Origin of the sequence: Variovorax sp. Root411 (genome assembly GCF_001425205.1) — a bacterium.
In the GTDB taxonomy this organism is placed as follows: Bacteria; Pseudomonadota; Gammaproteobacteria; order Burkholderiales; family Burkholderiaceae_C; genus Variovorax.
On record NZ_LMDW01000017.1, the window covers coordinates 229203 to 286873 of the forward strand.

The 57671-nt window shown below is 66.8% G+C and carries 49 protein-coding genes (2 of these 49 cut by a window edge); 24 read left to right on the plus strand and 25 right to left on the minus strand.

Annotation, left to right across the window (positions count from 1 at the left end):
* The 11 genes from ASC92_RS21565 to ASC92_RS21615 all read right to left on the minus strand — a co-directional run.
* On the minus strand, positions 1–360 hold the start of the coding sequence (locus ASC92_RS21565) for a BMP family ABC transporter substrate-binding protein (protein WP_056519709.1). Its footprint begins 813 nt before the window's first position; the window shows 360 of its 1173 coding nt (coding positions 1–360); its start codon is at positions 358–360; the stop codon falls past the left edge of the window.
* 47 nt (positions 361–407) lie between these two features.
* Positions 408–1328 (minus strand): ABC transporter permease, encoded by a 921-nt coding sequence (locus ASC92_RS21570; protein ID WP_056519711.1) that lies wholly within the window; start codon positions 1326–1328, stop codon positions 408–410.
* 279 nt (positions 1329–1607) lie between these two features.
* Positions 1608–2753 (minus strand): ABC transporter permease, encoded by a 1146-nt coding sequence (locus ASC92_RS21575; protein ID WP_056519714.1) that lies wholly within the window; start codon positions 2751–2753, stop codon positions 1608–1610.
* Complete coding sequence (locus ASC92_RS21580) at positions 2746–4260, minus strand: ABC transporter ATP-binding protein (RefSeq protein WP_056519716.1); 1515 nt, start codon at positions 4258–4260, stop codon at positions 2746–2748. The genes ASC92_RS21575 and ASC92_RS21580 overlap by 8 nt, the downstream gene beginning before the upstream one ends.
* Before the next feature lie 111 nt (positions 4261–4371).
* Positions 4372–5769, minus strand: a complete 1398-nt coding sequence (locus ASC92_RS21585; protein WP_056519719.1) for an NCS2 family permease — start codon at positions 5767–5769, stop codon at positions 4372–4374.
* A gap of 79 nt (positions 5770–5848) precedes the next feature.
* On the minus strand, positions 5849–6850 hold the full coding sequence (locus tag ASC92_RS21590) for a LysR family transcriptional regulator (RefSeq protein ID WP_007838608.1): 1002 nt from the start codon (positions 6848–6850) through the stop codon (positions 5849–5851).
* 162 nt (positions 6851–7012) lie between these two features.
* Positions 7013–9463 (minus strand): xanthine dehydrogenase molybdopterin binding subunit, encoded by a 2451-nt coding sequence (xdhB, locus tag ASC92_RS21595; protein WP_056519722.1) that lies wholly within the window; start codon positions 9461–9463, stop codon positions 7013–7015.
* 2 nt (positions 9464–9465) lie between these two features.
* Positions 9466–11073 (minus strand): xanthine dehydrogenase small subunit, encoded by a 1608-nt coding sequence (xdhA, locus tag ASC92_RS21600; protein WP_056519725.1) that lies wholly within the window; start codon positions 11071–11073, stop codon positions 9466–9468.
* Between the two features lie 174 nt (positions 11074–11247).
* Entirely contained in the window at positions 11248–12027 is a 780-nt protein-coding gene (locus tag ASC92_RS21605; RefSeq protein ID WP_082519668.1) for a sulfite exporter TauE/SafE family protein, read from the minus strand.
* A gap of 10 nt (positions 12028–12037) precedes the next feature.
* Entirely contained in the window at positions 12038–13291 is a 1254-nt protein-coding gene (locus tag ASC92_RS21610; RefSeq protein ID WP_200936014.1) for an Nramp family divalent metal transporter, read from the minus strand.
* Positions 13292–13355: 64 nt separating this feature from the next.
* Positions 13356–14273: a LysR family transcriptional regulator gene (locus tag ASC92_RS21615; protein ID WP_056519731.1), complete on the minus strand. Its 918-nt coding sequence runs from the start codon at positions 14271–14273 to the stop codon at positions 13356–13358.
* Positions 14274–14363: 90 nt separating this feature from the next.
* On the opposite strand from ASC92_RS21615, the gene ASC92_RS21620 reads away from it, so the two are divergent.
* From ASC92_RS21620 to mgtA, 9 genes are all read left to right on the plus strand, one after another.
* Positions 14364–16523: an indolepyruvate ferredoxin oxidoreductase subunit alpha gene (locus ASC92_RS21620; protein ID WP_056519735.1), complete on the plus strand. Its 2160-nt coding sequence runs from the start codon at positions 14364–14366 to the stop codon at positions 16521–16523.
* Positions 16524–16534: 11 nt separating this feature from the next.
* A complete protein-coding gene (locus ASC92_RS21625; RefSeq protein ID WP_056519737.1) occupies positions 16535–18151 on the plus strand; it encodes an indolepyruvate oxidoreductase subunit beta family protein in 1617 nt (538 codons plus the stop codon).
* A 22-nt stretch (positions 18152–18173) separates the two neighbouring features.
* Complete coding sequence (locus tag ASC92_RS21630; protein ID WP_056519740.1) at positions 18174–19415, plus strand: alpha-hydroxy acid oxidase; 1242 nt, start codon at positions 18174–18176, stop codon at positions 19413–19415.
* A 46-nt stretch (positions 19416–19461) separates the two neighbouring features.
* Complete coding sequence (locus ASC92_RS21635; RefSeq protein ID WP_082519669.1) at positions 19462–20535, plus strand: TRAP transporter substrate-binding protein; 1074 nt, start codon at positions 19462–19464, stop codon at positions 20533–20535.
* Between the two features lie 3 nt (positions 20536–20538).
* Entirely contained in the window at positions 20539–21063 is a 525-nt protein-coding gene (locus tag ASC92_RS21640) for a TRAP transporter small permease (protein WP_235505938.1), read from the plus strand.
* Positions 21060–22361, plus strand: a complete 1302-nt coding sequence (locus ASC92_RS21645) for a TRAP transporter large permease (RefSeq protein WP_056519746.1) — start codon at positions 21060–21062, stop codon at positions 22359–22361. Before ASC92_RS21640 ends, ASC92_RS21645 begins: the two co-directional genes overlap by 4 nt.
* The gene (locus ASC92_RS21650; RefSeq protein ID WP_056519749.1) at positions 22361–22783 is read left to right on the plus strand and encodes an acyl-CoA thioesterase; all 423 of its coding nucleotides are present in this window, start codon (positions 22361–22363) and stop codon (positions 22781–22783) included. The genes ASC92_RS21645 and ASC92_RS21650 overlap by 1 nt, the downstream gene beginning before the upstream one ends.
* Before the next feature lie 341 nt (positions 22784–23124).
* Positions 23125–23319: a hypothetical protein gene (locus ASC92_RS21655; protein ID WP_056519753.1), complete on the plus strand. Its 195-nt coding sequence runs from the start codon at positions 23125–23127 to the stop codon at positions 23317–23319.
* Positions 23320–23537: 218 nt separating this feature from the next.
* Positions 23538–26303: a magnesium-translocating P-type ATPase gene (gene mgtA, locus ASC92_RS21660; protein ID WP_056519756.1), complete on the plus strand. Its 2766-nt coding sequence runs from the start codon at positions 23538–23540 to the stop codon at positions 26301–26303.
* A 308-nt stretch (positions 26304–26611) separates the two neighbouring features.
* Here the strand turns inward: mgtA and ASC92_RS21665 are convergent, their stop codons facing one another.
* The 4 genes from ASC92_RS21665 to xdhC form a co-directional block, all read right to left on the minus strand.
* Entirely contained in the window at positions 26612–28054 is a 1443-nt protein-coding gene (locus ASC92_RS21665; protein ID WP_056519759.1) for an NAD-dependent succinate-semialdehyde dehydrogenase, read from the minus strand.
* 161 nt (positions 28055–28215) lie between these two features.
* The gene (locus ASC92_RS21670) at positions 28216–29556 is read right to left on the minus strand and encodes a glycerate kinase (protein ID WP_056519762.1); all 1341 of its coding nucleotides are present in this window, start codon (positions 29554–29556) and stop codon (positions 28216–28218) included.
* 63 nt (positions 29557–29619) lie between these two features.
* On the minus strand, positions 29620–30825 hold the full coding sequence (locus ASC92_RS21675) for a urate hydroxylase PuuD (RefSeq protein ID WP_056519765.1): 1206 nt from the start codon (positions 30823–30825) through the stop codon (positions 29620–29622).
* A gap of 218 nt (positions 30826–31043) precedes the next feature.
* Positions 31044–31853 carry a xanthine dehydrogenase accessory protein XdhC gene (gene xdhC / locus ASC92_RS21680; RefSeq protein WP_056519767.1) on the minus strand — a complete coding sequence of 270 codons (810 nt, stop codon included), beginning with the start codon at positions 31851–31853 and terminating at the stop codon, positions 31044–31046.
* Positions 31854–31905: 52 nt separating this feature from the next.
* Between xdhC and ASC92_RS21685 the strand changes: the two genes are divergently transcribed.
* A complete protein-coding gene (locus ASC92_RS21685; RefSeq protein ID WP_056519769.1) occupies positions 31906–32400 on the plus strand; it encodes a hypothetical protein in 495 nt (164 codons plus the stop codon).
* A 138-nt stretch (positions 32401–32538) separates the two neighbouring features.
* Here ASC92_RS21685 and uraH read toward each other — a convergent pair whose 3' ends face one another.
* Positions 32539–32889: a hydroxyisourate hydrolase gene (gene uraH / locus ASC92_RS21690; RefSeq protein WP_056519771.1), complete on the minus strand. Its 351-nt coding sequence runs from the start codon at positions 32887–32889 to the stop codon at positions 32539–32541.
* Between the two features lie 83 nt (positions 32890–32972).
* Between uraH and ASC92_RS21695 the strand changes: the two genes are divergently transcribed.
* The 4 genes from ASC92_RS21695 to ASC92_RS21710 all read left to right on the plus strand — a co-directional run bounded on the left by ASC92_RS21695 (position 32973) and on the right by ASC92_RS21710 (position 37749).
* The gene (locus ASC92_RS21695; protein ID WP_056519774.1) at positions 32973–33647 is read left to right on the plus strand and encodes a GntR family transcriptional regulator; all 675 of its coding nucleotides are present in this window, start codon (positions 32973–32975) and stop codon (positions 33645–33647) included.
* Between the two features lie 128 nt (positions 33648–33775).
* Positions 33776–34738 (plus strand): allantoinase PuuE, encoded by a 963-nt coding sequence (gene puuE / locus ASC92_RS21700; RefSeq protein ID WP_056519777.1) that lies wholly within the window; start codon positions 33776–33778, stop codon positions 34736–34738.
* Positions 34735–36513, plus strand: coding sequence for a 2-oxo-4-hydroxy-4-carboxy-5-ureidoimidazoline decarboxylase (gene uraD / locus ASC92_RS21705; RefSeq protein WP_056519781.1), 1779 nt, complete (start codon positions 34735–34737; stop codon positions 36511–36513). The genes puuE and uraD overlap by 4 nt, the downstream gene beginning before the upstream one ends.
* Positions 36514–36522: 9 nt before the next feature.
* Entirely contained in the window at positions 36523–37749 is a 1227-nt protein-coding gene (locus tag ASC92_RS21710; protein WP_056519784.1) for a M20 family metallopeptidase, read from the plus strand.
* 6 nt (positions 37750–37755) lie between these two features.
* On the opposite strand, the gene ASC92_RS21715 is transcribed toward ASC92_RS21710, so the two are convergent.
* The 4 genes from ASC92_RS21715 to ASC92_RS21730 all read right to left on the minus strand — a co-directional run bounded on the left by ASC92_RS21715 (position 37756) and on the right by ASC92_RS21730 (position 42943).
* Positions 37756–39774 (minus strand): putative bifunctional diguanylate cyclase/phosphodiesterase, encoded by a 2019-nt coding sequence (locus ASC92_RS21715; protein ID WP_235505939.1) that lies wholly within the window; start codon positions 39772–39774, stop codon positions 37756–37758.
* A gap of 154 nt (positions 39775–39928) precedes the next feature.
* On the minus strand, positions 39929–40357 hold the full coding sequence (locus ASC92_RS21720) for an SgcJ/EcaC family oxidoreductase (protein WP_235505944.1): 429 nt from the start codon (positions 40355–40357) through the stop codon (positions 39929–39931).
* A 250-nt stretch (positions 40358–40607) separates the two neighbouring features.
* Positions 40608–41294 carry a response regulator transcription factor gene (locus tag ASC92_RS21725; RefSeq protein WP_056519794.1) on the minus strand — a complete coding sequence of 229 codons (687 nt, stop codon included), beginning with the start codon at positions 41292–41294 and terminating at the stop codon, positions 40608–40610.
* Entirely contained in the window at positions 41291–42943 is a 1653-nt protein-coding gene (locus tag ASC92_RS21730) for a sensor histidine kinase (RefSeq protein WP_056519796.1), read from the minus strand. Before ASC92_RS21730 ends, ASC92_RS21725 begins: the two co-directional genes overlap by 4 nt.
* Before the next feature lie 135 nt (positions 42944–43078).
* On the opposite strand from ASC92_RS21730, the gene ASC92_RS21735 reads away from it, so the two are divergent.
* On the plus strand, positions 43079–44014 hold the full coding sequence (locus ASC92_RS21735; RefSeq protein ID WP_056519800.1) for a LysR family transcriptional regulator: 936 nt from the start codon (positions 43079–43081) through the stop codon (positions 44012–44014).
* A gap of 85 nt (positions 44015–44099) precedes the next feature.
* On the opposite strand, the gene ASC92_RS21740 is transcribed toward ASC92_RS21735, so the two are convergent.
* Both ASC92_RS21740 and ASC92_RS21745 read right to left on the minus strand, forming a co-directional pair.
* Positions 44100–45017, minus strand: a complete 918-nt coding sequence (locus ASC92_RS21740) for an amino acid ABC transporter substrate-binding protein (RefSeq protein WP_056519803.1) — start codon at positions 45015–45017, stop codon at positions 44100–44102.
* 9 nt (positions 45018–45026) lie between these two features.
* Positions 45027–45413, minus strand: coding sequence for a VOC family protein (locus tag ASC92_RS21745; RefSeq protein WP_413315623.1), 387 nt, complete (start codon positions 45411–45413; stop codon positions 45027–45029).
* A gap of 374 nt (positions 45414–45787) precedes the next feature.
* On the opposite strand from ASC92_RS21745, the gene ASC92_RS21750 reads away from it, so the two are divergent.
* A complete protein-coding gene (locus tag ASC92_RS21750; RefSeq protein WP_056519806.1) occupies positions 45788–47281 on the plus strand; it encodes an NCS1 family nucleobase:cation symporter-1 in 1494 nt (497 codons plus the stop codon).
* A 21-nt stretch (positions 47282–47302) separates the two neighbouring features.
* Positions 47303–48043: an aspartate/glutamate racemase family protein gene (locus ASC92_RS21755; protein ID WP_056519938.1), complete on the plus strand. Its 741-nt coding sequence runs from the start codon at positions 47303–47305 to the stop codon at positions 48041–48043.
* Between the two features lie 6 nt (positions 48044–48049).
* Here the strand turns inward: ASC92_RS21755 and ASC92_RS21760 are convergent, their stop codons facing one another.
* Together ASC92_RS21760 and ASC92_RS21765 are read right to left on the minus strand one after the other, a co-directional pair.
* On the minus strand, positions 48050–48499 hold the full coding sequence (locus ASC92_RS21760) for a PaaI family thioesterase (protein ID WP_056519809.1): 450 nt from the start codon (positions 48497–48499) through the stop codon (positions 48050–48052).
* A 5-nt stretch (positions 48500–48504) separates the two neighbouring features.
* Positions 48505–49257 (minus strand): IclR family transcriptional regulator, encoded by a 753-nt coding sequence (locus ASC92_RS21765; RefSeq protein WP_235505940.1) that lies wholly within the window; start codon positions 49255–49257, stop codon positions 48505–48507.
* On the opposite strand from ASC92_RS21765, the gene ASC92_RS29405 reads away from it, so the two are divergent.
* From ASC92_RS29405 to ASC92_RS21790, 6 genes are all read left to right on the plus strand, one after another.
* Positions 49154–49381: a hypothetical protein gene (locus ASC92_RS29405; RefSeq protein ID WP_235505945.1), complete on the plus strand. Its 228-nt coding sequence runs from the start codon at positions 49154–49156 to the stop codon at positions 49379–49381. The genes ASC92_RS21765 and ASC92_RS29405 overlap by 104 nt on opposite strands.
* An 86-nt stretch (positions 49382–49467) precedes the next feature.
* Positions 49468–51024 carry an acyl-CoA synthetase gene (locus ASC92_RS21770; protein WP_056519816.1) on the plus strand — a complete coding sequence of 519 codons (1557 nt, stop codon included), beginning with the start codon at positions 49468–49470 and terminating at the stop codon, positions 51022–51024.
* 40 nt (positions 51025–51064) lie between these two features.
* Entirely contained in the window at positions 51065–52204 is a 1140-nt protein-coding gene (locus ASC92_RS21775; RefSeq protein WP_056519818.1) for an FAS1-like dehydratase domain-containing protein, read from the plus strand.
* Between the two features lie 176 nt (positions 52205–52380).
* Entirely contained in the window at positions 52381–53553 is a 1173-nt protein-coding gene (locus tag ASC92_RS21780) for a CaiB/BaiF CoA transferase family protein (RefSeq protein ID WP_082519671.1), read from the plus strand.
* Between the two features lie 43 nt (positions 53554–53596).
* Positions 53597–54562 (plus strand): Bug family tripartite tricarboxylate transporter substrate binding protein, encoded by a 966-nt coding sequence (locus ASC92_RS21785; protein WP_056519823.1) that lies wholly within the window; start codon positions 53597–53599, stop codon positions 54560–54562.
* 98 nt (positions 54563–54660) lie between these two features.
* Positions 54661–55416, plus strand: a complete 756-nt coding sequence (locus ASC92_RS21790; protein ID WP_056519826.1) for a GntR family transcriptional regulator — start codon at positions 54661–54663, stop codon at positions 55414–55416.
* Positions 55417–55593: 177 nt separating this feature from the next.
* Here the strand turns inward: ASC92_RS21790 and ASC92_RS21795 are convergent, their stop codons facing one another.
* Positions 55594–56451 (minus strand): aldo/keto reductase, encoded by an 858-nt coding sequence (locus ASC92_RS21795; protein ID WP_056519829.1) that lies wholly within the window; start codon positions 56449–56451, stop codon positions 55594–55596.
* A 289-nt stretch (positions 56452–56740) separates the two neighbouring features.
* Here ASC92_RS21795 and ASC92_RS21800 point away from each other — a divergent pair, with 289 nt between their 5' ends.
* Positions 56741–57671 carry the 5' portion of a tartrate dehydrogenase gene (locus tag ASC92_RS21800; RefSeq protein WP_157609097.1) on the plus strand. It continues 152 nt past the right edge of the window, so 931 of the gene's 1083 nt are visible here — the first part of the coding sequence; it begins with the start codon at positions 56741–56743; the stop codon falls past the right edge of the window.

Consider the following 57671-nt stretch of genomic DNA (forward strand, 5'->3'; position numbering starts at 1 on the left):
GAAGATCAGCTTGTTGCCCTGGCTCACCATGTCGCGGAAAACGCGCTCGGCGTCGGCGCCTTCGGGCACGCTTTCGACGAAGGTGGTCTTGATCTTGTCGCCGAATTCCTTTTCGAGCGCCTTGCGCGCGTTGTCGTGCGCGAAGGTCCAGCCGCCGTCGCCCACGGGTCCGACGTAGGCGAATGCGATGTTCAGCGGCGCTGCCGGAGCCGGTGCGGCAGCGGCGGGTGCCGGGGCCGGCGCGGGCGCCGCGGCCGGTACTGCCGCTTCTTCTTTCTTGCCGCAGCCGATCAGGGCCGCCGAAGCGACCGCCGTGAGGGCGGCCAGCTTGAGCAGGGAGCGCTTGTTCAGATCATTCATTGTCGGAAATCCTCAAAAGGACAGGTTGGCGGAAAAACGAAACACGATTATGAGCCGGGGTAGAACGGTTTCCCGATGGAGGCCGGCATGTTGGCGCGGATGAACGCCGGGTTGCGCGAGATCAGCGCGAGCACCACGATCGGCGCGATGTACTGCAGCATGCTGAGGAACTGCGAGGGCACGTCGACGCCGCTGCTCTGCAGGTGAAAGCCAAGCATCGACACGCCGCCGAACAGGTAGGCACCCAGCAGCACGCGAATCGGCCGCCACGTGGCAAAGGTGGTGAGCGCCAGCGCAATCCAGCCGCGGCCGGCGACCATGCCCTCGACCCACAACGGGGTGTACACGGTCGAGAGGTAGGCGCCCGCCAGTCCGCACAGCGCGCCGCCCGCGATCACCGCCATGAAGCGGATGCGCCGCACGGGGTAGCCCAGCGCATGCGCCGACTCGGGCGACTCGCCTACCGAGCGCAGCACCAGCCCGGCGCGCGTGCGATACAGGAACCAGACCAGCCCGAAGGTCAGCACCACCGCGAAGTAAACCATCGGGTGATGGCGGAACAGCGCAGGGCCCACGAGCGGAATGTCGGCCAGCACGGGGATGGCGTAGCTCACGCTCGCGGGCAGCTTGGCCTGCACGAAATTGATGCCGGCAAAGGCCGAGAAGCCGACGCCGAACAGGCTCAGTGCGAGGCCGGTCGCGTACTGGTTGGTGTTGAGCCAGATCACCAGCACGCCGAAGAAGGCCGCGAGCAAGGCGCCCGCCGCCATGCCGGCGAGGAAGCCGAGCCAGGGGTTGTGGGTGGTGACGACCGTCGCGAAGCCGGCGATGGCGGCGCAGAGCATCAGGCCCTCGGCGCCGAGGTTGACAATGCCGGCCTTCTCGTTGATGAGCAGGCCCAGCGCCGCGATGGCGAGGACCGTTCCGGCGCTCAGGGTGGAGCCCAGGAGGAGTGCGTAGCTTTCCATTCAATTGCTCCGGCGCGGGTTGCTTGTGTTCGAGGGCTGACGTTCGGGGCGCTGTTGTTCAGGGCGCGTGCCCAGGCCACCGGGTACTCCCCTGCGCGAATGTCCCCCGCTTCGCTCCTCCTTTATTTCGCTGCGGGGAGCACCCGGTGCCCTGGCGGGGTGCCTTGCGCAGCGAAATAAAGGAGGAGCGAAGCGGGGGACATTCGCGGAGCAAGGTACCCCGTCGGCGTGAGCGCACCCTGACACACGCGGCACTCGAATCGAAGCCAAGGCCTTCATTCAAAGTGCTCCTTCGTTCGGCCGCGCGACAGGCGCAGTGAGCGGCGTGCTCACCTGCAGCGAACTTGTCGTCAAGCCAGCAGCCTTGACAGCCGCCTTGCGGCGAATGCGATAGGCAATGAGCGTGTCGCACGCCAGCAGCGTGAAGAGCAAGAGCCCCTGGAACACGCCAGTCAACGACTTCGGCAGGCCGAGCCGCGATTGCGCCAGCTCGCCCCCGATGTAGAACATGCTCATGAGGATGGCCGAGAAGATCATGCCCACCGGATGCAGACGTCCGACGAAGGCCACGATGATCGCCGCGAAGCCGTAGCCCGCCGGCACATAGGGAGTGAGCTGGCCGAGCGGCCCTGCCACTTCGAGCGCACCGGCGAGGCCGGCCGCGCCCCCCGAAGTCAGCAGCGCGATCCACACCGCGCGCCGCGCCGAGAAGCCCGCATAGCGCGACGCCGCCGGCGCAAGCCCGCCGACCTGCTGCGCAAAGCCCGCCCGCGTGCGGAACAGGAACACCCACAGCGCCCCCGCGCCCACCAGCGCGATGACCAACCCGATGCTCACGCGCGAGCCCTTGAACAGGCGCGGGATCTGCGTGACCGCCTCGAAGGTCTTGGTCTGCGGGAAGTTGTAGCCGTGCGGGTCCTTCCACGGCCCGTAGACCATGTAGCCCAGCAGCAGCGTGGCCACGTAGACCAGCATCAGGCTCACCAGGATTTCGTTGGCGTTGCACCTGTCGCGCAGAAACGCGACGATGCCCGCCCACACCATGCCGCCGAGAATGCCCGCCAGCAGGATGGCCGCGACGATCCACTGGCCCGTAGTCTTGTCGGCCAGCAGCGCCACGCCACCCGCCGCGATGGCGCCGAACACGAACTGCCCTTCCGCGCCGATGTTCCACACGTTCGAGCGGAAGCACACGGCCAGCCCCAGCGCGATGATGAGCAGCGGCGTGGCCTTGACCATCAGCTCGCCGATGGCATAGCCGCTCTTGATGGGCTCATAGAAGAACACCAGCAGGCCCTTGACCGGGTCCTTGCCGAGCGCCGCGAACAGCGCCACGCCGATCAGCACGGTGATCGCCAGCGCCAATATCGGCGAAGCATAGCTCCAGAAGCGCGAAAGCTCCGGGCGGGGTTCGAGCTTAAACATGGGCCGCCTCCTTCTTCCAAAGGCCGCTCATCCATTCACCAATCTGCGGCAGCGTTGCGGCAGCGCGGTCGATGGAGGGCGACAGCCGGCCCTTGGCGATCACGTGCAGCCGGTCGCAGATGTTGAACAGCTCGTCGAGCTCCTCGCTGATCACCAGCACCGCACAGCCGGCATCGCGCAGCGCGAGGATCTCGGCATGGATCAGCGCGGCCGCGCCCACGTCCACGCCCCAGGTCGGCTGCGAGACGATGAAGAGCTTGGGGTTGGCGTCGATCTCGCGCCCGACGATGAATTTCTGCAGGTTGCCGCCCGACAGCGACCGCGCCGCCGCGCGAGGGCCTCCTGCCTTGACCTTGAAGCGCTCGATGATGGCTTTCGCCTGGCGTTCGAGCGCGCCGGTGCGGATCCATCCGCCCCGGCCCACGGCATCGCCGCGCGTGAGCAGCAGGTTGTGCGCGAGCCCCAGCGTGGGCACCGCGCCGCGGCCCAGCCGTTCCTCGGGCACGAAGTGCAGGCCCAGCGCGCGGCGCGCGCGCGGGCGCAGCCGGCCGGCGGGCTGGTCGAACACCCGGACCATCGGCGCCTCGGCGCGCACGTCCTCGCCCGACAGCGTGTAGAGCAATTCCCGCTGGCCGTTGCCGGAGACACCGGCGATGCCGACCACTTCACCCGCGCGAACCTCGAACGAAATGCTCTCGAGGTCCATGCCGAACTGGTCTTCGCGCGCCAGCGTCAGCCCGTCGACGCGCAGCGCCACCGCGCCCGCATGCACCGGCCGGTGCTGCAGCGGCGGCGGCTCGCTGCCGATCATCAGCCGCGACAGCGACTGCGTGCTCTCGTTCTGCGGATTGCACACCCCCGTCACCTTGCCGCCGCGCAGCACCGTGCAGGCGCTGCACAGCTCCTGGATCTCGTGCAGCTTGTGGCTGATGTACAGGATGCTGCAGCCCTCGGACGACAGCTTCTTCAGCACCGTGAACAGCTTGACTACCGCCTGCGGCGTCAGCACCGAGGTCGGCTCGTCGAGGATCAGCAGCTTGGGGTTGGTGAGCAGCGCGCGGATGATTTCGACCCGCTGCATTTCGCCCACCGACAGCGTATGCACCGGCCGCGCCGGGTCGATGTCGAGCCCGTATTCGCTCGCCTTGGCCGTGATGCTGCGCGCCACCTCGGCCAGCTGCAGCGATTTGTCGAGCCCCAGCCAGACGTTCTCGGCCACGGTGAGTGTGTCGAACAGGCTGAAGTGCTGGAACACCATGCTGATGCCCAGCGCCCTCGCCTGCTGCGGGTTGCGCAGGTTCACGGCCTGGCCGTCGAACATGACGGTGCCTTCGTCGGGCTTGACCGAGCCGTAGATGATCTTCATCAGGGTCGATTTGCCGGCGCCGTTCTCGCCGAGCACGGCGTGGATCTCGCCGGGCTGCACGGCCAGGGAGATGTCGCTGTTCGCCACCACCGCGGGATATCGCTTGGTGATGTTCGCGAGCTGGAGTCTTGGGGTTGTCATGCCGGGTTTCGTGGATTTTTGTCTCGTCAACAGCAACAAAGCGGAAACAGCTATCAGTTTAATAACGTCCCCGCGACCATCGGCGCCCGACGGCGCTTTGCTCAGTTCAAGTCAGTGTCCGCCGATGTAGGCGAACTTGAACAGGAACACGGCAGCGATGACCCAGACCATCGCATGCACTTCCCGTGCCCGCCCGGTGCAGAGCTTCAGCACGGCATACGTGATGAAGCCGAATGCCAGGCCGTTGGCGATCGAATAGGTGAAGGGCATCGTCAACGCGGTGACGGCGGCCGGAATCACCTCGGTCGTGTCTTCCCAGTCGAGCTCGACCAAGTCGCGCAGCATCAGGCAGCCCACGAAGAGCAGCGCCGGCGCGGTGGCGTAGGCCGGCACCGATCCCGCGAGCGGCGAGATCATCAGGCAGGCCAGGAACAGCAGCGCCACCACCACGGCCGTGAGGCCGGTGCGTCCGCCCGCCTGCACGCCGGCCGCGCTTTCCACATAGGCCGTGGTGCTCGAGGTGCCGAGCAGCGAGCCCGCGAAGATCGCACCGCTGTCGGCCAGCAGCGCCTTGTTCATGCGCTCCATCTTGCCCGGCACCAGCAGGCCGGCGCGCTTGGCCACGCCCATCAGCGTGCCGGTGGCGTCGAACATCTCGACCAGGAAGAACACGAGCACCACGTTCAGGATGCCGCCCTTCAGCGCACCCAGGATGTCGAGCTGCATGAAGGTCGGCGCGATGGACGGCGGCGCGTCGAACACGCCGTGGAACTTGTTGCCGCCGAAGAACGACAGCACGGTCACCGTGACGATGCCGATCAGGATCGCGCCGCGCACCTTGAGCTTGTCGAGCGCCACGATGATGAGGAAGCCCAGCGTGGCCAGCACCACCGGCGCCGAATGCAGGTCGCCCAGCGTGACGAAGGTGGCCGGCGAAGCCGCGACGACGCCCGCGCTCTTCAATGCGATGAGCGCCAGGAACATGCCGATGCCCACCGTGATCGCCGTTCGCAGCGACTGCGGTATGCCCTGTATGAACAACTCCCGCAACCCCGTGACCGTGACGATCAGGAACAGGCAGCCCGAGATGAACACCGCGCCCAGCGCGACCTGCCACGTGTAGCCCATGCCGAGCACCACCACGTAGGCGAAGTAGGCGTTCAGGCCCATGCCCGGCGCCATGGCGATCGGGTAGTTGGCATACAGGCCCATGATCAGCGTGCCCAACGCCGCAATGAGGCAGGTGGCCACGAAGACCGAGCCCTTCGGCATGCCCGCGTCGCCCAGGATCGAGGGGTTCACGAAGATGATGTAGGCCATCGTCAGGAAGGTGGTGAGCCCCGCGATGACTTCGGTGCGCACCGTGGTGTTGTGCGCGCTGAGCTTGAACACGCGTTCAAGCAGGCCCGGGCCGCTTGCACCGCTCACGGCCGCACGCGCACGCGCGGACTCGACATGCCCCGGCGTGCGGGGATCGGCGCCCTGCGGCGCCTGTTCGAACGTACTCATTTCGCTTGTCTCCAGCTGTTGTAGTGGCGGTTGCTTCATCGTTGCCCCCGCTCACGACGCCGGCGCGAACGGGGATCTCTCAGGGATCGAAGGTTTCAGGCGCGGCGGGCAGGCGCGTTGCGGCGCCGGATACACCGGACAGGGCGGAAACCGTTGGCCGCAGCGACGCCGCCACGTCCTTGATGCATTCGCGCAGCCAGCGCGCCGAGCTCGACGAATGAGTGCGTTCGTGCCAGAGCTGGTAGTACATGAGGCGCGGCAGCGCCACCGGGCAATCGAGAATCTTCAGCGGCAACCGCGACGCGAAGCGCTCGCAGTACTGGCGCCCGGTGGTCAGCACCAGCAGGCTGGAGGCCACCATGTCCGGAATGAGGCTGAAGTGCGCGCAGCGCGCCGTGATGTTGCGCTGCCGGCCCAGCTCGTCGAGCATCTGGTCGATGATGCCGCGCCCGCCGGGGTGCATGGGCGTGGGCGCGATGTGTTCGGCCGCGAGCCAGGTCTCCAGGTCCCAGCCGCGGCGCACCGCCGGATGGTCCTTGTTGACCAGAGACACCACCTCGTCGCCGAAGAGCCGCGCCATGTGCAGGTCTTCCGGCGGTTTGAGCCAGTTGCCGATCACCAGGTCGACCTGGCCGAGCGCGAGGTGGCCGTGGTAGTCCGAGTCGGGTGTGAGCGCATGGATCTCGATCTGGCACAGCGGCGCCTCGCGCTTCACGTGCGCCACCAGCATCGGCAGAAACAGCGGGTCCATGTAATCGCTGGCCGCGATGCGGAAGGTGGTGGCCGCCGACTGCGGCTCGAAGCCGCGCGCATCCGAGAACAGCATCTCGGCCGCACGCAGGATGCTGGCGGCCGGCTCGATCATGCGCAGCCCCGCATCGGTCGGCACCATGCCCGAGCCCGAGCGCACCAGCAGCGGATCGCCCGACAGCTCGCGCAGGCGCTTCAGCGCGGCCGAAACGGCCGGCTGGTACATGCCCAGGCGAATGGCGGCGCGCGAGACGCTGCGGTCTGTCAGCACGGTGTGAAGCACCCGGATGAGGTGCAGGTCGATCTTGTCGAAAAGTGCCTGGTCACGCATGTGGCTGCCCCCCGGTCTTCGCGCACTTCGTGTCGCTTCGCCAACCCCCTGCCGGGGGCAACACCAGCGGCCCGGCGAAGCCGGTTCCGCGGTGTTTCGCGAATGGGATCAGGAGGTAGGGCATTGGGAGAACTTCGGACATGCGCCAAAGTCTACGAGTGACTATGCGGACTGGACAGCGGTAATCGCACGAAGGATCGACTCGCTCGTGGCCGGCGCCTTCAGCGGCGGATCGATGCGGTGGCCGCCCGCGGCCGACACCGCGTCGCGGATCGCGAAGAACACCGAGAACGGCAGCAAGAGCGGCGGCTCGCCCACGGCCTTGCTGCGGTGGATCGAGTCCTCGAAATTCTGGCCTTCGAACAGGCGCACGTTGAATACCGGCGGGCAGTCGTTGGCGGTCGGGATCTTGTAGGTGCTGGGCGCGTGCGTGGTGAGCATGCCGCTTTGCGGATGCCACACCAGTTCCTCGGTGGTGAGCCAGCCCATGCCCTGGATGAAGGCACCTTCGACCTGGCCGATGTCCACCGCCGGGTTCAGCGACTTGCCCGCGTCGTGCAGGATGTCGGCGCGCAGCAGCTTCCATTCGCCGGTGAGCGTGTCGACGATCACCTCGCTCACCGCCGCGCCGTACGCGTAGTAGAAGAACGGGCGGCCCTGCATCCTGTCCTTGTCCCAGCTCAGGCCGGGCGTGGCGTAGAAACCATCGGACCACAGCTGCTTGCGGTCAAGGTACGCCTCGCCCACCACGGTGCTGAAGGCCAGCGAACGGCCATTGACCTCGACCTTGTCGTTCGCGAAGCGCACCTCGCCGGCCTTGCCGCCATGGCGCTCGGCCGCGCATTCGGCCAGGCGCTCGCGGATCTGGCGGGCCGCGTCCTGCGCGGCCTTGCCGTTCAGGTCGGCGCCGGTCGATGCAGCCGTGGCCGAGGTGTTCGCCACCTTGGTGGTGTCGGTCGCGGTGACGCGCACGCGCTCGAAGCTCACGCCCAGCTCGTGCGCCACCACCTGCGCCACCTTGGTGTTCAGGCCCTGCCCCATCTCGGTGCCGCCGTGGTTCACGAGGATCGAGCCGTCGGTGTACACATGCACCAGCGCGCCGGCCTGGTTGAAGTGCTTCACGTTGAACGAGATGCCGAACTTCAGCGGCGCCAGCGCGAGGCCGCGCTTGAGCACCACGCTCGTCTTGTTGAAGGCCGCGATGTCTTCGCGCCGCGCACGGTAGTCGCTGCTGGCTTCCAGCTCGGCCACGAGTTCATGGACGATGTTGTCGGTCACGGTCTGGCGGTACGGCGTGACGTTGTTTTCGGTCTTGCCGTAGAAGTTGACGCGCCGCACGTCGAGCGGGTCGCACTTCAGTTCGCGCGCCACCGAGTCCATGATGTTCTCGATGGCGATGGCGCCCTGCGGGCCGCCGAAGCCGCGGAACGCCGTGTTGCTCTGCGTGTTGGTCTTGCCCGAGAAGCCGTGCATGGCCACGTTGGGCAGCCAGTAGGCGTTGTCGAAGTGGCACAGCGCGCGCGTCATCACCGGACCCGACAGGTCGGCCGAGTGGCCGGCGCGCGAGACCATGGTGATCTCCGCGCCGAGGATGCGGCCCTCGTCGTCGTAGCCCACCTCGTACTCGTACCAGAAGCAGTGGCGCCGGCCGGTGATCATGAAGTCGTCGTCGCGGTCGAGCCGCAGCTTGACCGGGCGCTGCAGCTGCCGCGCCGCGATGGCCGCCACGCAGGCGAACAACGCCGATTGCGATTCTTTGCCGCCGAAGCCGCCGCCCATGCGCCGGCATTCGACATGCACTTCGTTCGACTGCAGGTGCAGCGCATGCGCCACCAGGTGCTGCATCTCGCTCGGGTGCTGCGTCGAGCAGTGGATGTGCAGCGCGCCGCCTTCCTTCGGAATGGCGTAGCTGATCTGGCCTTCCAGGTAGAACTGCTCCTGCCCGCCCACGTCGAGCGTGGCCTTGTGGCGGTGCGGCGCCTTCGCGATGGCGGCGCGCACTGCGGCCTCGTCGCCCTCGTTGGCGCTGCCTCCGCTGCGCACGATGTGCATCGGCGGCACCACGTACTGGCCGCGCTCGTGCGCTGCCTGTGGTGTGAGCACGGGCGGCTGCGCCTCGATGGTCAGCACGTCCTTGGCTTTTGCAGCGGCGCGGCGCGCGGCATCGCGCGTCTCGGCGATCACGGCGAACACGGGTTGTCCGAGGTAGCGGATCTCTCCGCCGTGGTTCACGGGCAGCAGGATCGGGTCGTCGTGGACGATCGAGCCGCAATCGTTCGTGCCGGGAATGTCATCGGCCGTGAGCACCGCGACCACGCCGGGCATCGCACGGATGGCGTCGAGCGACAGCGCCGCGACGCGGCCGTTGGCGGCCGGGGACAGGCCCAGCGCGCAGTGCAGCGTGCCGGCGAGTTCAGGAATGTCGTCGATGTAGGTCGCCTCACCGGCCACGTGCAGGTGGGCCGACTCGTGCGGCCGGCTGATGCCGACACGCGCGCCAAGATCGTGCGCGAGCGCCTCGGCGCCGACGTCGATGCGCGCGGCGGTGTTGGCCAGGTAATCGGCAAAGGCCTCGGCGGGCTGCAGCAGGCGGGCGTCGATGGGTTTGTTCATGGTCAGACTCCTTCGGCGGCGGCCTTGGTGGCATGGGGCATCACGCTCCAGACACTGGTTTCTTCGAGGGACAGTGCGTCTTCGGCGCGGGTCTCGAGCCAGAGCCGTTGAATCAGGTTCTGCGCCACCTGCAGCCGGTAGTCGGCCGAGGCGCGCATGTCCGACAGCGGCTTGAAGTCCTGTGCCAGCGCGAGCTTGGCGGTGGCAACGCTGGCCTGCGTCCATGGCTTGCCGACCAGCGCCGCCTCTGCGTTCGCGGCGCGCTTGACGATGGCGGCCATGCCGCCGAAGGCCAGGCGCACGGCCTTGACCGTGTCGCTGCCGGCTTCGAGCTCGATGGCGAAGCCCGCGCACAGCGCCGAGATGTCGCAGTCGAAGCGCTTGCTGATCTTGTAGGCGCGCACCTGGCGATGCAGCGCAGCGTGCGGAACGGCCAGCCCCTGGACGAACTCGCCCGGCTGCAGCTGGTTCTTCATGTAGTCGAGATAGAACTCGGACAGCGGCATGCGGCGCACCGCATCGCCGCGGCGCAGCTCGATCTGTGCATCGAGCGACATCAGCACCGGCGGCGAATCGCCGATGGGCGAGCCGTTGGCGACGTTGCCGCCCATGGTGCCGGCATGGCGGATCGGCGGCGAGGCGAAGCGCAGCCACACATCGGACAGGCTCGGCACGCGCTCGACCAGCGCGGCAAAGGCGGATTCGAGCGAGGCGCCGGCGCCGATGTAGAGCTCGTCCTTGCGGTCTTCGATGGTCTTCATTTCGGCCACGTCGCCCACGTAGATGATGTCGCCCAGGTCGCGGAACTGCTTGTTGACCCAGAGGCCGACGTCGGTCGAGCCGGCCAACAGCTGGGCGCGCGGCTTCTGTTCGCGCAATGCGGCGAGCTGGGCCAGCGTCTTCGGCGCATGGAAGTGGTCGATGCGCGCGCCGAGCGGCGCGGCGTAGTCGAACCCGTCGTTCTGCAGCGCGGTGAGCGCCGCGACCACCGGTTTCGTGTCAAGGCGCACGGCCGGCAGGTCGAACATGCGCTGCCCGGCATCGAGGATCGGCCGGTAGCCGGTGCAGCGGCACAGGTTGCCCGACAGCTCGTCGGCCAGCTGCTGGCGCGTGGGCTGCGTGCCTTCGGCCTGGTGGTGCTCGTAGGCGGACCACAGCGACATCACGAAGCCGGGCGTGCAGAAGCCGCACTGCGAGCCGTGGCAGTCGACCATGGCCTGCTGGACCGGGTGCAGCGCGTGCACGGCATGCTGCTTCTTTTCAGCGGTCTTCTGGATCTTGCATTGGCTCTTCAGGTCCTCGACCGTGAACAGCGCCTTGCCATGCAGCGTGGGAAGAAACTGGATGCAGGCGTTCACGGTCTGCAGGTTCAGCCCGCCGATGGTGCCTTCGGCGTCGGGGTCGGTGGCGAGTTCGCCGATGACGATGGTGCAGGCGCCGCAGTCACCCTCGTTGCAGCCTTCCTTGGTGCCGGTGCAGCGGGCGTCCTCGCGCAGCCAGTCGAGCACGGAACGGGTCGGGTGGACGCCGGTGACGTCGACGATCCTTCCGCGATGGAAGAAGCGGATCGGTTGAATCTGGCTGCTGCTGGTGCTGCTGTCGGTGCTCATGCTTTTGGGCTCGTGGGAGACCCGTCGTGGGTCAGTCATGGACGTTAGCGGCTTGTCCGGGGTCTTGCATACGGGGGCGCCCATAACGCGTATGTGGGGGTCGGTATGCCACGTACGGGGAAACCCTTGCGCGCATGCTGCAATTCCCGGGCCACGCGAAGGCCCCGTCGGCGGTCAGCTGTGCGCGATGGCCACCCACGCCGTGGCGACCAGCGTGGAACCCGCCGCCGCGAGCAGGCCACCGACCAGCCATTTGAGCGTGCGCGGCTGCAGCCTGTTCGGCAGCCGGTGGTGCAGCCGCGTCGCGCCGTAGACGACCGGCATCGCGCAGCCGGCCAGCAGCGCCGCTCGCCACGAGAAGTGCCCCGTCGGCACCACGATCACGAGCCGCACCAGCGAGTTGAACGCGAACATCAGCAGCAGCGCGCGGCGCACCAGCTCGCGGTCCAGCGGCTGGCGGTACATGTGGAAGACGATGGGCGGCCCCGAGCTCGAGAACAACCCGCCCAGCACGCCCGACAACCCGCCGACGACGGCGAAGCTCGCGCGGCCGGACACCGCCGGCAGCGGCCTGGCCTGCAGCACCAGCAGCACCGCGCAGCCCAGGATCGACACGCCCAGCAGCCCGCGCAGCCAGTCGACCGCGTCGCCGCTGAGCCAGGTGAGCAGCACGAGCCCGACGATCACGCCGGCCGTGCTGCCGTTGAGCGCCGGCTTCATGAGCTGCCAGGGCACCACGCCGGGCCGGGCGCGGAAGTACGTCAATGCGTTGATCAGGCTCAGCACCGTGGCGGCGTTGGCCGCGTCGCTCACGCTGGCCACGTGGAACACCGATACCAGCCCGAGCAGGATCAGGCTGAATGCAAAGCCCGTGAGGTTCTGCGCGTAGGTGGCGAGCGCAACGCAGGCCATGAAGACCAGCACCGGGCCGGCCCCCGAAAGAATCGCTTGCACGGATCCGGTCTCAGCGCATCATGTCCCAGCCCATCATCAGGGCCGCGAATCCCATCAGGGCGGTGCCGCCCCAGCCGAGCCACCGGGTCCGGCGCCCGGAGGTGAACACGCCCATCACCTTCTCCCGCGTCACGAGAACCATCATGGCCGCCATGATCGGCACCGCGACCACCCCGTTGATGACCGCGCTCCAGTAGAGCGCCTTCATGGGATCGACGGGCGTGAAGTCCAACGCCGTGCCGACCAGCGTGGCCACGGCGATGATTCCGTAGAACTCCTTGGCCTCCCGCCAGTGCCGTTCCAGCCCCTCTTCCCAGCCGAAGGCCTCGGCCACCGCATAGGCGGCCGAAGAGGCGAGCACGGGAACGGCCAGCAGCCCTGTCGCGACGATCCCGCCGGCAAACAGCCAGAAGGCGAAGTCACCTGCCAGCGGACGCAGCGCCTCGGCCGCCTGCGCCGCGGAGGTCACGTCGTGCACCCCCGCCGAGTACAGCACCGACGCGCCCACCACCATCACGAAGAACGCAATGAGGTTGGAGAAGGTCATGCCCACCCAGGTGTCGAGGCGCACGCGCTTCAGGTCGTGCCGCACCTGCTCGTCGGTTCCGCGCCGCCCGCCCTTGAGCCGGAGCTCCTCGACTTCCTGCGACGCCTGCCAGAAGAACAGGTAGGGCGAGATCGTGGTGCCCAGAAGCGCCACGATCATCATCCAGTAATCGCCGCTCCATTGCAGCCTGGGCACCACGAGGTCGTGCAGCACCCGCGCCCATTCCACCTGCACCGCGAACACCGCGGCAACGTAGGCGAACAGCGTGAGCGTCAACCACTTGAGGATGTGCGCCAGCTTGCGGTACGGCACGAACACCTGCAGCAGCACCGTCACCACGCCGAAAACCAGCGCGTGGAAATGCGCCCCGCCACCCACCACCAGCTGCAGCGCCTCCCCCATCGCCGCAATGTCGGCCGCGATGTTGATGGTGTTCGCCACCACCAGCAGGAAGACCAGCGCGATCAAAAGGCTCCGCGGCATGTGCTCGCGCAGGTTGGCCGCCACGCCCTTGCCGGTCACGCGCCCGATGCGCGCCGACACCAGCTGGATCGCCACCATGAACGGCAGCGACAGGAACACCGTCCACAGCAGCCCGGTGCCGAACTGCGCCCCGGCCTGGGTGTAGGTCGCGATGCCCGACGGATCGTCGTCGGCCGCGCCGGTGACAACGCCCGGGCCGACGTGGCGCAGGAAGGAGGGAATGCGTTTTTTCATGTTCGCCCGATGGTGGCATGCCGAGCCTGACCAGTACATGAACCGCGCGCAGGCACATGGCTTTTCATGGCGCCTTCTCCGAGAACAGCGCCGTGATGACCTGCCGCAGCCAGCGGTTGCCCGGGTCGGCCTCAAAGCGCTTGCTCCAGTGCAGCGACACCGTGAAGTCGCGCAGCGGAAACGGCGGCTCGACGATGGCATGGCCGCCCTCCCCGGCAAAGCCGCGCGCGATGTTGCGCGGCATCACCACCGCCAGGTCGGTCGCGCGCACGATGGCCGGCAGCACCATGAAATGCTCGGTGGTCAGGCGCACCCGGTCCTCGAGGTTCATCAACTGCAGGATGCGCAGGGTGTCGGCGTGCGTGCGCACGGCCACGTAATCGAGCTCCTGCAGTGCTTCGAGCAGCGCCTGGCCGCTGCGCCGGCGCTTCAGGAAGGGGTGGTCCTTGCGCAGCAGCACGATGTAGCGGTCTTTCAGCAGCTGGGCGCGCTGCGTGTCCTTCACGCGGGGCAAGAAACCGAAGGCGAAATCGATCTTGCCGCTGTCCAGCGCGGTGGCAATGTCGCCCGCCGCCAGCGGCATGGTCTCGACCCGCACGCCGGGCGACAGCTCGCGCAGCCGCGCCATCAGCGCCGGCAGGAAGCGCCCCTCGCCGATGTCGCTCATGTGGATGCGGAACAGCTTGCGCGTGGCCGCCGGGTCGAAGCGCTCGGGCTCGCTCAGCGCCTGCTGCAGCGTGGCCAGTGCCGACTGCACCGACACCGCCAGCCGCTCGGCGCGCGGCGTCGGCGCCACGCCGCCCGGGGTGCGCGTGAAGAGCGCATCGCCCAGCAGCAGGCGCAGCCGCGTCAGGCCATGGCTGGCCGCCGGCTGCGTCAGGCCCAGCGCCTCGGCCGCGCGGCTCACGCTGCGGGCTCGGTAGACCGCATCGAAGAGCCGCAGCAGGTTGAGGTCCACCTCGTCGATATGCACTGAGTTCATATTGGATAGCCGGATTATCTTATTGAAGTATGGCGCCGCACCAACCACACTGACGCGTTCCCCCTCAAGACCAGAACACGGCGAGACACGATGGAAGTTTCATTCAGCAAGGAAGTGGAGATGCTGCGCCTCGGCGCAGGCGACACCTTCCACGGCGAGGGCATCCTCGCGATCACCAAGGGCCTGCTGCAGTCGGGCGTGGCCTACGTCGGCGGCTACCAGGGGGCGCCGGTGTCGCACCTGCTCGACGTGATGGTCCAGGGCAAGGCCTACATGGACGAGCTGGGCGTGCACGTGGAGGCCTGCTCGAACGAGGCGTCGGCCGCCGCGATGCTCGGCGCGTCCATCCACTACCCGCTGCGCGGCGCAGTCACCTGGAAGTCGATAGTCGGCACCAACGTGGCGGCCGATGCGCTCTCCAACCTCTCTTCGCCGGGCGTGACGGGCGGTGTGCTGGTCGTTGTGGGCGAGGACTACGGCGAAGGCGCCAGCGTGATCCAGGAGCGCACGCACGCCTATGCGCTCAAGTCGAGCATGTGCCTGCTCGACCCGCGGCCCGACCTCGGCGTGATGGTGCGCATGGTGGAGGAAGGCTTCCGCCTGTCCGAGAGCTCGAACATGCCCTGCCTCATGGAACTGCGCATCCGCACCTGCCACGTGCGCGGCAGCTTCGAGTGCAAGAACAACATCGCGCCCGCCGTCTCGACCCGCGCGCTGATGGCCGAGCCCGCGGGCTTCGACTACATGCGGCTCGCACACCCGCCCGTCACCTTCCGCCACGAGAAGCTCAAGGGCGACGAGCGCATGCCGGCGGCGCGCCGCTACATCGTCGAGCACGGCCTCAACGAGCTGATGCCCGGCGGGCGCCACGCGGACCTCGGCATCGTTGTACAGGGCGGGCTTTACAACGCGCTGATCCGCAGCCTGCAGCAGCAGGGCCTGGCCGATGCCTTCGGCGACACGGACATCCCCATCCTCGTGCTCAACGTGACCTATCCGCTGGTGCCGGAGCAGGTCGCCGACTTCTGCGTGGGCAAGCGCGCGGTTCTGGTGGTGGAGGAAGGGCAGCCCGAATACATCGAGCAGGACATCGCTACGCTGCTGCGCCGGCGCGACATCCAGACGCCGCTGCATGGCAAGGACATGCTGCCGTCGGCGGGCGAGTACGGCGTCGAAGTGCTGTCGGGCGGCATCGGCAAATTCGCCGCGCAGTACATCATGGCGAGCGAGGCTCTGTCTTCCGCGCAGGCCTGGCTGGCCGGCAATCGCGAACGCCGCGAAGCGGTGGCGCGGCAGCTGGCCACACCGCTGCCCAACCGGCCGCCGAGCTTCTGCATCGGCTGCCCGGAGCGGCCCGTGTTCTCGGCCCTCAAGCTCGCGCAGCAGGAGACCGGCCCGGTGCACATCGCGGCCGACATCGGCTGCCACGCCTTCGGCACCTTCGAGCCCTTCTCGATGGGCCACTCGATCCTCGGCTACGGCATGAGCCTCGCGAGCCGCGCGGGCGTCGCGCCGATGATGAACCGCCGCACCCTGTCGATCATGGGCGACGGCGGCTTCTGGCACAACGGGCTGCTCACCGGCGTGCAGAGCGCGCTGTTCAACGGCGACGACGCGGTGCTGCTGATCTTCAAGAACGGCTACACCTCGGCCACCGGCACGCAGGACATCATCTCCACGCCCGACGACGAGACAAAGGAGCGCGCCGTCGACAAGCAGCAGAGCCTGGTCGACAAGAACCAGACCATCGAGGACACGCTGAAGGGCCTGGGCGTGAAGTGGATGCGCACCGTCACCACCTATGACGTGGAGCGCATGCGCAAGACGCTCACCGAGGCGCTCACCAGCGACTTCAACGGCCTGAAGGTAGTGATCGCCGAAGGCGAATGCCAGCTCGAACGCCAGCGCCGCATCAAGCCGTGGCTCGCCGGCCTGCTTCAACGCGGCGAGCGCGTGGTGCGCGTGAAGTACGGCGTTGACGAGGACGTGTGCAATGGCGACCACGCCTGCATCCGCCTGTCGGGCTGCCCGACGCTCACGCTCAAGGACAACCCCGATCCGCTCAAGGTCGACCCTGTGGCCACCGTGATCGACGGCTGCGTGGGCTGCGGGCTGTGCGGCGCGAATGCGCACGCGGCCACGTTGTGCCCTAGCTTCTACCGGGCCGAGGTGGTGCAGAACCCGAAGTGGCACGAACGGCTGCTGCATGGACTGCGCGGCGCGTTCGTTCGTGCGCTTCAACCGGCATGAGGAGCGAAGGCATGGAGAACAACCGCCCCATCACCCTGCTCGTCTGCGCCCTCGGCGGCGAAGGCGGCGGCGTGCTCACCGAATGGCTGGTCGACATCGCGCGCCACGCCGGCTACGCCGCGCAGAGCACGTCGATTCCTGGCGTGGCACAGCGCACGGGCGCCACCACCTACTACATCGAGGTGTTCCCCGTGCCGCTCGCGCAGCTCGGCGGCAGGCACCCGGTGTTCAGCCTGAGTCCGGTGCCGGGCACGCTCGACGCGATCGTGTCGTCGGAGCTGCTCGAGACCACGCGCCAGATCGGCAACGGCATGAGCGCGCCGCTGCGCACGCTGGTCATCAGCTCGTCGGCGCGCATCCTCACGACGGCCGAACGCATGGAGCCCGGCGACGGCCGCGCCGATGCGCAGCGCCTCGTCGACGTGGTGAAGGCCTTCAGCCGCGAGCACCATGTGTTCGACATGAACGCCGTTGCGCGCGACAGCGGCACGGTGGTCAGCGCGGTGATGCTCGGCGCCATCGCGGGCAGCGGGTTGTTCCCATTCCCGCGTGAAGCCTACGAGCACGTGGTGCGCGGCGGCGATACCAGCGCACCCGGCAAGCTCGGCAAGATGGCGGCCGCCAGCCTGCGCGGCTTTGCGGCGGCTTTCGACGCGGTGAGCGCGCCGCGGGTGCAGGCCGCGTTCGTCAGCAGCGTGCTCGCCGGCGACACCAACGACGCGCCACCGCCGGCCGGCGCATTGCCCGCCGACCTCGCGCGGCGCTTCCCGCCTGCCGTGCACGACATGCTCACCCTTGGCCATGCCCGCGTGCTCGACTACCAGGACGCCGCCTACGCCGCACACTATGCCGAGCGGCTGGCCCGCGTGCTCGACGCCGAGCGCGCCGCCGACCCGGCCGGCGCGCAGGGCTTCGCCATCACCCGCGAGGCCGCGCGCTGGCTCGCGCTGTGGATGGCCTTCGACGACATCGTGCGCGTGGCCGCACTCAAGGGCCGCGCGAGCCGCGCACAGCGGGTGCGGCAAGAGGTGCGGGCCGGCGACGACGACATCGTGAAGGTCTACGACCACTTCAAGCCCGGCGCCGCCGAGTTCGCGGCGCTGCTGCCTCCTTCGCTGTCGCGCCGCGTGACGGCATGGGACCGGGGCCGGCAGGCGCGCGGCCTCGCGCCGTGGGCGCTGCCGCTGAAAGTGGGCAGCCATTCGGTGTTCGGCATGGCCTCGCTGCGGCTGCTGGCTTCGCTGCGCTGGCTGCGCCGCCGCGGCAGCCGCTTTGCAGAGGAGCAGGCAGTGATCGAACGCTGGCTCGCCGCCGTGGAGGCGGGCACGCGCGAAGCCTGGGCGCTCGGCCACGAGCTGGCGCTGTGCGGGCGGCTCATCAAGGGCTACGGCAGCACCAACGAACGCGGCAAGGAAAACCTGCTGCACATGACGGACCATCTCGCGGCGCAGCCCGGCATCGCGCCGGCCGAGCGAACGCGGGCCGTCGCCGCCGCGCGCACGGCCGCGCTGGCCGACGACGCAGGCAAGGCCCTCGATGCGGCGCTGCTCGCGCACGGCGCGCCCGCCCGCCCCGTCAAGGCGCAGCCCATCCGCTGGATGAAGCGCAAGCCCGCCGGCAGCGCCTGAGACAGAAGGGAAGGCACCCGCGATGGCACTGCTGCTCAATGTCGAGGACTACCGGCGCCGCGCTCGGCACGTGCTGCCGCGCCTGGTGTTCGACTATGTCGACGGCGGCGCGGAAGACGAACGCTGCCTCCGGCGCAACCGCGATGCGCTGGAGGCATTGCCGCTGATCCCGGAGTGCCTGCGCGACACGAGCGCGTTGGACATCGGCATCGAACTCTTCGGCAGCCGCTGGCGCACGCCCTTCGCGATCGCACCGATCGGGCTGGCCGGCATCGTGCGCCCGCATGCCGATGCGTTGCTGGCCCGTGCCGCGCAGGCCGCGCGCGTGCCCTTCATCCTCTCGACCGCATCGAACACCCGCATCGAGGACGTGCGCACCGCCGCCCCCGATGCCACGCTGTGGATGCAGCTCTACGTGATGGGCGAGCGCGCCATCGCCGAGCGCATCGTGCACCGTGCTCGCGCCGCCGGCTTCGAGGCGTTGGTGCTCACGGTGGACGTGCCCGTCGGCGGCCTGCGCGAACGCGACCTGCGCCACGGCTTTCGCGTACCGATGCGGCTCACGCCCGGCACAGTGCTCGACATGGCACGGCACCCCGCATGGCTGCTGCGGCTCGCGCGCAACGGCATGCCGCGGTTCGCCAACCTGCTGCTCGACGACGACGGCGCCCCCGTCTCCGCGCAAGCCCAGGCCGCGCTGCTCTCGCGCACCATGGACCGCACGCTGACCTGGGAAAGCCTGGCGTGGCTGCGCCGGCTCTGGGACGGCCCGCTGCTCGTCAAGGGCCTGCTGGGCGCGGAAGACGCCCGGCGTGCCGTGCGACACGGCGCGGACGGCATCGTGGTCTCGAACCACGGCGGACGCCAGCTCGACGCGGCACCGGCCAGCATCGCAGCACTGCCCGCCATTGCCGATGCGGTCGGCGGCCGCATTCCCGTGCTCATGGATGGAGGCATCCGGCGCGGCAGCGACGTCGTGAAGGCGCTCGCACTGGGCGCTCGCGCGGTCCTCCTCGGCCGCGCGCCGCTCTATGGACTGGCCTGCGACGGCGAGCGGGGCGCGCTGTCGGTGCTGCAGTTGCTGGTGCAGGAGACCGAACGCACGATGACGCTGCTCGGCGCGGCGCATGTGCGCGAGCTCGGGCCGCGCCACGTCGACCAGCCCGCACCGCGTTCGCCCGACGCACCGGACGGCTTCGCGCAACGGCCCCTGGAAGGCACGCGCGGGAAACCCTCCATTTACCCCACACGCGCGCCTGCCTAGGCTCACCCCAGCCCGACGATTCACGCCACCCATAACGAAGGAGACCATGAAAACCAATCGCCATCCCCGCCGCGGCACGCGCCCGCAACGCATCGCCCGCATCCGCCCCCTCGCCCTGCTGGCAGCCTGCGCCGCGCTCGTCGCGGGCACGCCCGCCGTGCAGGCGCAAGACAAGCCGGTGCAGCTCAAGCTGTCGAGCTGGGTGCCCGCGCAGCACCCCCTCAACCCCGCGCTGCAGGCCTGGGCCGACGACATCAAGAAGGAATCGGGCGGCACCATCACCGCGATCCTGTTTCCGTCGGAACAGCTCGGCAAGGCCTTCGACCACTACGACATGGCGCGCGACGGCATCGCGGACTTCTCGTACGTGAACCCGGGCTACCAGCCCGGCCGCTTTCCGGTGATGGCGGGTGCGTCGCTGCCCTTCCTTTTCGCCAACGGCAAGGAAGGCTCGGCCGCCATCGACGCCTGGTACCGCAACTACGCGGCCAAGGAGATGAAGGACGTGAAGTACTGCTTCGCGTTCGTGCACGACCCCGGCACCTTCCACGCGCGCAAGAAGATCACCGTGCCCACCGACATCAAGGGCATGAAGGTGCGCCCGGCCACCAGCACCGTGGGCCAACTCATCACATCGCTGGGCGGCACCAACGTGCAGGCCTCCGCGCCCGAATCGCGCGACATGCTGGAGCGCGGGGTGGCCGACGCCATCACCTTCCCCTGGGGCTCCATCGGCCTGTTCGGCATCGACAAGGTGGTGAAGTACCACATGGACGTGCCGCTCTACGTCACGCCCTTCGTGTGGGTGATGAACAAGGGCAAGTACGACGCCATGTCCACCGCGCAGAAAAAGGTGATCGACGGCCATTGCACCAGCGAATGGGCGCAGAAGGTGGCGGGACCGTGGGCCGATTTCGAGTTCGCGGGCCACGCCAAGATGGCCGCGCTGCCAGGCCACGAGATCTACAAGCTCACACCGGAGCAGCTCGATGCATGGCGCAAGGCCGCCGCGCCGTCGGAAGCGCAATGGGCCGAGAGCGTGAAGAAGGTGGGCGAAGATCCGAAGGCGGTGATGGATGCCCTGAAGGCCAGCCTCGCCAAGTACAAATCGGCGCTCTGAGCGATGGCTACACGGTCCGCCAGCTACATGGACCGCGCGATCAACACGATCGAATGGCTTGCCGCCGTCTTCGTGGGGATCGTCGCGCTCAACATCTTCGTGGCCGTGGTGCTGCGCAAGTTCTTCGACACCTCGATTCCCGATGCGTACGACTTCGGCCGCATGCTGCTGGGCATCCTGATCTTCTGGGGCATCGCGGCCACCAGCTACCGGGGCGGCCACATCACGGTCGACCTCGTGTGGACGGCCGCGGGCCCGCGCATGAAGCGCGTGATCGACGTGTTCGCCACGCTGGTGCTGCTGTTCGTGGTGGCGGTGCAGACCGCCATGCTGTTCGACAAGGTGCGCGGCACCTACGTCGACAACGTGCAGACCTACGACCTCAACATCCCGACCTGGCCCTTCTATGCGGTCGCCTGGGCCGGCGACGTGTGCGCGGTGCTGCTGATCGCCATCCGCACGTACAGGCTGATCTTCCATCCGGAGCAGCTCGAAGAAGTCCACCCCGAACAGAAGGCCGATGAATGAGCCCCGATGCAGTTGCCATCCTGGGCTTTGTCGCCCTTTTTGCGTTGATGTTGTTGCGCGTGCCGGTCGGCATGGCGATGGGCCTGGTGGGCGTGGTGGGCTACAGCTACCTCGTCGGTCCCGGCCCCGCGCTGAAGCTCGTGGGCCAGACCTCCATGCGCACCGTGACCGACTACACCTTCGGCGTGATCCCGATGTTCATGCTGATGGGCGCGCTGGTGTCGGTGTCGGGCGTGAGCCGCGAGCTCTTCGAGGCGGCCAACTCGATGATCGGCCACCTGCGCGGCGGGCTCGGCGTGGCCACCGTGGTGGCGTGCGGCGGCTTCGCGGCGATCTGCGGCTCGTCGGTGGCCACGGCCGCCACGTTCTCGGCGGTGGCGTACCCGGAGATGCGGCGCTTCAACTACCCGCAGTCGTTCTCCACCGGCGTGATCGCCGCGGGCGGCACGCTGGGTGCGATCCTGCCGCCATCGACCGTGCTCGCGGTGTACGCCATCCTCACGCAGCAGGACATCGGCAAGCTCTTCATGGCGGGCATCGTGCCCGGCGTTCTCGCAATGGCGATGTACGTGATGACCATTGCCATCATCGTCAAGCTGCGACCCGACTGGCTGCCCGGCGGCGAGGTCAAGCCGTGGTCGGAACGCTTCAAGGACCTGAAGAACGTGTGGGCCCCGCTGGTGCTGTTCGTGTTCGTGATCGGTGGCCTGTATGGCGGCTTCTTCACGCCGACCGAAGCGGGCGGCGTGGGCGCGAGCGGCGCTTTCATCCTCGGGCTGGTGCGGCGCAAGCTCGACGGCCCGAAGATCCGCGAGGCCCTGCTCTCGGCCACGCGCACGGCGGCGGCGGTGTTCACGGTGCTGATCGGCGCACTGCTGTTCGGCTACTTCCTCACCATCACGCAGAGCCCGCAGAAGCTCACCGAGTTTCTCACCGGCCTGGGCATCGGCCGCTACGGCGTGCTCGCGCTCATCATGCTGATGTACCTGGTGCTCGGCTGCCTGATGGACGCGATGGCCATGATCATCCTGACCGTGCCCATCATCTACCCGGTGATCGTGCACCTGGGCTTCGACCCGATCTGGTTCGGCGTGATCATCGTGATGACGGTGGAGCTGGGGCTGATCCATCCACCGGTGGGAATGAACGTGTTCGTCATCAAGAGCGTGGTGAAGGACGTGAGCTTCACCACCATCTTCAAGGGCGTGCTGCCGTTCATCGTGACGGACATCGTGCGGCTGGTGATCCTGATCGCCTTTCCCATCATCGCCCTGTGGCTGCCGACGAGAATGGGCTGATGAGCAACAGCGACAAAGAAATCGTCTACACCGTGCGCATCGAATTCGGCGACTGCGACCCGGCCGGCATCGTGTGGTTTCCCAACTTCTTCCGCTGGATCGATGCGGCCTCGCGGCATTTCTTTGCCGAATGCGGCGTGCCGCGCTGGGAAGAAGCGGCGGACACGCTCGGCGTGATCGGCACGCCGCTGGTCGACACGCACACGCGATTCGTGAAAGCGGCGACCTACGGCGACACGCTGCACATCGCGGTGCGCATCACCGAGTGGCGCGAGAAGAGCTTCGTGCAGACGTACCGGGCGACGCGCGGGGACGACCTGATCCTCGAATGCGAAGAGGTGCGGATCTTCGCTGCGAAGCGCGAGGGCGGCGGCATCCGCGCGGTGCAGATCCCGCCATCGATTCGCGCGCTCTGCGAATAGCTCGCGTCGCGAGAAGACCTTGCGCCGCATCATGGAACGCCGTCCCAAGGGTTGACTCTCCGCATGCCGCAGTGCAACAATCCGGAATCTTCATTTCGGAGCCCCGTGCGTGGACAGTGCCAGTTGGATCAGTGACAAGACGCGTGCCTCGGCAGGCGTGACACACCCGGCTCTCTAGCGCAGGCTCCCCCGCGCTGCGTGCCGGTGTGCACACAGCGTGACTCTCTTGCCTTGCGGCAAGCGGCTCCCTCCTCCCGATTCCCGTCGTTCTCGTTGCTGACTTTTTCAGTCAGCTTGCGTGCGTCCGTGCGCGAGGCCCTTCAACGCGAAGGAGCCTTGTCATGCGTCACTTTCATCTTCGTCGTCAGCCGCACGAACAGCGCGTTCGCTCGTCGGCGCACGAGCCTGCGCGCGCCCTCGATGCTGCCGCAGCGCCGGCCGTCGATGCGGCGCTGGACCAGGCCGCCGCGTTGTGGACCACGCGCCGCATCCGCAGCTTTCTGGTGCTCCAGCCGGGCTGCACGCCCCGTCGCTGAGCCGCTCCACACGCCCGTCCTTCTTCAACCTGCCAGCAACACAGGAGCACACCATGGACCCAGCCTCTCGTTGGCGCCGTAGCGCGCCCCCTTCGCTTCGATCGATTGCAGCAACAACAACGCGGCCCGCCGCCGCGCTTCGCAAAGGGTTGCCCCTGGCTCGTTGAGGCCCGGTGGTTCTCCCCGGGCGGGCGGCGGCCGCCCCGAAGGAGAACCCCATGAAAAATGTCCTGAAGTCTTTCTTCGAAAGCTTCCTGCGCAGCCGCCACATGCTGCATCACTTCGAGCGCTGGCAGACGCTGCTGGGCTCGAAGCCCGTCGGCACCGGCTCCGCCAGCATGCCGCCCGATATCGCCAAGGCGCTGAACGCCGCTTCGCGCACCGATGCAAGCGACATGCTCGCCAGGCTCGACAGCTCGCCACGCGGCCTCAGCGAAGGCCATGCGCAACTGCTGCGCAAGCGCCTCGGCAGCAACGAGGTGCGCCACGAGCAGCCGCTGCCCTGGTGGCAGCACCTGTGGCAGTGCTATCGCAACCCGTTCAACCTTCTGCTGACGGTGCTGGCGCTGGTCTCCTACGTCACCGAGGACATGAAGGCCACGCTCGTGATCGGCAGCATGGTGGTGCTGTCGACGGTGCTGCGCTTCCTGCAGGAGTCGCGCTCCAACAAAGCGGCCGACCGGCTCAAGGCGATGGTGAGCAACACCTCGACCGTGCTGCGACCCGCGCCGGGCTACAAGGCGGGCGTGGCCGGCACCGAGGGCTTCGACGCCACGCACGCAGGCACCGTGCGCATCGAGGTGCCGATGCGCGACCTGGTGCCAGGCGACGTGATTGCACTCTCGGCCGGCGACATGATCCCGGCCGACTGCCGCCTGCTCACCGCCAAGGACCTGTTCATCAGCCAGTCCGCGCTGACGGGCGAAGCCATGCCGGTCGAGAAATTCGTCATCGACCGCGGCGAGCGCGACGCCGGTGTACTCGAGCGCGAAAACCTGCTCTTCATGGGCACCAACGTGATCAGCGGCACGGCCACCGCGCTGATCGTGCACACCGGCGACCGCACCTTCTTCGGTGCACTCGCCCAACGCGTGACGGCCACCGACCGCGGCACCAGCGCGTTCCAGGCCGGCATCAACCGCGTGAGCTGGGTGCTGATCCGCTTCATGCTGGTGATGGCGCCGCTGGTGCTGGTGATCAACGGCGTGGCCAAGGGCGACTGGTGGGAGGCGGCGCTGTTCGCGCTGTCGATCGCGGTCGGGCTCACGCCCGAGATGCTGCCGATGATCGTGACCGCCACGCTGGCCAAGGGCGCAGTGGTGATGTCGCGCCAGAAGGTGATCGTGAAGCGGCTCGAGGCGATCCACAACTTCGGCGCGATGGACGTGCTGTGCACCGACAAGACCGGCACGCTGACGCAGGACCGCATCGTGCTCGAGCGCCACACCAACGCCTGGGGCGAGGAGTCGGACCATGTGCTGCAGCTGGCCTACCTGAACAGCTTTCATCAGACGGGGCTGAAGAACCTGCTCGACAAGGCCGTGCTGAGCCATGCCGAGATGCAGCTCGAGACGCGCCTGCAGACAACCTGGCGCAAGATCGACGAGGTGCCCTTCGACTTCTCGCGCCGCCGCATGTCGGTGGTGGTGGGCAATGGCGGCAGCGAGCACCTGCTGATCTGCAAGGGTGCGCTGGAGGAGATCCTGTCGGTGTGCACTTCGGTCGAGCGCGGCGCCGAGGTGCTGGCGCTCGATGCCGAGGTGTTGGCGCGCATCCATCGCGTGGCGTCGGAGCTCAATGCCCAGGGCCTGCGCGTGGTGGCCGTGGCGAGCCGCGCGCTGGCGGCCGGGGCACAGAAGCCGGCTTATGGCGTGGCCGACGAGTCGGGGCTCACGCTGCTGGGCTACGTGGCCTTTCTCGATCCGCCGAAGGAATCGACCGCACCGGCGCTGCGCGCGCTGGCCGAGCATGGCGTGGCGGTGAAGGTTTTGACCGGCGACAACGAACTGGTCACGCGCAAGGTCTGCGCCGACGTGGGACTGGAGGTCGGCCGCATGGTGCTCGGCCGCGAGATCGAGGAGCTGGACGACGCCAACCTGCGCGTGCTGGTCGAGCGGCACCAGGTCTTCGCCAAGCTCACGCCCGCGCACAAGGAGCGCATCGTGCAGGCGCTGCATGCCAACGGGCACGTGGTGGGCTTCATGGGCGACGGCATCAACGACGCACCCGCGCTGCGCGCCGCGGACATCGGCATCTCGGTGGACAGTGCGGTGGACGTGGCCAAGGAGTCGGCCGACATCATCCTGCTGGAGAAGAGCCTGATGGTGCTGGAGCAAGGCGTGATCCAGGGGCGCCGTACTTTCGCGAACATGCTGAAGTACATCAAGCTCACGGCGAGCTCGAACTTCGGCAATGTGTTCTCGGTGCTGGTGGCGAGCGCGTTTCTTCCGTTCCTGCCGATGCTGCCGCTGCATCTGCTGGTGCAGAACCTGCTGTACGACGTGTCGCAGATCGCGATTCCGTTCGACAACGTGGACGATGAATTCCTGAAGGCGCCGCAGCGCTGGAACCCTGCGGACCTGGGGCGCTTCATGGTGTTCTTCGGGCCGCTGAGCTCGGTGTTCGACATCCTCACGTTCACGGTGATGTGGTTCGTGTTCGCAGCCAACACGGTGGGCCACCAGACGCTCTTTCAGTCAGGCTGGTTCGTCGAAGGGCTGCTGTCGCAGACGCTGATCGTGCACCTGATCCGCACGCGCAAGATCCCGTTCCTGCAGAGCCGCGCGGCGTGGCCACTGCTGATCATGGGCGTGGCGATTGCCGCGGTGGGCATCTGGCTGCCGATGGGGCCGCTGGCGCACTACTTCAAGCTGCAGGCGCTGCCGCTGATGTACTTCCCGTGGCTGATCGCGATGCTGGTCGGCTATGCGGCGCTGACGCAGGCTGTGAAGGGGTGGTACGCGCGGCGGTATGGGTGGCAGTGATCTTTCTGTTGAGTGTTCAGGGCGTGTGCACAGGCCGCCGGGTACTCCCCTGCGCGAATGTCCCCCGGCCTACGGCCTCCTCCTTTATTTCGCTGCGGGGAGCACCCGACGCCCTGTGCACGATGGACGCAGCGCTCGTGCCGGCCGTTCAACCGCTCTGCTGAACGCCCACGCCGACGGGGTGCCTTGCGCAGCGAAATAAAGGAGGAGGCCGCAGGCCGGGGGACATTCGCGGAGCAAGGTACCCCGTCGGCGTGAGCGCGCCCTGAACAACGCCCTTCACGCACAAACCAAACTCAAGACCGGAATCAGACGCCCAGAATAGAAACAGCCTTGGTGTTCAGGTAAGCCTCGAGCGCTTCCGGGCCGCCTTCCGAACCGTAGCCCGAGTCCTTCACGCCGCCGAACGGCATTTCCGGCGAAGGCGTGGCGGGCTGGTTGATCCACAGCATGCCGAGCTCGAGCTTCTGGCTCAGCAGGTGCGCGCTCTTGATCGACTTGGTGAAGGCATAGCCGGCCAGGCCGAAGGGCAGGCGGTTGGCTTCGGCAATCGCTTCTTCGAGTGTGTCGAAGCCACGGATGGCGGCGATGGGGCCGAAGGGTTCGTTGTTGAACACGTCGGCGTCCAGCGGCACGTCGGTCAGCACGGTGGGGGCGAAGAAGTTGCCCGTGTCGCCGATGCGTTCGCCGCCTGCCGCCACGGTGGCGCCCTTCTTGCGCGCATCTTCCAGCACGTAGGCCATCGCGGTGAGGCGGCGCGCGTTGGCGAGCGGGCCGATGGTCGTGCCTTCGGCCAGGCCGTCGCCGAGCTTCAGGCCTTCGGTGTACTTGACCAGCGTGCGGGCGAATTCTTCGCGCAGGCTGTTGTGCACCAGGAAGCGGGTCGGCGAAATGCAGACCTGGCCCGCATTGCGGAACTTGGCGGCGCCCGCTGCCTTGACGGCCAACGCCACGTCGGCGTCTTCGGCCACGATGACCGGGGCGTGGCCGCCCAGTTCCATCGTGACGCGCTTCATGTGCGATCCGGCCAGCGCGGCCAGTTGCTTGCCTACCGGGGTGGAACCCGTGAAGGTCACCTTGCGGATGATCGGGTGCGAGATCAGGTAGTTCGAGATCTCGGCGGGGTTGCCGAACACGAGGCCAACGGTGCCGGGCGGGATGCCGGCGTCGACAAAAGCCTGCAGCAGCGCGGCGGGCGATGCGGGGGTTTCTTCAGGCGCCTTCACCAGGAACGAGCAGCCGGTCGCCAGCGCGGCGCCGAGCTTGCGCACGATCTGGTTGATGGGGAAGTTCCACGGTGTGAAGGCGGCGACGGGGCCGAGCGGCTCCTTCAGCACGAGCTGCTGCGCGGCAAGGTTGCGCGAGGGCACGATACGGCCGTACACGCGGCGGCCTTCGTCGGCGAACCACTCGATGATGTCGGCGGCGGCCAGCGTCTCGCCCTTGGCTTCGGCCAGCGGCTTGCCTTGCTCTTGCGTCAGCAGCTTGGCGATGTCGCCGGCGCGTTCGCGGATCAGGCCGGCAGCGCGGCGCATCACGGCGGCGCGCTCATTGGCGGGCGTGTTGCGCCACTTGTCGAAGCCGCGTTGTGCGGCGGCCAGGGCGCGGTCCAGGTCGGCGATGCTGGCATGCGCCACCTTGCCGATGGCCTTGCCGGTGGCGGGGTTCACGACGTCCAGCGTCTTGCCGCCGACGGCGTCGACCCATTCGTTGTCGATCAGCAGGCGGGTGTCGGTGTAGGTGGCGGTCATGGCGAACTTTTCCTTCGGGGACTGGATGATGAAAAGGGGAAATCTGGGTGTGCGGCGCGGCACCTTGGAGGTGCGCATGCGACAACGGCGGCCTTGCGACCGCCGGAGGCATAGATTAACCCGAGTTCAGGAAGCCCGCCGGGGGCTGCCAAACACCCCCGCTACAAGATCAGCAGCGCGCGGAAGTCGTTGACGTTGGTGTGCGTCGGGCCCGTCACGAACAGATCACCGATCGCGTCGAAGTAGCCATACGCGTCGTTGCGGTCGAGGTGGTCCGACAGCTTCTTGCCGGCCGCCGTGGCGCGCGCCAGCGTGTCGGGCGTGACGAAGGCGCCGGCGTTGTCTTCCACGCCGTCGATGCCGTCGGTGTCGGCGGCCAGCGCCCACACCTGCGGCTGGCCCATGAGCGCGCCGGCCAGCCCCATGCAGAACTCGCCGGCCCGGCCGCCGCGGCCCTTGGCCTGGCCGGGCTGGCGCGGGCGGATCGTGACCGTGGTCTCGCCGCCCGAAAGGATGACGCAGGGCCGCGCGAACGGCTCGCTGCGGTGCGCCACGGCGCGGGCCAATGCGGCATGTACCTTGCCGACCTCGCGCGACTCGCCTTCCATCTCGTCGCTGAGGATGTGCGCCTCGATGCCGGCCTCGCGCGCCGCCCTGGCCGCTGCTTCGAGCGACTGCTGCGGCGTCGCGATCATGTGGGTTGCGTGGCCCTGGAACACGGCATCGTCCGGCTTGGGCGTTTCGAGTTCGCCGCTTTCGAGTTGCGCGCGCACAGGCGCAGGCACCTCGATGCCGTAGCGGTCGAGGATCGCGAGCGCGTCGGCGCAGGTGGTGGCGTCGGGCACGGTCGGGCCGCTCGCAATGACGGCCGCGTCATCGCCGGGCACGTCGCTGATCGTCAGTGTCACCACGCGGGCCGGCGCGCATGCGGCCGCCAGCCGGCCGCCCTTGATGCGCGACAGGTGCTTGCGCACGCAGTTCATCTCGCCGATGCCCGCGCCGCTTTCGAGCAGTTGCTTGTTGATTCGCTGCTTGTCGGCCAGCGTCAGGCCCTCGGCCGGCAGCACCAGCAGCGACGAGCCGCCGCCCGAGATCAGGCACAGCACGAGGTCGTCGGCCGTCAGGCCCTGCGTCAGCGCGAGGATGCGTTCGGCGGCCTGCTGGCCGGCCGCGTCGGGCACGGGGTGCGCGGCCTCGACGATCTCGATGCGTTGCGGCACGCCTTCGGGCCGCGGCGGAATGTGGTCGTAGCGCGTGACGACGAGCCCCGACAGCGGCGCATCGGCCGGCCACAGGGCCTCGAGCGCCTGCACCATCGAGCCACCGGCCTTGCCGGCGCCGAGCACCAGCGTGCGGCCCTTCGGCGGGGGCGGCAGGTGGGCCCCCAAGGTGGACAGCGGCAGTGCACGGTCCACCGCCACGCGGTAGATGTGTTCGAGGAAGGCGCGCGGGGCCTCGCGCGGATCGGGGGCGGGGCCGAAGGATGGATTCGATGCGGTCATGGCTTTGCTTGTCTCCAACCGGCGATTGTGCGGGGCACAGCGCCCCGCACTCTTGATCCCGGTCTAGTTTGTCTTGGCGCCGGCCTGGAACCAACGGCTGACGAGGGCCCGCTCTTCGTCGGTGATGCCCGTGGCGTTGTTCATCGGCATGATCTTCGTGACCACCACCTGCTGGTAGATCGCCTGCGCATGCGCGGCCACCTGCTCGGGCGAATCGACACGCACGTTCTTCATCTGCACGGCCGGGCCGTGGCACATGAAGCAGCGCTGCTCGAGCACCTTCTGCACGTCCTTGAATGCGACCACGGGCGCTGCTGCGGCAGCCACGGGCGCCGCAGCCGGCTCGGGCTTCATCCAGACGATGGTCAGGCCCAGCACCACGATGCCGATCAGCGCATACGGCAGCGGATTGCCCGCGTTGCCCAGCTTGAAGCGGTGGCACACCACGAAGAACTGCCGGATCGCCGCGCCGCCGAGCATGATCAGCAGCAGCACGATCCAGTTGTACTTGTGCGTGTAGGTGAAGCTGTAGTGGTTGCTCAGCATCGCGAACAGCACCGGCAGCGTGAAGTAGGTGTTATGCACGCTGCGCTGCTTGCCGCGCTGGCCGTGCACCGGGTCCACCGGGCGGCCTTCGCGCAGCGCAGCCACGTTCTTGCGCTGGCCGGGAATGATCCAGAAGAACACGTTGCCGCTCATGGTCGTGGCCATCATCGCGCCCACCAGCAGGAAGGCCGCGCGGCCCGCGAACCATTGGCAGGCCAGCCAGGTCGCGAAGACGATGAAGAGCGCGATCAGCACGCCGACGATGGTGTCGCCGTTCTTGCGCCGCCCGAAGACCTGGCAGATGCCGTCGTAGACCATCCAGAACACCACGAAGAAGGCCAGCGCCACGCCGATGGCGGCACCGGGCTGCCAGTCCATCTTCGACTTGTCGATCAGGTAGGTGCTCGCGTTCCACAGGTATGACATGGTGAAGAGCGCAAAGCCCGTGAGCCACGTGCTGTAGCTCTCCCAGTACGACCAGTGCAGGTGGTCCGGCAGCCTCTTGGGCGCCAGCGCGTACTTCTGCATGTTGTAGAAGCCGCCGCCGTGCACGGCCCATTGCTCGCCACCCACGCCCTTGTCGAGCGATTCCTGGTCCTGCGGCTTCTCGAGGCTGTTGTCCAGCATCACGAAGTAGAAGGAAGCGCCGATCCAGGCGATGGCGGTGATGACGTGGACCCAGCGCAGCAGCAGGTTGGCCCAGTCGAGGTAATAGCTTTCCATGGATGCTCTCTCTCAACCCTGTCGGCGCGCAGGAACGCCGCGAAGGGGTTTCAGCCTGCTCACCACTGCGGGCGCTGTAAGCAGAGAAAGTGCCGCGAACGCAGGCGCCAGAAAATGGGCCTCGCTCCGCTGCGGCTTGTTGTGGACCGAAAGTGTATACAGTTTTGGCAAGTGGCGGGATGCTTTTTTGATGGCGTCGCCGCCGGGGAAAACCCTGTTCAGCCCAGCGATTGCAACAACTGTGCCGCCACCGCCACCGCAATCACCTCGGGCTCCTTGCCCGTGATGCCCGGCACGCCGATGGGGCAGGTGATGCGAGCCAGTTCGTCGGCCGTGAAGCCGCGCGCCTCGAGCCGGTGGCTGAAAGTGGCCCACTTGGTCTTGCTGCCGATCAGGCCGACGTATGGCAGGTCGTTGCGCTCGCGCAGTCGCTTGAGGCAGGAGATGACGATGTCGAGGTCTTCGGCGTGGCTGAAGCTCATGATCAGCACGCGGCTGCCCGGCGCGAGCGCGGCCACGGCGTCCTGCACGGGCTCGGAATGCTCGGTGTCGATCTGTGCCGGCAGCTTTTCGGGGAAGACGCCGTCGCGGCTGTCGATCCAGCGCACGGAGAACGGCAGCGCGGCCAGCAACCGCGCCAATGCGGCGCCCACGTGGCCGCCGCCGAACAGCGCCACGGGCTCGAGTTGCGCGACCAGTTCGCGCTGCAGCCTCGGCGCGTCGGCGGCCGTGACGCGCTCGTACGACAAGAACATCACGCCGCCACAGCACTGCCCCAGGCTTGGGCCGAGCGGGTAGCGCTGGATGCCGTCGAAGGGGGCGCGCGTGCCGGCCAGCAGCTCGCGCGCTTCCTTCGTGGCCTGGAATTCGAGTTGCCCGCCGCCGATGGTGGCCGTGAGCGCGCCGGCCCACACCGCCATCCAGGTGCCCGCCTCGCGCGGGGCCGAGCCCTGCGTCGATTCGACACGCACCAGCACCGCGTCTTCGCGGGCAAGGCGAGCCAGCAATTGATCGACCAGGCCATTCATTTCCGACACCTTCGGTTGCGGGGCTGCACGAGACTCACGGTATAAACCGGCGATGAACCGTCAGCTTACGCCGCGCCGCCTTGCCCTGGTGGCATCCGTCATTTCCGCACTCTGGCTCGCCGGCTGCGCAAGCCCCGGGACCGTGCCCGGTCAATTGAGCGAGGTCAAGGCCGAACCGAGTGTGGCGGCCACCGTGTCGCACACCTCGTCGAATGCGGCCACCGCGCGCGAGTACCGCCGCGATGCGGCACGCCACATCTACAACGCCAACAAGTCCCGCATCTACAGCGGCCAGCTGCCGCCGATGCTCTATGCCGTCGGCACCCTGCAGGTCAACCTCGATGCCGGCGGCAAGGTGGTGTCGCTGCATTGGATGCGCGCGCCCAAGCACGCACCCGAGGTCATCGCCGAGATCGAACGCACGGTGCTGCAAGCCGCGCCCTTCCCCGTCGCGACCCGCCTCGGCGCGGTCACATGGACCGACACCTGGCTGTGGGACAAGAGCGGGCGCTTCCAGCTCGATACCCTGACCGAAGGGCAAAACTAGGCTCACCCCCAGTCTTCGCGCACTTCGTGTCGCTTCGCCAACCCCCTTGCAGGGGGCAACACCAGCGGCCCGGCAAAGCCGGTTCCGCGGTGTTCCACGAAAAGACAATGATCGCTCCATCAGGGGCTGGGCCGGAGATCAAGACCCGCGGTATGTGGAGTAGCTCCATGGGCTCACCAGCAGCGGCACGTGGTAGTGCTGGTCGGTGTGCGCCACGCCGAAGTCCAGCGACACCTTGTTCAGGAAGTTCGGCTCGGGCAGCTTCACGCCGCGGGCCTTGAAGTAGCCCGCCACGTCGAACACCAGCCGGTAGGTGCCGGCCTTCAGCGAGTTGTTGTCGTAGAGCGGTCCGTCGCTGCGGCCGTCCGAATTCAGCGTGAAGCGCTTCACCAGCGTGGCGGCGTCGCCGTCGGTGGTGAACAGCGCAACCTCCATGCCGGCCGCCGGGCCGCCGTGCATCGTGTCCAGTACGTGAGTGCTCAAGCCCATGGGGCGCTCCTTCGAATGTCGAAATCTGGTGCGGGAAATTCCGGTGGACAAAAGTGTATACAGTTACCGGCTTTGGGTCTATCATGAAAAACATGGAGTCCTCCACCACCCGTTCGATCGTCGATGCCCTCACGAAGGCCATCGTCGAGCACCGGCTTCAGCCCGGCACCAAGCTGGCCGAGCAGAAGCTGGCCGATCACTTCGGCGTGTCGCGCACGCTGGTGCGGCAGGCGCTGTTCCAGCTGTCGCAGAACAAGCTCATTCGGCTCGAACCCGCGCGCGGCGCCTTCGTGGCCGCGCCCGCTGTCGACGAAGCCAAGCAGGTGTTCGCGGTGCGCCGCATGCTCGAGGCCGAGATGACGCGCGAGTTCGTGCGCACCGTCACGCCGGCCAAGATCAAGGCGCTGAAGGAACACGTCGCGCTCGAAAAATCCGCCGTGTCGGGCGAGGACATCTCGGGCCGCACCGAGCTGCTCGGCGACTTCCACGTGCGCATGGCCGAGCTCATGGGCAACACGGTGCTGGCGCAGATCCTCGGCGAGCTCATCTCTCGCTGCGCCCTCATCACGCTGATGTACCAGAGCGCCAGCGCGGCCGAGCACTCCAACGACGAGCACGCCGACATCGTGAAGGCGCTGGCCGCGCGCGACGAGGAGCGCGCCGTGCGCCTCATGACCGAGCACCTGGAACACGTCGAGGCCAACCTCACGTTCGACCGCAAGGTCCCCACCAACGACATCTCGCTCGCCCTCGCATGACCCACCCCCGTTGCTGCTCACTTCGTGTAGCCGCCTCCCCCTCAAGGGGGCAACACCAGTGGCCCGGCAAAGCCGGTTCCACGGTGTTTCCCGAATGAGTCGCGACCACTGACACGATCGCTCTTGATATGACCGTCTACGACACCACCCTGCCCTACCCGCGCGACCTCGTCGGCTACGGCCGCAATCCGCCCCATGCGCAATGGCCCGGCGGCGCGCGCATCGCGGTGCAGTTCGTCCTCAACTACGAAGAAGGCGGCGAGAACGCCACGCTGCACGGCGACGCGGGCTCCGAACAATTCCTTTCCGAGATGTTCAACCCGGCGAGCTTTCCAGACCGGCACATCAGCATGGAAGGCATCTACGAATACGGCTCGCGCGCCGGCGTGTGGCGCATCCTGCGCGAGTTCGAGAAGCGCGGCCTGCCGCTGACCGTGTTCGGCGTGGGCATGGCGCTGGAGCGCTACCCCGAGCTCACGGCTGCCTTCAAGGAACTCGGCCACGAGATCGCCTGCCACGGCTGGCGCTGGATTCATTACCAGAACCTCGACGAAGCCACCGAGCGCGAGCACATGCGCCTGGGCATGGAAGCCATCGAGAAGCTCACCGGCGAGCGGGCGCTTGGCTGGTACACCGGCCGCGACAGCCCACGCACGCGCCGTCTCGTGGCCGACTACGGCGGCTTCGAATACGACAGCGACTACTACGGCGACGACCTCCCCTTCTGGATGAAGGTGCAGAAGACCGACGGCAGCGTGGTGCCCCAGCTCATCGTGCCCTACACGCTCGACTGCAACGACATGCGCTTCGCGCTGCCGCAGGGCTATTCGCACGCCGATCCGTTCTTCCAGTACATGAAGGACAGCTTCGACACGCTCTACGCCGAAGGTGACCCGGCCGGCGACAACAGCCCCAAGATGATGAGCATCGGCATGCACTGCCGCCTGCTCGGGCGGCCCGGGCGCATCACGGCGCTGCAGCGCTTTCTCGACCACATCGCGCAGCACGACCGCGTGTGGATCTGCCGGCGGCTGGACATCGCGCGCCACTGGAAGCAGGCGCATCCTTTCGAAGCTGGAGCCGCATCATGAGCCTCACCATCGCCCAACTCAACGCCGCGGTGCCGGCCGCAGCTGTCGCACTGCTCGATGGCATCTACGAGCACTCGCCCTGGATCGCGCAGCGCGCGCTGGCGGCCCGCCCCTTCCGCTCGCTCGCGCACCTGAAGCATGCGCTGGTGCAGGCGCTGGCCGCCTCGACGGCCGACGAGCAGATCGGGCTGATCCGCGCCCACCCCGAACTCGCCGGCAAGGCCATGGTCAGCAAGACACTCACGGCTGAATCGACCAACGAACAGAGCAAGGCCGGCCTGACCGACTGCACGCCCGAAGAGTTCGCGAAGATCCAGCAACTCAACGCCGACTACAACGCGAAGTTCGGCTTTCCGTTCATCCTCGCGGTGCGCGGCCCGCGCGGCACCGGGCTGGCCAAGCGCGAGATCATCGACACCTTCGAACGCCGGCTGTACAACCACCCGGGGTTCGAACTCGGCGAGGCGCTGCGCAACATCCATCGCATCGCCGAGATCCGCCTGAACGACAAATTCGCCGCCGACATCACGCTCGGCAACGACGTGTGGGACTGGCAGGAACAGCTCTCGGTGCACACCGACCCGGGCTACGCCGAGAAGGGCCAGCTCACCGTCACCTACCTGACGGATGCGCACCGTGCTTGCGCCGCGCAGATCTCCACGTGGATGCGCGACTGCGGCTTCGACTCGGTACACATCGATGCGGTCGGCAACGTGGTGGGTCGCTATGAAGGCAGCACGCCCGACACGAAGACCCTGCTCACCGGTTCGCACTACGACACCGTGCGCAACGGCGGCAAGTACGACGGCCGCCTCGGCATCTTCGTGCCCATGGCCTGCGTGCGCGAGCTCAAGCGCCAAGGCAAGCGCCTGCCCTTCGCCTTCGAGGTGGTCGGCTTTGCGGAAGAAGAAGGCCAGCGCTACAAGGCGACCTTCCTGGGCTCGGGCGCGCTCATCGGCCATTTCGACCGGCGCTGGCTCGACCAGAAGGACGCCGACGGCATCACGATGCGCGAAGCCATGCAGCACGCGGGCTTGAAAGAGGAAGACATTCCGAAGATCCAGCGCGACCCCGCCCGCTACCTCGGCTTTGTCGAAGTGCACATCGAGCAGGGCCCGGTGCTCACCGAACTCGACCTGCCGCTGGGCATCGTCACCTCCATCAACGGCAGCGTGCGCTACGTGGGCGAGGTCATCGGCATGGCCAGCCACGCCGGCACCACGCCGATGGACCGCCGCCGCGACGCGGCCGCCGCGGTGGCCGAGCTGATCCTCTACACCGAGCAGCGCGCCGCGAAGGACGGCGACTCGGTCGGCACCGTCGGCATGCTTGAAGTGCCCAGCGGCTCGATCAACGTGGTGCCGGGGCGCTGCAAGTTCAGCCTCGACCTGCGCGCGCCCAACAACGCGCAGCGCGACGCGCTGGCCACCGACGTGGTCGACGCGCTGAAAGACATCTGCGAGCGCCGCGGCGTTCGCTACGAGCTCGAGGAAACGATGCGCGCCGCCGCCGCGCCGAGCGCACCGGCCTGGCAGCAGCGCTGGGAAAAAGCGGTCGATGCCCTCGGCATTCCGCTTTTCCGCATGCCCAGCGGCGCCGGCCATGACGCGATGAAGCTGCACGAGGTGATGCCGCAGGCCATGCTCTTCGTGCGCGGCATCAACTCGGGCATCAGCCACAACCCGCTCGAATCGAGCACCAATGACGACATCCAGCTGGCGGTTCAAGCCTTTCAACTGCTGCTGGACAACTTCGCCGCCGAACAAGCTCACTGAAAAAATACCATGACCGACTACTCAAAGCTCGACGCCTGGATCGACGCCCATTTCGATGAAGAAGTGCAGTTCCTGCAGCAACTGGTGCGCGTGCCCACCGACACGCCGCCCGGCAACAATGCGCCGCACGCCGAACGCACCGCCGAGCTGCTGAAGGACTTCGGCCTCGACGCCGAGAAACACGCCGTGCCCGCGCAGGACGTGAAGGAGTACGGCCTCGAATCGATCACCAACCTGATCGTGCGCCGCAAGTACGGCAACGAAGGCCGCACCGTCGCACTGAATGCCCACGGCGACGTGGTGCCGCCCGGCGAAGGCTGGACGCACGACCCGTACGGCGGCGAGATCGCCGACGGCAGCCTCTACGGCCGCGCCGCCGCAGTCAGCAAGAGCGACTTCGCGAGCTTCACCTTCGCGCTGCGCGCGCTCGAGGCGGTGGCAAAACCGGCCAAGGGCAGCGTCGAGCTGCACTTCACGTACGACGAAGAATTCGGCGGCATCCTCGGCCCGGGCTGGCTGCTCAAGAACGGCCTGACCAAGCCCGACCTGATGATCGCGGCCGGTTTCAGCTACGAAGTGGTCACCGCGCACAACGGCTGCCTGCAGATGGAAGTGACGGTGCACGGCAAGATGGCCCACGCCGCCATTCCGACCACCGGCGTCGATGCGCTGCAGGGCGCCGCGAAGATCCTCAACGCGCTCTATGCGCAGAACACGCTCTACCAGCAGGTGACGTCGAAGGTCGAGGGCATCACGCACCCGTACCTCAACGTCGGCCGCATCGAGGGCGGCACCAACACCAACGTGGTTCCGGGCAAGGTCGTGTTCAAGCTCGACCGCCGCATGATCCCCGAAGAGAACCCGGTCGAGGTCGAGGCCACGATCCGCAAGGTGATCGCCGATGCCGCGGCAGAAAGCGCAGGCATCACGGTGGACATCAAGCGCCTGCTGCTCGCCAATTCGATGCGGCCGCTGGCCGGCAACAAGCCGCTGGTCGATGCCATCCAGAAGCACGGCGGCGAGCTGTTCGGCGAACCGATCAAAGCCATGGGCACGCCGCTGTACACGGACGTTCGCCTCTATGTCGAAGCCGGCATTCCGGGGGTGATCTACGGCGCCGGCCCGCGCACCGTGCTCGAGTCGCATGCCAAGCGCAGCGACGAGCGCGTGGTGCTCGAAGACCTGCGCCGCGCCACCAAGGTGATCGCGCGCACGCTCAGCGACCTGCTGGCCTGATCCGGCTCAGGCGCCCTTGGCGAGCGCCGAGAGCGCCGGCAGTGCCGCCCGCGAAGCCGCCCATGCCATCAGCTCGGGCAGCGGCGCGGGCCGCGCCAAGTGGTAGCCCTGCACCAGCTTGCAGCCCAGCGCGCGCAGTGCATCGAGCTCTTCCTGCGTTTCGACGCCTTCAGCCACGACCTGGATGTTCAGCGAACGGCCGAGCTGGACGATGGCATCCACCAGCACCGCGTTGCCCGGCGAGGACGACAGGCCGAGGATGAAGCTGCGGTCGATCTTCACCTGCCGCACGTGCTCGCTGCGCAGCGACGCCAGCGACGAATAGCCCACGCCGAAATCGTCGACCACGATCGCCACGCCCGCGGCCGACAGCGTGCTGAGCCGGCCGCGCGTGGCATGGGTGTCGAGCGCCACCTCTTCGGTGATCTCGATCTGCAGCCGGCGCGGCGCGATGCCGCGCTCCTTCAGCATGCCCAGCACGATGTCGTCGACCGCGAGCTGCGCCATTTCGCGTGGAGAGACGTTGATGGCGACCGGCGCGGCGGCCAGGCTGGAGCCTGCGGCCTCGAGCTGGCGCATGGCCAGGCAGGCCTCGTCGACCAGGTGCCGCAGCAGCGGCTCGGCCACGCCGGTGCTCGCAGCCGCGTAGATCACTTCCTCGGGAGCGATCTGGCCGTGGCGTGGATGGTTCCAGCGCATCAGCGCCTCGAGGCTGTGGACCTCGCAGCCTTCGCTGGTCATGATCGGCTGGAACCACACGCCGATGTCGCGCGCCTCGATGGCGCGGAGCAGGTCGCGCTCCACGTCCCGCCGCGTGGCCAGCCGCTGGTTGAGCGCCTTGTCGAAGACCTGGCAGCGGTTGCGCCCGATGCGCTTGGCCTCGTTGAGCGCCTCGTCGGCGAAGCTGATCATGTCGGCGATCTCGGCCTCGCCCGACACCGAGATGCCGATGCTCACGCCCAGGTGGCCGCCGTAGTGCGCCGTGGCGAAGGAGACCGAACGGATCAGCCCCTGCGCGATGGCCGTGGGCGTCTGCCGCTCGTCCCGCAGGCTGTAGAGCAGCGCGAACTCGTCGCCGCCCCAGCGCCCGAGGATGGCCTGCATGTCTGCGGTTTCCCGCTGCAGCCAGCGGGCCACGTCCTGCAGCACGCGGTCGCCGGCCTTGTGGCCGAAGGCGTCGTTCACTGCCTTGAAGCCGTCGAGGTCCAGCAGCAGCAGGCCATGCCGGCGGCCATCGGTCGTGGCGATGCGCAGCGTCGCGGCCTCGGTGAAGCCTTCACGGTTGAGCAGGCCGGTGAGCGAATCGTGCGAGGCGCGGAAGGCCAGTTGCTGCGTTGCATCCAGCGAGAGCGCATGCGCCAGCCGCAGCTGGGCGGCCATGGCGGTGGCCTCGTTGCTGATGCGGCTTCCTTCGCGGAAAGCCTTGTCGCTGTGCAGCGCGCCGCGCGCCAGCGCCCCGAGGTACAGCAGCACCAGCGCCGCCAGGCACAGGTTGTCGAAGCCGCCCGCATACACCAGGCAGCCTGCCACCGACAGCAGCGCCGGCGTGATGAAGCCGATAGGCACGAGCGCATAGGCGATGCCATAGGTGACCGCCCCCGCGCAGATGCCGCACACCACCGTCAGGTAAAACACCGCCTGCGGCGAGGAGTAGCCGTCGCACAGCAGCGGAATGAGCGCCCACACACAGCCCGACACCGCGGCCAGGGCGGCCGTCAACCGCAGGTGCCATTCGACCGGGCGGGCGCTCGGCGACGTGGCGACGCTGCTGTCGGGCATGGTGCCGGGCAACGGCGCGAACGGCCAGCGGCAGATGAAGCGGCGCAGTCCGTTCACCATGAGAGACAGCAGCAGCCAGCACAGCCCTTCGAATGCGCGGCCGGCGTTGACGGCGATCAGCGCCGCCGCGCAGCTCAGCACCACGTTGATCGGAATGGCCCGCAGCACGCTGCGGCGTATCGCCACGAGCTGATCGGTGCGTACCGTGCGCGACAGCACCTCGCCGTCGACGGATGCGGTGAGCATGGGGGGAGGCGCGCTGGGGGTCATGGAAGGCCCACAGTTTATAGAGCGCAAGCCATTCCATGCCTCGATTCGGGCGCAATAACAACGAACTTTCGTTTTCTTTATCGAGATGCCGGGCACCCCTTGCCGTGCGCACGGCTACTGCGGGCTGGCGTTACTTCGCCGCGTTCGAGGCGCGCACCTCGGGCATCGCCGACGAGTGGTGATGCGCGATCAGCCACTGGCCGTTCACCAATTCGTACACGTAGGTGTAGCGCGCCTGCACCGTGCCGCCGTCCTTGAAGCGGAAGGTGTAGGTGCCGACGTCCTGCGCCACGTTGCAGCCGATCTTGATGATGCGCTGGTCGATTTTTCCTTGCGGCTCGCCCTTGAGGAACTTGACGAAGTAGTCGCGGATCTCGGCCGGGTTGGTGCGCGGCTGGTTCGACACGGTCGGCAGCAGCACGCCATCGGCGGCGTAGTTGGCGACCACCTTGTCGGGGTCCAGCGTGCGCAGCGAGTCGTTCCAGCGGTCGAACAAGGCGCTGACCTGCGCAGCATCCACCGGCGTGCAGACGGCCGTACCCGATCCCTGGGCCAGCACACCGGTGGCGAGAGTGAGAGAGAGGACGCCGAGGGCGGCGCTGGCGACGAGGCTTTTCTTCACGGAGATGATTCCTTATTGTGAAAGTTGTTGAAGCACCGGTTTCGACCGGCGCTGCACCGCATTCGCGAGGCAGGAATCAAGTCTCCGGCGTGCACATGAACACGGCCCGTGCCGGGCCATGAACGCCGGTTGAAGCGCAGATGAACAACGGATGAACGGGCGGAAAGAGCACGGGCGCGCGGCGGGCTCAAGCCTCCTGCGCGTCGAGCCGGTAGCCGAAGCCGCGCACGGTCTTGAGCAGCGCGAGCGGATGGCCCTCGTCGATCTTGGCTCGCAGCCGGCGCACGTACACGTCGACCACGTTGGTCAGCGGGTCCTCGTTGGTGCCCCACACGTTCGAGAGGATGCGCTCGCGGCTGTACACACGCCCGGGTGCGCTCATCAGCAGTTCCAGGAAGGCCAGCTCCTTCGCGGTCAGCGCAATCGGCTGGCCGGCCCGCGTGACCTGCATGCGCTCGCGATCGAGCACGAGGTCGGCCACCTGCAGGCTGCTCGCCTTCACGCGCTGCTCGCGTCCGCGCCGCAGCAGCGCCTCGATGCGCGCGAGCAGTTCCTCGAAGGCGAAGGGCTTGGTGAGATAGTCGTCCGCGCCCAGCCGCAGGCCGTTGACTTTGTCCTCCAGCGAGCTCATGGCCGTGAGCATCAGCACGGGCACATGGCGGCCCTCTGCGCGCATCGTCTGGCAGAGCTCCAGGCCGCTGAGGCCGGGCAGCATCAGGTCGAGGACGAGCAGCGCGGGCTCGCCGCTGCGCGCCAGCGCCAGGCCCTCGGTGCCGGTGCGGGCCAGCTGCACGCCATAGCCTTCGGCACGCAGGCCGCGCTGCAGGAAATCGGCCACGCGCGGATCGTCTTCGACCACGAGGATGTTGTTCATGCGGCCTCCGGCGCCATGGGGAGATCGATGCCGTCGAAACGCGGCAGCCGGATGCGGACCGTCGTGCCCATGAACGGCTCGCTCTCGATGTCGATGCGGCCTTCGTGCGCGGAAACGATCACCTGCGCGATCGACAGGCCGATGCCCGTGCCATCGACGCGGTGCGCCCGTGCGCGCTGGCCGCGCGTGAAGCGCTGGAACACCGTGGGCAGCTCGTCGGCGTCGATGCCGATGCCCTGGTCGCGCACGGCGATTTCCACGCATCCGTCGAGCTCGCACCAGCCGATGCGAACCGCGCCGCCCGGGCGCGAATAGCGCACCGCGTTGTCCAGCACGATCATCAGGGCCTGGCGCAGCCGATCGGCATCGGCGTGCACATGGACGAGCGCGGGCTGCGCGCCGTGCGGCGCATCGAGGCCCACCTCCACGCCATGAAGCGCGCCCAGCGCCTCCGCCTGCTCGGCCGCATCGCCGACCAGCAGGCCCAGGTCCACCCGGTCCTGCCGGATGACGAGCTGGTCGGCCTCGGCGCGCGCAATCAGCATCAGGTCGTCGATCACCCGCGCGAGCTGCTCCACGCCGCCGACGATGCGCGACAGCGTCAGCTTGTATTCGGCCAGCGGCTTGTCGGCGCCGCGCAGTGCGATCTCGGCCTCGCCGCGAATGGCGGTGGCCGGCGTGCGCAGTTCGTGGCTCAAGTCGGCGAACAGCTGGCGGCGGCGCTGGTCGATGTTCTGCAGCGTGACGTGGGCGGACTGCAGCTCGGCCGTGCGCGCATCCACCGCCGCTTCGAGCTTGTGCCGCGCGGCTTCGGCATCGCTTCGGCGCTGCTGCAGCTCGGCGGCCATGGCATTGAAATGCTCCGCCACCTGGCCGAACTCGTCCCTCGACCCGACCTCCAGGCGGTGGTCCATGCGGCCGGCCTGCAGGGCCTGCGTGCCGGCCAGCAGGCCGGCGATGGGCGCCTGCAGCCGCCGGTTCAGGCGAATGGCGATCAGCACCGCGGCCACCAGGGTCAGCACTGCGAGGCCGATGGCCTGCAGGCGCAGCACTTCGACGGCGCGTTCCGTGGCCTTGCGTGCCACCGGGACCGCCTCGCGCTGGCGCGCGATCGCACCGTTGACGAGTTCGCGCAGGTCGCGCCCGCGCGTCACGTCGAACACCTGGTTGAGCTGCTGCCACACCGATGAAAACTCCGCTCCCTGCTCCAACGGCTCCAGCCGCAACAGGCGGGCCTGGACTTCGGCGATGTTGGCGTCGAGGAGGTCGATGCTGGCCGCCAGATGGGCCACATCCTCGGGCACCTGCGTGCCGCGCGCCGAGGAAGATCGGGTCCACCAGTCCAGGTCGCGCTGCGTCAGGTCGCGCAGGCTGGCCGCGCTGGTCCGCATGCCGGCCAGCCAGCGGTCACGTGCCTCGATCGGCGCATCGCCATTCATCAGCCGCTGCGAGGCCCAGACCCGCAGCCGCTGCTTGTTGGTGGACAGCTCCAGCAGATCGGACAGGATGTCGCTCGCAAGCCGGCTGTGCTGCTTGGCGAAAGTAACGCGCTCGGAACCCAGGTAGATGAAGCCGGCCTGGATGCATACCAGCGCGACGAGCGTTGCGAAGGCCAGCGAGAGCCGCGTGCGGAATTTGATGGAAGGCATCGATCAGTGTGGCGCGCTGGCGAACACCTGTTTTGAAGGGTTCGAAGAATAGCCCATGCCACTCGACGGGTCGGCATCAATCACCTACGGTGATGCTCGGTTGACCCGAGCATCGATGTTTGCGATGCTGCCAGCGTGATCAACGAACTCAAGACTTTCATTGCGGTGTGCAAGCTCGGCACCTTCGCGGCGGCCGGCGATCGAATCGGCCTGACTCAATCGGCGGTGAGCAGCCAGATGAAGCGACTCGAAGAAACCCTGGGGTTCGAGCTCTTCGACAGAACAGGCCGATCGGCCACCTTGAATGTCGCAGGCCAGACGACCTTGCCGCGGGCAGAAGAAATCTGCGCGCTGTTCGCCAAGCTCGGGGAGCTTCCTCACGACAACGCCACCCACGGGCTTCTTCGCGTGGGCTCGATAGCCTCGGCGCAGCCCACGCTGCTGGCGCGTGCGCTTGAACAACTGCGCAAATCCTTTCCTCTAGTGCGTGTCCATGTGTCGCCTGGCGTCTCGATGCGCCTGATGGACGACCTGGACGCAGGAAAGATCGATGCCGCAGTGATGATCCGTCCTCCATTCGGCATGCCTCCCGACTTGACGTGGCAGCCACTGGTGCACGAGCCTTTTGTTCTGGTGGTGCCCAAGGCCCTGCCGGCAACGAAAAATTGGCGCATGCTGATCCAGGAACAGCCATTCCTGCGCTATGACAGGGCTTCGTTCGGAGGGCGGATGGTCGAAGGGTTTCTGCGCCGGGAAGGTCTGGCGGTCAACGATGCGATCGAGGTCGACGAGATCCCCGGATTGATCCACCTGGCCTCCAGGGGCCTGGGCGTGGCGCTCGTGCCACTGGTCGAGGCGCATCTGCCTTTGCCTGCGGAGGTGCGCATCGTCTCCTTGGGCGCGGTCACTTTCCGCCGCGAGATCGGCCTGCTCCAGCGAAAGCCCCGGGCCAGTCCGCCCATGGTTGCGCACTTCGCCCAATGCCTGCGCGATGCGGCTGAAGCGAAGCCGAACACATCGCCTGCGCGAAATGCCGGCCGCGCAAGGGCATCGATCCCGCGCCGTACCTGAAACCGGGGAGCGCCGGTCGATCGCTTCGCATGCGGGCCGGACTCGGCACCGCTGGTTCTGCCGACTTTCCGCGCACCATCGGCAGTCAACGGGACTCGTAAGACTCCATCGGCTTGTCCGTGGGGTCGGCCCAGGCAGCCTTCGTCATGGCGTTTGCCGGCAGCCCCACCCTGGCGTTGTGAGGCGGAATCGGCTGCATGAACCACCTGTCGTAGATTCGTGCGACTTCGCCGCTCCTGGCCAATGCCACGACGCTGTCGTCGACCAGTTTCTTGAATGCAGGATCTCCCTTGCGGAACATGATCGCGAGCGGCTCGACGCTGAGAACCTGGTCCAGGAGCCTGTATTTTTCGGGCTCCTTGCTCTTCGAGATCAACGTCGCGAGGATCTGCCCGTCGGCGAAAAATCCTTCGGCGCGGCCCGCCTCGAGGAGCAGGAATCCTTCGCTGTTGTCCTTGGCGAGCACCTCGTCGATACCGTTCGCGCCCTCACGCTTGAGTTTTCTCAGCGCCGGCACGGACGTGCTTCCCGTTGTGGCCGCCACGGTCTTGCCGGCCAGCTGCGCGGGGCGCGTGATGCCCGACGTGGCCTTGACCGCGATGCGAACGCCTTCGACATAGAGCGTCGGTGCAAAGGCAACGTCCTTCTGCCGCGCCGCGTTGTTGGTCGTCGTGCCGCATTCGATATCCACCGTACCGTTTTGAACGAGGGGAATCCGGTTCTGTGGCGTCACGAGTTGGTACTTCACGTCGATCCTGTCGAGTTGAACTGCCTTTCTGATGTCGGCAATGATCCGCTCGCAGATCTCCACGTGAAAGCCGGTGTACTTGTTGGGCCCCAGAGTGAACGACATGGCACCCGACGCATCGCGGACTCCCATGGAGATGGAGCCTGACTCTTTGACCTTCTTCAGGGTGTCAGTCTGCGCCGCCGCAGACCCACAGACGACGGCAAGCGCCGCCACGAAGGCAAGGCTCTTCTTGCTGCTCTTGGTCTTGGTCATGCTGCTCTTTCAGCGTGCGAAGAGCGAGCTCAAGTCGGCGAACGACTTCATCTCGATCGCATTGCCGGAGGGGTCCAGAAAGAACATCGTCGCTTGTTCGCCGGGCTCGCCCTTGAACCGGATGTAGGGTTCGATGACGAACTTTGTCTGGCGAGCCACGAGCTTGTCGGCCATGGCCTGCCATTGATCCATGGGAACGATCGCGCCGAAGTGGCGCACGGGTACGTCGTGACCATCGACCGAACTGCTCTGACGGTGGCCGCATTCGTCGGGTGCCAGGTGCGCCACGATCTGGTGGCCGTAGAAATCGAAGTCGACCCATTCAGGCGCACTGCGGCCTTCGGGGCATCCAAGCAAGTCGCCGTAGAACGCGCGCGCCTCGGCGATGTCGCGCACCGGAAACGCAAGATGAAACGGGATGCGGGTGGCTGTGTTGCTCATGGGACTTTCCATCAGGAGTGGGGATGGACGCGACTCTAAGCAGCACTTCTCACAATGGAAAACGATATATTTTCCATCTGAGCCACACGAATTTCGATAAATCGATCCGGGAGGTCAGGCTGCGGATCGCGCCAGGTTCTGCTGGGCGCCAGCCAGTCCTTCGATAACAGCGCGCGCCACACGCATCAGGGAATCTACGGATATATGATTTCCCGAATGGCCTTGATTGCGTGCAGTTTTTGTATACAAATAACGCATCCGAAGAACCGGCGCGAAATTTGCGTCAAAACGGGCTCCCCAACCCCACTTAACTCGCACGAGGAAAGACCATGAGCACAGTCGTCAGCCAGGCCCCCGCGGGGGCAAGCGAAGCCGGCATTGCGCCGCACGCGGAATCGAACGCCGTCATCAAGCCCGGCTACCACCCGCGCCTGACCAACGAAGACCTGGCGCCGCTGAAGAAGCAGACCTGGGGCCAATACAACATCTTTGCCTTCTGGATGTCCGACGTGCACAGCGTGGGCGGCTACATCACGGCCGGCAGCCTGTTCGCGCTGGGGCTGTCGAGCTGGCAGGTGCTGGTGTCGCTGCTGGTCGGCATCGTGATCGTGCAGTTCTTCTGCAATCTGGTGGCCAAGCCCAGCCAGGTGACGGGCGTGCCCTACCCCGTGGTGTGCCGCGCGCCCTTCGGCGTGCTGGGCGCGAACATCCCGGCCATCATCCGCGGGCTGATCGCCGTGGCCTGGTACGGCGTGCAGACGTACCTCGCGTCGGCCGCGTTCATGGTGCTGGCGCTGCACATGGCGCCGGGCCTGGCGCCGTATGCCGATGTCGCGCAACACGGCTTCGTCGGCCTGTCGGCCCTCGGCTGGGTCGCGTTCATGGTCATGTGGGTGCTGCAGGCCTTCGTGTTCTGGCACGGCATGGACGCCATCCGCAAGTTCATCGACTGGGCCGGCCCGGCGGTGTACGTGGTCATGGCCGTGCTGTGCGGCTGGCTGGTGTGGAAGGCCGGCTGGAGCAAGATCGACCTGAACCTGGGCGGCATCAAGTTCCAGGGCTGGGACGCACTGCCCGTCATGCTCTCGGCCATTGCGCTGGTGGTGAGCTACTTCAGCGGCCCGATGCTCAACTTCGGCGACTTCTCGCGCTACGGCAAGAGCTTCGACGCGGTGAAGAAGGGCAACTTCTGGGGCCTGCCGATCAACTTCATCTTCTTCTCGCTGCTGACCGTCATCACCACCGCCGCCACGCTGCCCGTCTTTGGGGAACTGATCACCGATCCGGTGCACACCGTGGGCAAGATCGACAGCACCACCGCCGTCGTGCTGGGCGCGCTGACCTTCATGATCGCGACCATCGGCATCAACATCGTCGCCAACTTCGTCTCGCCGGCCTTCGACTTCTCGAACGTGGCGCCGCAGCACATCAGCTGGCGCACGGGCGGCATGATCGCCGCGGTGGGCTCGGTGTTTCTCACGCCGTGGAACCTGTACAACAGCCCCGAGGTCATCCACTACACGCTCGATGTGCTGGGTTCGTTCATCGGGCCGCTGTTCGGCATCCTGATTGCCGACTACTACATCGTGCGCAAGCAGCGCATCGACGTGGACGCGCTCTACAGCATGAGCCCGAAGGGCGAGTACTGGTACAGCGGCGGCTACAACCCGAAGGCGATCCAGGCGCTGGTGCCCTCCGCGCTGGTGCCGATTCTTTGCGTGATGGTGCCGGCGTTGCGCGGCGGCGCGAACTATGCGTGGTTCATCGGCATGGGCCTGGGCTTCGTGCTCTATGCCGTGCTGAACCGCAACAACAAGACTTGAATGGAAGAGAAAGGGAGCGCCGTGCGCATCAAGATCATCAACCCCAACACCACCTGGAGCATGACCGAGAAGATCGGCGCCTGCGCCCGCGCGGTGGCGCATGCCGGCACCGAGATCGTGGCCGTGAGCCCGGCCACGGGGCCGGTCTCCATCGAGAGCCACTACGACGAGGCGCTGGCCGTGCCGGGCCTGCTGCAGGAGATCGCGGCGGGCGAACGCGAGGGCAACATCGACGGCTACGTGATCGCCTGCTTCGGCGACCCGGGCCTGAAGGCCGCGCGCGAACTCGCGCGCGGACCGGTGGTGGGAATTGCCGAAGCCGCGATGCACCTGGCCAGCATGGTGGGCAGCCGTTTCAGCGTGGTAACGACGCTGGGCCGCACCATGGGCCAGGCCTGGCACCTGGCCGAGATCTACGGCATGGAGCGCTTCTGCGCCAACGTGCGCGCGTGCGAACTGCCGGTGCTCGAACTCGAAGAGCCCGGCTCGCGTGCGCGGGAACGCATCATCGGCGAATGCCGGCGCGCGCTCGAGGAAGACGGCTCCGACTGCATCGTGCTCGGCTGCGCCGGCATGACCGACCTGTGCGCGCACATCGAGCAGGTGCTCTGCGTGCCGGTGATCGACGGCGTGGCCGCGGGCACCAAGCTCATTGAGTCGCTCGTCGCCCTGAAGCTGCGCACCAGCAAGCGCGGGGAGCTGGCAAAGCCCCTGCCCAAGCCCATCGTTGGCTTGCTCGAAGGCTTCACCCGCTCGTCGTAGTCTCTTTCAGGAGGGCTTTCCGAGCGCCTTCAGCACCGCGGATGCGGAGAGAATTTCCTCGCCATCCACACTGATTTGCCCGTTGGTGAAAACGAGCGTGGAGGTTGCTCGCGCAACCCGCGCCGTCGCCATCAGAAACTGGTGTTCCCTGGCCGCGCTCATGAAGCGCGTATCCATCTGGACCGTGACGCACGGGATTCTTCCAATGGATTCCCAGGCGACCGAACTCATTGCGTGATCGATCAAGCTCATGAGCAGTCCACCGTGCACAACGCCGGCTGGATTCAGGTGCTCGTGGCCCGCAATGATTCCGTAGCTCCAATCTGCCCCTTCCTTGCGCGTCCACAGGGGTCCGATGAGCCCTGCAAAACCCGGCAGTGTGCGAGGTTTCCAACCCTGGTCTTGCAACTCGTCGGGACTCACCGCGTTGACTGGCTTCGTCGATGACTGTGTCATGAAATTCAGCGCGATGTCGCCAGCAACTTGGAAAGGGCTTGCGCTTCGCTCTGCAACTCTTTTGCCAGGACTTGGCTCTGGGGGCTGCTGAGGCGGTCGGCCACACCGGTGGCGACCAGCGAGTGCGTCATGCGTCCGCTCATGTCGAAGACCGGAACGGCAATGACAACGATCCCGTTGATGTAGGTATTCCGGTCGATGCTGAAGCCCTTTCGGCGAACGGCCTGGACTTCCGAGCGCCATGTCTCGATGTCTGGCGGCTGATCCCAACGAAGCGCCTTGAAGCGTCGTTCAAGCTCCTTCTCGCTCACCTCTGAAAACGCCGCGACCAAACGCCCGGTTGCGCTGATGAGCGCTGGAAATCGGCTCCCTACATCCACATGGAGGCTGAAGGGCGCCTGGGAGCGCGCCAAGGCGAGAACCACCATGTGTTCGAGGCCGGTGACCTCCACGCCGATGGTCGTGAGTCCCCATGTGTTCGCGATCCGATCGAGGATGGGTTGCGCGAGTTGTGGAAAAGGGCTGCGTTCGATCACGCTGCGCGCGAGCGCAAGCATGCCGACGCTGAGGCTGTAGTGCTTGGCCCCCGCCTCGACCTTGACGAGGCCTTCGTCAACCAGCACGCGAAGGATGTGCAGGCAGGTGCTGGTGACCATGTCGAGCTCGTTCGCGATGGACTTGAGGGGCATCGCCGTCGGGCTGTGGCCCAGCAGCCGAAGGATGGCGATGGCTCGCGAAACCGCGGGCACCGGCCTCACTCGCGGGCCCGTGGCCTTGGTCGGGCCGTCAGTGGAAGTTTTCATGGTGGTCTGGAGTGTCTACAGCCCGAGCATACGGCGCGTCTCCGAGCAGTTGCCGATCGCGCAATCTGCTTTTTTTTGAAATTGTACATAGACAATTGATAGACGCATTTGACAATTTCATGGAATGCCAGCAAAGTGCGTCTCACGGAAACGAGAGACACACCCATGACAAAGTTGACCGAATACACCTCCTACGCGGATGCGCAGATGCACTGCTCATCGGAGAAGCTGTGGGAGCTCTTCGATGGCACTCGCGAGCGAATGAACATCGCCCACGAGTGCATCGACCGGCATGCGGGCGAAGACCGCACGGCCATCGTGCTCGTGCGTGCAACGGGACAAGACGAGCTCATCTCGTTCGACGAGCTCTCCCGCGACTCAGCGCGATTTGCCCATAGCCTTGTCGAGCAGGGCATCCATGCAGGCGATCGCGTGGCAGTGATGCTCGAGCCTTCGCGAGAGTTCTATGTCGCGATGTTCGGCGCAATGAAGATGGGGGCCATCGCCGTGCCCCTGTTCACCCTCTTCGGCCCGGACGGCATCCGGTTGCGCATCCAGGACTGCAAGCCGCGCATGCTGGTGACGAACGAGGAAAAGGCCGAACTGGTGCCGGCTTCCCGCGACTTGAAGCTGGTCGTGGCCGACCAGGGCTTTCTCGCGAGCCTGGCGCACTTCCCGTCGCAGTTCGAGTGCCGCACGGAGGGCGACGACCTGGCGATCTTCCAGTACACGTCCGGCACGACGCGCGAACTTCCCGACGCCGTCAAGCACACCCATCGATCCATCGTGACCTTGATGCTGGCGGCCTTGTACGGCACGGGCGTGCGTCCCGGCGATCGCTTCATCTGCCCCTCGTCGCCTGCCTGGGGGCATGGTCTGTGGCATGGAACGCTGGCTCCGCTTTCGCTGGGCATCACCATCGGCGCTTACTCCGGCAAGTTCAATGGCGAGCGTTTGCTTCAGGCACTGGAGGCACATCGGTTCACGAACATCTCCGCCGCGGCCACGCACTACCGGATGATGCGCAACTCGGGCGCCGCTGCAAACCATCGCTACTCCCTCGAGAAGGTGTCGTTTACGGGCGAACCCATCGACAGCGAAACCGCCGCTTTCGTGGAGGAGACTTTCGGACAGCCTGCCTGCAGCATGTATGGCACTACCGAGATCGGTGTTTGCCTGGTGAACTATCCAGGCGCGGCCGATTTCAAGGTCAAGTCAGGCTCGCTCGGCAAGCCGGTTCCGGGTCTTCGCGTCCAGGTGCAGGATGTCGAGGGAAAGCCGTGCGCTCCCAACGTACCAGGCGAACTCAAGCTCTGGCGCAGCGGAAGCTGGCTTGCAACCAAGGACCTCGGCAAGGTCGATGAAGACGGCCACTTCTGGCACGGAGGGCGCGCCGACGACGTGATCATCTCCGCGGGCTGGACGATAGGCGCGGTCGAGGTCGAGGACGCCATCCTGAAGCATCCCGATGTGCGGGAAGCCGCCGCAATCGGCGCACCCGATGTGCTCAGGGGCCAGGTCGTCAAAGCATTTGTCGTGTCGCCGCGCGCGGGGAGTCAGGCGTTCGTCGAGGAGATCCAGGACCTGGTTCGCACTCGACTGGCTCAACACGAATATCCGCGCCAGGTGGTGTTCGTCGAAGAACTCCCCAAGACCCCCGCCGGAAAGATCCATCGCAGGAAGTTGCGTGAGCAGGAAGCCTCTCACGCCGCCGCTGCCTGACCCCTCCCCCCCCAATCCACCCACCCTAGCAGGAGACACCATGTCAGAAAAAACCGAGCGCAACTTCCCGAAAATCACTGAAAAAGGCCTGGATGATCTGCGCGAGCGCATCGGCCAGAAGATCGGCGTCACGGCCGAGCCCTGGTGCTACGAGGCCACTCGCGACAACATCCGCCACTATGCGCACGGCATCGGCGATGACAATCCGCTGTGGTGCGACCCCGAATATGCCTCCAAGACCAAGCACGGCGGCATCCTCGCGCTGCCGAGTTTCCTCTTCGCCACGAGCCGCATCGTCTCCGGCTACGTGGGCGGCCTTCCCGGCGTGCACGCCATGTGGTCGGGCGCCGACTGGACATGGCACAAGCCGGTTCGTCGCAACGACGAGATCCGTACCGAGGCCTACCTGAAGGACCTGATCGAGCACCAGACCCGTTTCGCCGGCCGCGCCGTTCAGCAGATCTACCACGTCGATTTCTACAACCAGGCCGGTGACAAGGTGTCGGAAGCCGACAGCTGGTGCTTCCGGACCGAACGGGATCATGCCCGCGAGGTGGGCACGAAGTACAAGGACGTTCGCGCCCGCGAGCCGCGCCGCTACAGCGAGGAAGAAATCCAGGAAGCCTACAAGCTCTACGCGAAGGAAGAAGTGCGAGGCAGCACGCCGCGCTACTGGGAGGATGTCGAGGAAGGCCAGGGACTTCCTGTCATGTTCAAGGGGCCGATGACCGTCACCGGCTTCATCGCCTACGCACAGGGATGGGGCGGCCTCTACATCCGCGCCAACAAGCTGGCCTGGAAGCTGATCGACGCGCATCCGGGTGTCGGCATCACGAACCGCTTCGGCATTCCGGACGTGCCTGAGCGCGTGCACTGGGAAGAAGACTTCGCACTCGAAGTGGGTGCGCCCGGTGCGTACGACTACGGCCCCGAGCGGACCTCCTGGCTGACCCATCACCTCACGAACTGGATGGGCGATGACGGCTTCCTGCGCAAGGCGCACTGCAAGATCCGTCGTCACAACCCGGAAGGCGACATGCTCTTCATCAAGGGCCACGTCAAGCGCAAGTTCATGGAGGGCGGCAAGCACCTGGTCGAGATCGAGCAGGAAGCCCGCAACCAGGACGACGAGCTGTCGGTGCTGGGTTCCGGGATTGTCGAGTTGCCTTCCCGTAGCTGATACCGCGTAGCCATCGTTGCGCCCTCGGGCCTCTGGACGCGTCGATGGGTGACGCCACCGGGAGGCTCGAGCCATGCTTCAGCACGGGCAGCGGATGCCTGGAAAAAACCATTGGGAGATCGAAGATGTCCTTTGGATCGGAGCGCGCATCGCCGCCCCGTGGAGCGCTTGCCGGCATGCGCGTGCTTGACCTCTCGCGTGTACTGGCCGGGCCTCTCTGCACGCAGATGCTTGCCGACCACGGCGCCGATGTGATCAAGATCGAACCGCCGGCGGGCGATGAAACAAGAGCACTGGGCCCACCGTTCGACGCATTCGGGCACGCGGCCTACTTCACGGCAGTCAACCGCGGCAAGCGCGGCATGGCGCTGGACCTGTCGAAACCTGAAGGCCAGGAACTCCTGCTCGAGCTCCTGCAAGGTGTCGATGTGCTGGTGGAGAACTTTCTGCCGGGCACGATGGCCCGCTGGGGCCTCGACTATGAGAGCGTGCTGCGACAGAGGTATCCGGCGCTCGTCTACTGCGCGATCTCGGGGTTCGGCACCGACGGACCGCTCGGAGGGTTGCCCGGCTATGACGCGGTTCTGCAAGCCATGTGCGGGTTGATGAGCATCAACGGGGAGCCGGAGTCTGGCCCCACTCGAATGGGGATTCCGATCGTCGATCACGTGACTGGCTATACGGCGCTCACGGGCATCTTGCTTGCACTGGTGAACCGGGCAAGAACGGGTGAGGGCCAGCGGGTCGATGCGACGCTGTTCGACACGGCCATGAGTTTGCTGGTCCCGCATGCGGCCAACTGGATGTATTCAGGCGAAGCGCCTCGCCTGCTGGGCAGCGCACATCCCAACATCGCGCCCTATGACAGGTTCGCGTGCCGGGACGGTCAGATATTTCTCGGCATCCTGAACGACCGGCAGTTTCGGCGCTTCTGCGAGCACGTGGGTCTGGCGGAAGTGTGGTGCGACGAGCGGTTTGCGACGAATGCAGTGCGCTTGCGCAACCGCGACGAACTGCGTGGACTGATCGAAGCGGCGATCAGCTCGCACGAACGAGAGATCCTGTGCGCGGATCTGATGCGCATCGGCGTGCCGGCGGGCGCGGTGAATTCCGTGCCCCAGGCGTTCGCCCAGGCGCACGCCCATCACCGGAGCATGCGGATCGATCGGGGCGAGTACCACGGCATCGGCGTGGCCGCGCGGCTGTCGCGTTCGCCTGGCGCAGCCGAAGGTGTGCCGCCCGCGTACGGCGAGCACGCGCAGCAAATCCTGCACGAGACGGGATTGACGGCAAGTCGGATCGAGCAACTTCGTGAAAGCGGGGCGCTCCCGCAACGGATCGGCACATAGCCGCCGCACAGGCTAGACAGACAAAAATACTGGAGACAGACAAATGAAGACTCTCGAATTCCTGGGTGCCTGCGTCGTTTCGCTTGGGCTACTCCAAGCTGCTGCGGCACAAAACTACCCGGCCAAGCCGATACGCCTGGTTGTGCCCTACCAGGCAGGGCAAGGCACCGACGTGGCTGCACGCCTTATTGCCGATCAGCTCAGCAAGGCCCTCGGGCAGGCGATCATCGTCGACAACAGGGCGGGGGCCGGAGGAAACATCGGCGCATTCGAGGCCGGCCGCGCGGCGCCCGACGGCTACACGCTACTGATGGGAACGAATGGCACGCATGTTCTGAACCAGATGATCTACCCTTCGATGTCTTTCGATCCCGAGAAGGATTTCGAGCCCATCGGCATCGTGAGCACCTTCCCGATGGTTGTGGTTGCAAACCCCGCATCGCCATACAACAGCGTGGCTGACTTGTTGAAGGACGCAAAGGCGAAGACGGAAGGGATAGACATCGCCCTTCCGAGCACCACGGCGCGGCTGGTTCTTGAGTTGCTCAAGGAAAAGACCGGGGGCACCCTGCGACCTGTTCCGTACAAGGGCTCCGGCACGGCAATGACGGACATCATCGGTGGCCAGGTGATGGTGGGTATCGACACCGCGAGTGCGGTCCGGACTTTCATCAGCAGCGGAAAGCTCAAGGCATTGGGCGTCACATCGGCTCAGGCGTCGGCCCTCCTTCCGCAGGTCAAGCCGGTTGCCGCACAGGGAGTCGATGGATTCGAGGTGATCGCGTGGAACGCGATGTATGCGCCGCACGGAACGCCTGCCCCGGTCATTCAGCGGCTCAGCGCCGAGCTGACGAAGGTGATGGCTCAGCCCGATGTGCGTCAGAGACTCCTGGAATTGGGACATGAACCTGCCGCCGGCGGGGCGCCAAAAGAGCTGGCCATGTTTGCCCGCAGCGAGCGTCAGAAGTGGGGACCTTTGGTCAAGAGCGCGGGATTGAAGGCCGAATGAGGAGGCCGGCGCCTGGGAGTGCGCGATGGACGCGACACCCAAGTCCATCGTCGAATTGCTGCGCTTCGCACAGTGCTTGCCTAGGTCACAATCCGCGCATGCCCCGCGCCAGTTCCAAACCTTCCGCACCCCCTGCCATCGCCGTTCCAGCCGAGAACGGCGCGGCCGCAGCCGACAAGAACAGCTCCATCGAAAGCATCGCCAACGACATCGCCACCGCGATCGTCGAGAAGCGCCTGCCGCCCGGCACCTGGCTGCGCGAAGAGGCGCTGGGCCGGGTCTATTCGGTGAGCCGCACCAAGGTGCGCGCCGCGTTGCTGATGCTGTCGAAGGACAAGCTCATCGAAATGATTCCCGACAAGGGCGCGTTCGTCTGCCAGCCCTCGGTGGAAGAGGCCCGCGAGGTGTTCGCGGTGCGCCGCATTCTCGAAAGCGAGGTGGTGCGCCTGTTCGTCGCCGCTGCACGGCCGCGCGACTACCAGGTGCTGGAGCAGCACATCAAGTTCGAACGCACCGCGCTGCGCCAGACCACCACCACGGGCACCGTGCGCGAGAAGCTGCTGGGCGACTTCCACGTGGCGCTGGCCGAGGCCACGGGCAACCGCACGCTGGCCGAGCTGGTGCGCGAACTGGTGGCGCGCAGCTCGCTGATCGCCATGCTGTACCACTCGTCGAACGACCCGCACTGCTCGTCGGACGAGCACGCCGACTTCCTGCGCCTGTGCCGCAAGGGCGATGCCGAGGCCGCCGTGAAGAGCATGAATGACCATCTGGAGCGCATCGAGGCGAGCCTCGAGCTCGGTGTCGACAAGCCCGACCGGCAGCTCGACCTGGTCAAGGCACTGCTGGCCTGAACGGACCTGCCCCTCGCCCGCAACGGGTGCGGGTTTTCAATTGAGCAGCAGGAAGCGGGATCGGACTTCCGGACGCAGAAGGCGCAGAAGGAAAACCAAGAAGATTTTTGGCTGTCTCTTTTGCGTTCTTTGCGAAACCTCTGCGCCCTCTGCGTCCGGAAGTCCGCCTTCAAGACCTCAGATCATCGCCAGCGGCATCTTGCGGCGCGGCGGCGGATGCAGGCGATCCAGTTCGGCAAGGGTCGCCGCGTCGAGCTTCAGTTCTGCGGCGGCAAGGTTCTCCTTCAGGTGCGTGCTGCGCACCGCCTTCGGAATCGCGGCCACGCCGGGCCGTGCGACGACGGCGGCCAATGCAAGCTGCGCAGCCGTCACGCGGAGCCGGCCGGCCAGTTCGCTCAGCCCATCGTCTTCGACCAGCGCCCCTTGGTCGATCGGGCTGTAGGCCATCAGCGGCATGCCTCGTTCGCGCTGCCAGGGCAGCAGGCTGAACTCGGGGCCGCGCTCGCCGAGCGACAGGTACACCTGGTTGGCCGCACAGCCCGGCCCGTCGCCCACGGCCTGCATCAGCTCTTCCATGTCGTCGGTGTCGAAGTTGCTCACGCCCCAGTGGCCGATGCGTCCGTCGGCCACCAGCGACTGCATCGCCGCGACCGTCTCGCGCATCGGATGGCTGCCGCGCCAGTGCAACAGGTAGAGGTCGATGGCGCCGAGGCCCAGCCGCTTCAGGCTGCGCTCGCACGCATCGCGCGTGCCGCGGCGGCTGGCGTTGTGCGGGTAGACCTTGCTGACGATGAAGAGCTCTTCGCGGCGCGCGTCGCCCGCGCGCAGGGCCTCGGCGATGGCCTGGCCCACGACGGTTTCTGCGCCGCCCTCGCCGTACATCTCGGCCGTGTCGATGAGCCGGTAGCCGAGGGCGATGGCCTCGCGCACGGCCTTCATCTCGGCCGCGCGACGACCCGCGTCTTCGCCCAAGCGCCAGGTGCCCAGGCCGAGAACGGGCATCTCGCCGCCGGCGGGAAGTTGGAGTGTTCGCATCGGGCCATGGTACGGGGGACACACGGCCGTGTCAGCCCTCCGGCGACGACTGTCCCGGTGCTCCGTGCAGCAGCACGGCATTCGCCCAGGGCGCCTCCAGCCTTCTAATTTTTCGAAATCAAAGTCGATTCCGTGACAGTGAATTGGCAAACTCCTCTGTGAAACCTCGACGTCAGGTCTTCTGATTTTGTCAAGGCAGTTTGGGTGCCTACCCCCATCGCACCCCCACCCCTCGCTCCTAGAATTTTTCAACAGCCCGAACGCAACGAACATGGAGCAGGTCGAGTCAATGCAGAAAAAGCACAGGATTGCCGTCATTCCCGGAGACGGCATCGGCGTCGAGGTCATGCCCGAAGGGTTGCGCGTGCTCGACGCGGTGGGTCGCCGCTTCGGCATCGACTTCTCGTACGACCATTTCGACTGGGGTTCCGACCACTACGTGCGCACCGGCCTGATGATGCCGGCCGACTGGGCCGACAAGATCCAGGGCCACGACGCGATCTACTTCGGCGCGGTGGGCGCGCCCGACAAGGTGCCCGATCACATCGCCGTGTGGGGCCTGCTCATCAAGATCCGACGCGACTTCGACCAGTACGTCAACCTGCGCCCCGTGCGCTTGATGCCCGGCGTGCCCGGCCCGTTGGCGCACCGCAAGCCCGGCGACATCGACTTCCTCGTGGTGCGCGAGAACACCGAGGGCGAATACACCTCCGTGGGCGGCCGCCTGTTCGAAGGCACGCCGCGCGAGATGGCGATCCAGGAAGCGGTGTTCACCCGCACCGGCGTGGATCGCATCATCGACTACGCGTTCAAGCTCGCCAGCCGCCGCAAGCGCAAGAGCCTGACGGCCGCCACCAAGTCGAACGGCATCTCGATCACCATGCCCTACTGGGACGAGCGCCTGGCCGAGATCGCCACGCGCTACCCCGACGTGGCGACGAACAAGTTCCACATCGACATCCTCTGCGCGCACTTCGTGCAGCACCCCGACTGGTTCGACGTGGTCGTGGCCTCCAACCTCTTCGGCGACATCCTGTCCGACCTGGGCCCGGCCTGCACCGGCACCATCGGCATCGCGCCCTCGGCCAACCTGAACCCCGAGCGCAAGTTCCCGTCGCTCTTCGAACCTGTGCACGGTTCGGCCCCCGACATCGCGGGCAAGGGCATCGCCAACCCCATCGGCCAGATCTGGTCGGCCGCGCTGATGCTGGACCACCTCG

Coding starts and splice junctions, on each gene's coding strand:
- ASC92_RS21570 (WP_056519711.1), bottom strand. CDS start 1,328: ATGGAAAGCTACGCACTCCTCCTGGGCTCCACCCTGAGCGCCGGAACG.
- ASC92_RS21575 (WP_056519714.1), bottom strand. CDS start 2,753: ATGTTTAAGCTCGAACCCCGCCCGGAGCTTTCGCGCTTCTGGAGCTAT.
- ASC92_RS21580 (WP_056519716.1), bottom strand. CDS start 4,260: ATGACAACCCCAAGACTCCAGCTCGCGAACATCACCAAGCGATATCCC.
- ASC92_RS21585 (WP_056519719.1), bottom strand. CDS start 5,769: ATGAGTACGTTCGAACAGGCGCCGCAGGGCGCCGATCCCCGCACGCCG.
- ASC92_RS21590 (WP_007838608.1), bottom strand. CDS start 6,850: ATGCGTGACCAGGCACTTTTCGACAAGATCGACCTGCACCTCATCCGG.
- xdhB (WP_056519722.1), bottom strand. CDS start 9,463: ATGAACAAACCCATCGACGCCCGCCTGCTGCAGCCCGCCGAGGCCTTT.
- xdhA (WP_056519725.1), bottom strand. CDS start 11,073: ATGAGCACCGACAGCAGCACCAGCAGCAGCCAGATTCAACCGATCCGC.
- ASC92_RS21610 (WP_200936014.1), bottom strand. CDS start 13,291: ATGAAAAAACGCATTCCCTCCTTCCTGCGCCACGTCGGCCCGGGCGTT.
- ASC92_RS21615 (WP_056519731.1), bottom strand. CDS start 14,273: ATGAACTCAGTGCATATCGACGAGGTGGACCTCAACCTGCTGCGGCTC.
- ASC92_RS21620 (WP_056519735.1), top strand. CDS start 14,364: ATGGAAGTTTCATTCAGCAAGGAAGTGGAGATGCTGCGCCTCGGCGCA.
- ASC92_RS21625 (WP_056519737.1), top strand. CDS start 16,535: ATGGAGAACAACCGCCCCATCACCCTGCTCGTCTGCGCCCTCGGCGGC.
- ASC92_RS21630 (WP_056519740.1), top strand. CDS start 18,174: ATGGCACTGCTGCTCAATGTCGAGGACTACCGGCGCCGCGCTCGGCAC.
- ASC92_RS21635 (WP_082519669.1), top strand. CDS start 19,462: ATGAAAACCAATCGCCATCCCCGCCGCGGCACGCGCCCGCAACGCATC.
- ASC92_RS21640 (WP_235505938.1), top strand. CDS start 20,539: ATGGCTACACGGTCCGCCAGCTACATGGACCGCGCGATCAACACGATC.
- ASC92_RS21645 (WP_056519746.1), top strand. CDS start 21,060: ATGAGCCCCGATGCAGTTGCCATCCTGGGCTTTGTCGCCCTTTTTGCG.
- ASC92_RS21650 (WP_056519749.1), top strand. CDS start 22,361: ATGAGCAACAGCGACAAAGAAATCGTCTACACCGTGCGCATCGAATTC.
- ASC92_RS21655 (WP_056519753.1), top strand. CDS start 23,125: ATGCGTCACTTTCATCTTCGTCGTCAGCCGCACGAACAGCGCGTTCGC.
- mgtA (WP_056519756.1), top strand. CDS start 23,538: ATGAAAAATGTCCTGAAGTCTTTCTTCGAAAGCTTCCTGCGCAGCCGC.
- ASC92_RS21665 (WP_056519759.1), bottom strand. CDS start 28,054: ATGACCGCCACCTACACCGACACCCGCCTGCTGATCGACAACGAATGG.
- ASC92_RS21670 (WP_056519762.1), bottom strand. CDS start 29,556: ATGACCGCATCGAATCCATCCTTCGGCCCCGCCCCCGATCCGCGCGAG.
- ASC92_RS21675 (WP_056519765.1), bottom strand. CDS start 30,825: ATGGAAAGCTATTACCTCGACTGGGCCAACCTGCTGCTGCGCTGGGTC.
- xdhC (WP_056519767.1), bottom strand. CDS start 31,853: ATGAATGGCCTGGTCGATCAATTGCTGGCTCGCCTTGCCCGCGAAGAC.
- ASC92_RS21685 (WP_056519769.1), top strand. CDS start 31,906: ATGAACCGTCAGCTTACGCCGCGCCGCCTTGCCCTGGTGGCATCCGTC.
- uraH (WP_056519771.1), bottom strand. CDS start 32,889: ATGGGCTTGAGCACTCACGTACTGGACACGATGCACGGCGGCCCGGCG.
- ASC92_RS21695 (WP_056519774.1), top strand. CDS start 32,973: ATGAAAAACATGGAGTCCTCCACCACCCGTTCGATCGTCGATGCCCTC.
- puuE (WP_056519777.1), top strand. CDS start 33,776: ATGACCGTCTACGACACCACCCTGCCCTACCCGCGCGACCTCGTCGGC.
- uraD (WP_056519781.1), top strand. CDS start 34,735: ATGAGCCTCACCATCGCCCAACTCAACGCCGCGGTGCCGGCCGCAGCT.
- ASC92_RS21710 (WP_056519784.1), top strand. CDS start 36,523: ATGACCGACTACTCAAAGCTCGACGCCTGGATCGACGCCCATTTCGAT.
- ASC92_RS21715 (WP_235505939.1), bottom strand. CDS start 39,774: ATGCTCACCGCATCCGTCGACGGCGAGGTGCTGTCGCGCACGGTACGC.
- ASC92_RS21725 (WP_056519794.1), bottom strand. CDS start 41,294: ATGAACAACATCCTCGTGGTCGAAGACGATCCGCGCGTGGCCGATTTC.
- ASC92_RS21730 (WP_056519796.1), bottom strand. CDS start 42,943: ATGCCTTCCATCAAATTCCGCACGCGGCTCTCGCTGGCCTTCGCAACG.
- ASC92_RS21740 (WP_056519803.1), bottom strand. CDS start 45,017: ATGACCAAGACCAAGAGCAGCAAGAAGAGCCTTGCCTTCGTGGCGGCG.
- ASC92_RS21750 (WP_056519806.1), top strand. CDS start 45,788: ATGAGCACAGTCGTCAGCCAGGCCCCCGCGGGGGCAAGCGAAGCCGGC.
- ASC92_RS21760 (WP_056519809.1), bottom strand. CDS start 48,499: ATGACACAGTCATCGACGAAGCCAGTCAACGCGGTGAGTCCCGACGAG.
- ASC92_RS29405 (WP_235505945.1), top strand. CDS start 49,154: ATGTCGAGCTCGTTCGCGATGGACTTGAGGGGCATCGCCGTCGGGCTG.
- ASC92_RS21770 (WP_056519816.1), top strand. CDS start 49,468: ATGACAAAGTTGACCGAATACACCTCCTACGCGGATGCGCAGATGCAC.
- ASC92_RS21775 (WP_056519818.1), top strand. CDS start 51,065: ATGTCAGAAAAAACCGAGCGCAACTTCCCGAAAATCACTGAAAAAGGC.
- ASC92_RS21780 (WP_082519671.1), top strand. CDS start 52,381: ATGCGCGTGCTTGACCTCTCGCGTGTACTGGCCGGGCCTCTCTGCACG.
- ASC92_RS21785 (WP_056519823.1), top strand. CDS start 53,597: ATGAAGACTCTCGAATTCCTGGGTGCCTGCGTCGTTTCGCTTGGGCTA.
- ASC92_RS21790 (WP_056519826.1), top strand. CDS start 54,661: ATGCCCCGCGCCAGTTCCAAACCTTCCGCACCCCCTGCCATCGCCGTT.
- ASC92_RS21795 (WP_056519829.1), bottom strand. CDS start 56,451: ATGCGAACACTCCAACTTCCCGCCGGCGGCGAGATGCCCGTTCTCGGC.